The 44,736-nt window shown below is 69.3% G+C and carries 38 protein-coding genes and 1 tRNA gene (1 of these 39 cut by a window edge); 26 read left to right on the plus strand and 13 right to left on the minus strand.

The annotated features are described in order from the left end of the window. Positions 1-546: the 3' end of a pyruvate kinase gene (gene pyk, locus E6A26_RS05740; RefSeq protein WP_136610225.1), read on the plus strand. Its footprint begins 963 nt before the window's first position; only the last 546 of its 1,509 coding nucleotides appear in the window; the start codon falls outside the window, past its left edge; it ends in the stop codon at positions 544-546. 161 nt (positions 547-707) lie between these two features. On the opposite strand, the gene E6A26_RS05745 is transcribed toward pyk, so the two are convergent. Continuing rightward, positions 708-1,265 carry an ANTAR domain-containing response regulator gene (locus E6A26_RS05745; RefSeq protein ID WP_136610281.1) on the minus strand — a complete coding sequence of 186 codons (558 nt, stop codon included), beginning with the start codon at positions 1,263-1,265 and terminating at the stop codon, positions 708-710. 254 nt (positions 1,266-1,519) lie between these two features. On the opposite strand from E6A26_RS05745, the gene E6A26_RS05750 reads away from it, so the two are divergent. The 4 genes from E6A26_RS05750 (at position 1,520) to E6A26_RS05765 (ending at position 2,847) form a co-directional block, all read left to right on the plus strand. Further along, positions 1,520-1,601, plus strand: a tRNA-Leu gene (locus E6A26_RS05750). A 68-nt stretch (positions 1,602-1,669) separates the two neighbouring features. After that, on the plus strand, positions 1,670-1,870 hold the full coding sequence (locus E6A26_RS05755; RefSeq protein ID WP_136610282.1) for a ribbon-helix-helix protein, CopG family: 201 nt from the start codon (positions 1,670-1,672) through the stop codon (positions 1,868-1,870). Beyond that, positions 1,867-2,235 carry a type II toxin-antitoxin system death-on-curing family toxin gene (locus E6A26_RS05760; RefSeq protein WP_136610226.1) on the plus strand — a complete coding sequence of 123 codons (369 nt, stop codon included), beginning with the start codon at positions 1,867-1,869 and terminating at the stop codon, positions 2,233-2,235. Before E6A26_RS05755 ends, E6A26_RS05760 begins: the two co-directional genes overlap by 4 nt. Positions 2,236-2,301: 66 nt before the next feature. Then, positions 2,302-2,847 carry a dihydrofolate reductase family protein gene (locus E6A26_RS05765; RefSeq protein ID WP_136610227.1) on the plus strand — a complete coding sequence of 182 codons (546 nt, stop codon included), beginning with the start codon at positions 2,302-2,304 and terminating at the stop codon, positions 2,845-2,847. Positions 2,848-2,910: 63 nt separating this feature from the next. On the opposite strand, the gene E6A26_RS05770 is transcribed toward E6A26_RS05765, so the two are convergent. Next, positions 2,911-3,429 carry a hotdog fold thioesterase gene (locus tag E6A26_RS05770; RefSeq protein WP_136610228.1) on the minus strand — a complete coding sequence of 173 codons (519 nt, stop codon included), beginning with the start codon at positions 3,427-3,429 and terminating at the stop codon, positions 2,911-2,913. A 103-nt stretch (positions 3,430-3,532) separates the two neighbouring features. Here E6A26_RS05770 and polA point away from each other — a divergent pair, with 103 nt between their 5' ends. From polA to rpsA, 4 genes are all read left to right on the plus strand, one after another. Further along, positions 3,533-6,166, plus strand: coding sequence for a DNA polymerase I (polA, locus tag E6A26_RS05775; protein WP_234865114.1), 2,634 nt, complete (start codon positions 3,533-3,535; stop codon positions 6,164-6,166). A gap of 40 nt (positions 6,167-6,206) precedes the next feature. Continuing rightward, the gene (locus E6A26_RS05780) at positions 6,207-7,490 is read left to right on the plus strand and encodes a GNAT family N-acetyltransferase (RefSeq protein ID WP_136610230.1); all 1,284 of its coding nucleotides are present in this window, start codon (positions 6,207-6,209) and stop codon (positions 7,488-7,490) included. Between the two features lie 49 nt (positions 7,491-7,539). Next, positions 7,540-8,493: a polysaccharide deacetylase family protein gene (locus tag E6A26_RS05785; protein WP_136610231.1), complete on the plus strand. Its 954-nt coding sequence runs from the start codon at positions 7,540-7,542 to the stop codon at positions 8,491-8,493. A gap of 146 nt (positions 8,494-8,639) precedes the next feature. Then, on the plus strand, positions 8,640-10,109 hold the full coding sequence (rpsA, locus tag E6A26_RS05790) for a 30S ribosomal protein S1 (RefSeq protein WP_136610232.1): 1,470 nt from the start codon (positions 8,640-8,642) through the stop codon (positions 10,107-10,109). Between the two features lie 308 nt (positions 10,110-10,417). Here the strand turns inward: rpsA and E6A26_RS05795 are convergent, their stop codons facing one another. Beyond that, on the minus strand, positions 10,418-11,095 hold the full coding sequence (locus tag E6A26_RS05795) for an IMPACT family protein (RefSeq protein WP_136610233.1): 678 nt from the start codon (positions 11,093-11,095) through the stop codon (positions 10,418-10,420). Positions 11,096-11,179: 84 nt separating this feature from the next. On the opposite strand from E6A26_RS05795, the gene coaE reads away from it, so the two are divergent. Then, positions 11,180-11,803 carry a dephospho-CoA kinase gene (coaE, locus tag E6A26_RS05800; protein ID WP_136610234.1) on the plus strand — a complete coding sequence of 208 codons (624 nt, stop codon included), beginning with the start codon at positions 11,180-11,182 and terminating at the stop codon, positions 11,801-11,803. 52 nt (positions 11,804-11,855) lie between these two features. After that, positions 11,856-13,964, plus strand: a complete 2,109-nt coding sequence (uvrB, locus tag E6A26_RS05805) for an excinuclease ABC subunit UvrB (protein WP_136610235.1) — start codon at positions 11,856-11,858, stop codon at positions 13,962-13,964. A 55-nt stretch (positions 13,965-14,019) separates the two neighbouring features. Here the strand turns inward: uvrB and E6A26_RS05810 are convergent, their stop codons facing one another. The 3 genes from E6A26_RS05810 to E6A26_RS05820 are packed head-to-tail and all read right to left on the minus strand — an operon-like array spanning position 14,020 to position 18,423. Continuing rightward, positions 14,020-15,336: an alpha/beta fold hydrolase gene (locus E6A26_RS05810; protein WP_136610236.1), complete on the minus strand. Its 1,317-nt coding sequence runs from the start codon at positions 15,334-15,336 to the stop codon at positions 14,020-14,022. Continuing rightward, positions 15,333-15,845: a GNAT family N-acetyltransferase gene (locus E6A26_RS05815; protein ID WP_136610237.1), complete on the minus strand. Its 513-nt coding sequence runs from the start codon at positions 15,843-15,845 to the stop codon at positions 15,333-15,335. The genes E6A26_RS05810 and E6A26_RS05815 overlap by 4 nt, the downstream gene beginning before the upstream one ends. 10 nt (positions 15,846-15,855) lie before the next feature. Continuing rightward, the gene (locus E6A26_RS05820) at positions 15,856-18,423 is read right to left on the minus strand and encodes a DEAD/DEAH box helicase (RefSeq protein WP_136610238.1); all 2,568 of its coding nucleotides are present in this window, start codon (positions 18,421-18,423) and stop codon (positions 15,856-15,858) included. Between the two features lie 34 nt (positions 18,424-18,457). Between E6A26_RS05820 and E6A26_RS05825 the strand changes: the two genes are divergently transcribed. Next, positions 18,458-19,255 carry a trans-aconitate 2-methyltransferase gene (locus tag E6A26_RS05825; protein ID WP_136610239.1) on the plus strand — a complete coding sequence of 266 codons (798 nt, stop codon included), beginning with the start codon at positions 18,458-18,460 and terminating at the stop codon, positions 19,253-19,255. Between the two features lie 6 nt (positions 19,256-19,261). On the opposite strand, the gene E6A26_RS05830 is transcribed toward E6A26_RS05825, so the two are convergent. After that, positions 19,262-19,912, minus strand: a complete 651-nt coding sequence (locus tag E6A26_RS05830; RefSeq protein WP_136610240.1) for an MBL fold metallo-hydrolase — start codon at positions 19,910-19,912, stop codon at positions 19,262-19,264. Positions 19,913-19,976: 64 nt separating this feature from the next. On the opposite strand from E6A26_RS05830, the gene E6A26_RS05835 reads away from it, so the two are divergent. The 13 genes from E6A26_RS05835 to secG all read left to right on the plus strand — a co-directional run bounded on the left by E6A26_RS05835 (position 19,977) and on the right by secG (position 34,499). After that, positions 19,977-20,354: a GntR family transcriptional regulator gene (locus E6A26_RS05835; RefSeq protein WP_136610241.1), complete on the plus strand. Its 378-nt coding sequence runs from the start codon at positions 19,977-19,979 to the stop codon at positions 20,352-20,354. Between the two features lie 108 nt (positions 20,355-20,462). Further along, the gene (gene uvrA / locus E6A26_RS05840; protein WP_136610283.1) at positions 20,463-23,381 is read left to right on the plus strand and encodes an excinuclease ABC subunit UvrA; all 2,919 of its coding nucleotides are present in this window, start codon (positions 20,463-20,465) and stop codon (positions 23,379-23,381) included. 97 nt (positions 23,382-23,478) lie between these two features. Beyond that, a complete protein-coding gene (locus E6A26_RS05845) occupies positions 23,479-24,222 on the plus strand; it encodes an HAD hydrolase-like protein (protein ID WP_168928679.1) in 744 nt (247 codons plus the stop codon). Beyond that, positions 24,222-24,884 carry a lysophospholipid acyltransferase family protein gene (locus E6A26_RS05850; RefSeq protein WP_136610284.1) on the plus strand — a complete coding sequence of 221 codons (663 nt, stop codon included), beginning with the start codon at positions 24,222-24,224 and terminating at the stop codon, positions 24,882-24,884. The genes E6A26_RS05845 and E6A26_RS05850 overlap by 1 nt, the downstream gene beginning before the upstream one ends. A gap of 133 nt (positions 24,885-25,017) precedes the next feature. Continuing rightward, entirely contained in the window at positions 25,018-26,958 is a 1,941-nt protein-coding gene (gene uvrC, locus E6A26_RS05855) for an excinuclease ABC subunit UvrC (RefSeq protein WP_136610243.1), read from the plus strand. Between the two features lie 14 nt (positions 26,959-26,972). Beyond that, on the plus strand, positions 26,973-27,896 hold the full coding sequence (gene rapZ / locus E6A26_RS05860; RefSeq protein WP_136610244.1) for an RNase adapter RapZ: 924 nt from the start codon (positions 26,973-26,975) through the stop codon (positions 27,894-27,896). Then, positions 27,896-28,906: a gluconeogenesis factor YvcK family protein gene (locus tag E6A26_RS05865; protein WP_136610245.1), complete on the plus strand. Its 1,011-nt coding sequence runs from the start codon at positions 27,896-27,898 to the stop codon at positions 28,904-28,906. Before rapZ ends, E6A26_RS05865 begins: the two co-directional genes overlap by 1 nt. A gap of 58 nt (positions 28,907-28,964) precedes the next feature. Further along, complete coding sequence (gene whiA, locus E6A26_RS05870) at positions 28,965-29,945, plus strand: DNA-binding protein WhiA (protein ID WP_136610246.1); 981 nt, start codon at positions 28,965-28,967, stop codon at positions 29,943-29,945. 149 nt (positions 29,946-30,094) lie between these two features. After that, entirely contained in the window at positions 30,095-30,718 is a 624-nt protein-coding gene (locus tag E6A26_RS05875; RefSeq protein WP_407695367.1) for a superoxide dismutase, read from the plus strand. 276 nt (positions 30,719-30,994) lie between these two features. Further along, positions 30,995-32,002 (plus strand): type I glyceraldehyde-3-phosphate dehydrogenase, encoded by a 1,008-nt coding sequence (gap, locus tag E6A26_RS05880; RefSeq protein WP_136610248.1) that lies wholly within the window; start codon positions 30,995-30,997, stop codon positions 32,000-32,002. A 42-nt stretch (positions 32,003-32,044) separates the two neighbouring features. Then, complete coding sequence (locus tag E6A26_RS05885; protein ID WP_136610249.1) at positions 32,045-33,280, plus strand: phosphoglycerate kinase; 1,236 nt, start codon at positions 32,045-32,047, stop codon at positions 33,278-33,280. Between the two features lie 92 nt (positions 33,281-33,372). Then, positions 33,373-34,185, plus strand: a complete 813-nt coding sequence (tpiA, locus tag E6A26_RS05890; protein ID WP_136610250.1) for a triose-phosphate isomerase — start codon at positions 33,373-33,375, stop codon at positions 34,183-34,185. Between the two features lie 56 nt (positions 34,186-34,241). After that, positions 34,242-34,499, plus strand: coding sequence for a preprotein translocase subunit SecG (gene secG, locus E6A26_RS05895; RefSeq protein ID WP_136610251.1), 258 nt, complete (start codon positions 34,242-34,244; stop codon positions 34,497-34,499). A 154-nt stretch (positions 34,500-34,653) separates the two neighbouring features. Here the strand turns inward: secG and pgl are convergent, their stop codons facing one another. The 6 genes from pgl to tkt form a co-directional block, all read right to left on the minus strand. After that, complete coding sequence (gene pgl, locus E6A26_RS05900) at positions 34,654-35,472, minus strand: 6-phosphogluconolactonase (RefSeq protein ID WP_136610252.1); 819 nt, start codon at positions 35,470-35,472, stop codon at positions 34,654-34,656. Continuing rightward, positions 35,462-36,403: a glucose-6-phosphate dehydrogenase assembly protein OpcA gene (locus tag E6A26_RS05905; protein ID WP_136610253.1), complete on the minus strand. Its 942-nt coding sequence runs from the start codon at positions 36,401-36,403 to the stop codon at positions 35,462-35,464. The genes pgl and E6A26_RS05905 overlap by 11 nt, the downstream gene beginning before the upstream one ends. Continuing rightward, a complete protein-coding gene (gene zwf / locus E6A26_RS05910) occupies positions 36,400-37,956 on the minus strand; it encodes a glucose-6-phosphate dehydrogenase (protein ID WP_136610254.1) in 1,557 nt (518 codons plus the stop codon). The genes E6A26_RS05905 and zwf overlap by 4 nt, the downstream gene beginning before the upstream one ends. Before the next feature lie 112 nt (positions 37,957-38,068). After that, entirely contained in the window at positions 38,069-39,679 is a 1,611-nt protein-coding gene (locus E6A26_RS05915) for a glucose-6-phosphate isomerase (RefSeq protein WP_136610255.1), read from the minus strand. Continuing rightward, a complete protein-coding gene (gene tal / locus E6A26_RS05920) occupies positions 39,676-40,797 on the minus strand; it encodes a transaldolase (RefSeq protein WP_136610256.1) in 1,122 nt (373 codons plus the stop codon). The genes E6A26_RS05915 and tal overlap by 4 nt, the downstream gene beginning before the upstream one ends. A gap of 62 nt (positions 40,798-40,859) precedes the next feature. After that, positions 40,860-43,025 (minus strand): transketolase, encoded by a 2,166-nt coding sequence (gene tkt, locus E6A26_RS05925; RefSeq protein ID WP_136610257.1) that lies wholly within the window; start codon positions 43,023-43,025, stop codon positions 40,860-40,862. Between the two features lie 250 nt (positions 43,026-43,275). Here tkt and E6A26_RS05930 point away from each other — a divergent pair, with 250 nt between their 5' ends. Beyond that, the gene (locus E6A26_RS05930) at positions 43,276-44,214 is read left to right on the plus strand and encodes a heme o synthase (protein ID WP_234865098.1); all 939 of its coding nucleotides are present in this window, start codon (positions 43,276-43,278) and stop codon (positions 44,212-44,214) included. Positions 44,215-44,736: the final 522 nt, after the last annotated feature.

Here is a 44,736-nt window from a genome sequence, read left to right on the forward strand (position 1 = left end):
GTGCGCACGATGGCGAAGATCATCGAGTCCACCGAGGAGCACGGCCTCGAGCGCGTGCCCGCGCTCGGCTCGCAGCCGAAGACCCGCGGCGGCGCGATCACCCGTGCCGCGGTGACGATCGCGGACCAGCTCGACGCGAAGTACATCTGCACGTTCACGCAGTCCGGCGATTCAGCGCGCCGCCTGAGCCGTCTGCGCCCGCAGAAGCCCATCTTCGCGTTCACGCCCCTCACGTCGACGCTCAACATCCTGAGCCTGTGCTGGGGCATCCAGCCGCGCATGGTCGAGTTCGCGGAGCACACCGATCAGATGATCGCCCAGGTGGACGACTACCTGCTGCGCGCGGGCCTCGCCGAGCCGAATGACATCGTGGTGGTCGCGGCCGGTTCGCCCCCCGGGGTCGCCGGCTCGACGAACGCGCTGCGCGTGCACAAGGTCGGCGACCTTGCGGACGCCGGACAGCTCGTGGACGGCGCTGTGAAGCCGGCCCGCGAGCAGGTCGGCCCGTGGCCTGCCTCGACCGAGCCGCGGCGCCCGAAGATCTGATCGACCGCTGGCAGGAACACGAGAGGCGGCACCCGGTGGGTGCCGCCTCTCGGCGTCTGAGACAGCCGCTGTGCAGCTGGTGTTCTGCTGCTGGCCGTCCACGGCTGGCCCGCTGTGCCGCCGCGCGCCGTCGTCCGACGACGGCGCGCGGCGAGCGCGCGTCAGCTGACCTGGTTGATGATCGTCTCGGCGACCTCGCGCATGCTCAGGCGACGGTCCATGGACGTCTTCTGGATCCAGCGGAACGCCTCCGGCTCCGTGAGGCCCATCTTGGTCATGAGAAGGCTCTTGGCGCGCTCGACGAGCTTGCGGGTGGCGAACTGCTCCTGCAGATCGCTCACCTCTGCCTCGAGGGCCTTGATCTCCTCGTGGCGGGAGAGGGCGATCTCGATGGCCGGGATCAGGTCGTTCGGCGTGAACGGCTTCACGACGTAGGCCATCGCGCCGGCGTCGCGGGCGCGCTCCACGAGCTCCTTCTGGCTGAATGCCGTGAGGAGCACGACCGGCGCGATGCGGGCCTTGACGATCTTCTCCGCCGCGGTGATGCCGTCCATGACCGGCATCTTCACGTCCATCAGCACGAGGTCGGGGCGCAGTTCTTCCGCGAGCTCGACGGCCTTCTCGCCGTTGTCGGCCTCGCCCACCACGTCGTAGCCCTCTCCGCGGAGGATCTCGATGATGTCGAGACGGATGAGCGTCTCGTCCTCGGCCACGATCACGCGGCGTGAGGAGGAAGCCTTCTCCGCTTTCGGGGCGGCGCTGGGGGCGGGCGTGGGCTTGGCGGTCTTCTCCGACGTCTTCTCGGACACTCGGGCTCCTTGCTGCAGGTTCAGGGTGGAACTAGGACGATCCTACCGGTGGCGAGCCTTTTCCCGCTCGCGGACGCGGCCGGGGCGGTAGGGGCGGTAGGAGGAAGGCGCGGACGGCCTGTAGAGTTATGGCGCACGGAGCGGCGCGTTGGGCGCCGTGGAAGGCCCGAGTGGCGGAATCGGCAGACGCGCCGCACTCAAAATGCGGTATCGAAAGGTGTGTGGGTTCGAGTCCCACCTCGGGCACAGTGCTTTCCCTCGTCGTGCAGTCCAGTCAACGGCAGGTACCGTTTTGGTACCATCATGACGTGGCTATGAATCTCCGTGTCCCTGAAGACCTCGATCGGCGGCTGGAAAAGTTGGCTGCCGAAGAACACACGTCCAAGTCCGCGCTTCTCTTGCAGGGCGCAGAGTTGGTTCTGAAGCGCCACGCGCGCCGGCGCGAAATCAGCCAGGGCCTTGATTTTGTTATAGGCCATGACGCTGATTTGCTGAAGCGCCTCGAGGACGCGTGACAGCGTACCTGGACATTGAGGATGCACTTCAGGTAGTTGATCGGTACGGCTTCCATATCCGTGATGTCGGGTTGTTGGCCTCGGCGTTGGCCAGACCGGCTACGAGTGTCATGGGCGTGGAAGCCTATCCGGAACTGGCGGTGAAGGCGGCAGCCTTGTTGGAGTCGGTCGCCCGGTTCCATCCACTCATTGATGGCAACAAACGGACGGCGTGGACGCTCATGGCGCTGCTCCTGTGGATCAACGGTTACCGGCATGGCTTCACCACGGATGAAGGCTTCGACCTCGTCGTTGGAGTCGCCGCGGGCACTGTCGACTTGCTGGACTCTGCCGCCGAGATTTCCAGGCATCTGGTGTCCCGGTAGTCCTCCCGCGCTCAATGCGGCGGAATCCCTCACCACGCTCGTGCCCTCCGGGCTACGCTGGGGCCCATGGCTGACTTCGTGTACTACGTGGGAAGCAGCGTGGACGGCTTCATCGCGCAGGAGGGCGGCAACCTGGCCTGGCTCGACAAGTTCGACAATGTCGAGGGGCTGGGGGAGTCGTACCGCTCGTTCGAGGAAGGCGTGGGCTGCGTCGTGATGGGCGGCGAGACCTACCAGTGGATCCGCGAGCACCATCCGGGCGAGTGGTCGTACAGGGTGCCGTGCTGGGTGTTCAGCCACCACGAGCTGTCAGCGGACGACGGCGCGGACGTCGTCATCGTGCGCGGAGACGTGGCTGAGTTCGCGGACGAGCTGCGGCTCGCCGCGGGGGGCCGAGACGTCTACATCGTGGGCGGCGGCGACCTCGCAGGCCAGTTCCTGGCAGCCGGGCTCGTCGACCGGATCGTCGTCACGTTCGTGCCCGAGGTTCTCGGGGGCGGCGTTCCGCTCTTCGGTGCGCAGCCGCTGCCCGAGGCGCGCAGCTTCAGGCTCGTGGGACTCGAGCAGCGGGACGGGACCGTCGAGCTCGACTACCGTCTGGCTGACGGCTGACGGCTGACGCCTGAAGCCTGAAGCCTGAAGCCTGAAGCCTGAAGCCCGACGCCTGACGCCGGGCTACGCCCCCGCAGATTCCGGGCGGGGCCTGGACACGGGGGCGTCGCGGAGGAGATTCGTGATCCTCGCGGTGCACACGCGCCGGCCGGCGGCGTCCGAGATCACGATCTCGTGGGACGTCATGGTCCTGCCCAGCTGGATGGCCGTGCACACCCCTCGCACGATCCCCTCCGACGCCCCACGGTGATGGGTAGCGTTGAGGTCTACCCCGACCGCGATCCGGCCCGGACCGGCGTGGAGCGTCGCAGCGAAGGACCCCAGTGTCTCGGCGAGCGCGGCGCTCGCCCCGCCGTGGAGAAGGCCCACCACCTGGGTGTTGCCCGAGACCGGCATCGTCGCGACAGAACGCTCGGCGCTCAGCTCCTCGAACACGATGCCGAGCTTCGCGACAAGAGCCCCCACGCCCACGTCCGCGAGCCAGTCGCGAAGATGCTCGGGAACGTGCGCCGAAGCGATCTCCTGAGCGTAGTCGCCGGGCACGCCCGCGAGGCGCTCGGCTCGAGTGTCATTCCCGTCCATGCCCACTAGGCTGGCACCCGTGAGTCAAACGAGCAAAGCCGAACCCGCCGTCGTCGATCCTCTCGGAGGGGCCGGCCGCCTCCTCGTCCTCGACGGGCACTCCATGGCGTTCCGCGCGTTCTTCGCGCTGCCGGCCGAGAGCTTCCGCAACGCCGAGGGTCAGCACACCAACGCGGTGCACGGCTTCACCTCGATGCTCATCAACCTCGTGCGGGACCAGAAGCCCACCCACATCGCGGTCGCGTTCGACGTGAGCGACGAGACGACACATCGCAAGGCCGAGTACAGCGAGTACAAGGGCGGCCGCAACGAGACCCCCGCCGAGTTCCGTGGCCAGATCGACATCATCAAGCGGGTCATGGAGGCCCTCGGGATCCAGACCCTCGAGCTGCCCGGCTACGAGGCGGACGACATCCTCGCGACGCTCGCGGCACAGGGAGCCTCGAACGGCATGGAGGTCCTGCTCGTCTCGGGCGACCGGGATACCTTCCAGCTCGTCAACGACCATGTCGCGGTGCTCTACCCGCGCAAGGGCGTGAGCGACATTCCGCGGATGGACGCCGCCGCGATCGAGGAGAAGTACTTTGTGCCGCCGGCCCGCTACCCGGACCTCGCGGCGCTCGTCGGCGAGTCCGCCGACAATCTGCCGGGCGTGCCCGGCGTTGGGCCCAAGACGGCGGCGAAGTGGATCGCCCAGTACGACGGGCTCGAGGGCGTCCTCGCGCATGCGGCCGAGATCAAAGGCAAGGCCGGCGAGAGCCTCCGGGAGAACATCGAGTCCGTCGAACGGAACCGACGCCTCAACCGGCTCATCACCGATCTGGACCTCCCCGTCCAGCTCGCCGCGCTCGCGGACCCGAAGCCGGACACCGCGGCGATCGAGGCGCTGTTCGACGAGCTCGAGTTCCGGACGCTGCGCACGCGCGTCTACGAGATCTTCGAGACGGCGCCCGAGGCGTCGAGCGAGGACGTCTTCGAGGTGCCGGAGCCGACGCTGCCGTCCCCGGACGAGCTCGCCGATGCTCTCGCGAGCCTCGGCGACGCTGCCCAGGGCGCGCCGATCGCCGTGGCGGTCCGTGCCGAGCCGGCGGGTCAGCGCGAGGAGGCCACCGCCGTCGCCCTCGCTGCGCACGGTTCGGCGCTTTACGTGCCGCTCGACGGTGCCTTCCCGCCCGCCCTCTCCGCGTGGCTCGAGGACCCTTCGGTTCCGAAGGCGTTCCACGGGTACAAGGAGGCGGCCAAGGCACTGCGTGCGGTCGGCGCCGAGCTGGCGGGCGTCGTCGACGACGTCTCGATCTCCGGCTACCTCATCGAGCCGGACCGCCGCAGCTACGCCCTCGCGGACCTCGCCCAGCACCATCTCGACATCCAGCTCGGCGCGGCGCCTGCCGCCGGGCAGCTCGCACTCTCGTTCGAGGAGGACGGCGAGGCTGCCCGCGCGCTCGTGCGGGAGGCCGCCGTCATCCGCGCGCTCAACGTCGACTTCACGCCGCGCCTCGTCGAGGTGGGGGCGACAGCGCTCCTCGCCGACATGGAGCTCCCGCTCGCCCGCGTCCTCCTGGACATGGAATGGGCCGGAATCGCGGTCTCCACCGAGCAGATCGTCGCGCTCATGGACGATCTGGGCCGCGCGAGCGAGGAAGCCGCGGCGAAGGCGTACGCGGCGATCGGCCACGAGGTGAACCTCGGCTCGCCGAAGCAGCTCCAGATGGTCCTCTTCGAGGAGCTCGAGCTGCCGAGGACGAAGAAGATCAAGACGGGCTACACGACCGACGCCGCGTCGCTCAAGGACCTCCTCGACAAGACCGGGCACCCGTTCCTCGAGGGCCTCATGGCGCACCGCGAGTCGAGCAAGCTTCGGCAGATGGTCGAGACGCTCAAGAAGTCGGTCACCGCCGATTCGCGCATCCACACGACCTACGCCCAGAACATCGCCGCGACCGGGCGCCTGTCCTCCAACAACCCCAACCTGCAGAACATCCCGATCCGCTCCGAGGAGGGGCGCCGGGTCCGAGACGTCTTCGTGGTGGGTGAGGGCTACGAGTCGCTCCTCTCGGCCGACTATTCGCAGATCGAGATGCGCATCATGGCGCACCTCTCGAACGACGAGGGCCTCATCCAGGCGTACCGCGCGGGGGAGGACCTCCACCGCTTTGTCGGCGCGCGGATCTTCCACGTCGAGCCCGCGGACGTGACGTCCGAGATGCGTTCGAAGGTCAAGGCGATGTCCTACGGCCTCGCGTACGGGCTTACGTCGTTCGGGCTCTCGAAGCAGCTCGAGATCTCCGTCGACGAGGCGCGGACGCTCATGAAGGACTACTTCGACCGCTTCGGCGGGGTCCGCGACTACCTCCGCGGCGTCGTCGAGGTGGCGCGCAAGGACGGCTACACGTCGACGATCTTCGGCCGCCGCCGGTACCTTCCGGACCTCAACAGCACGGACCGCGCCCGGCGCGAGCTCGCGGAGCGCATTGCGCTCAACTCGCCGATCCAGGGCTCGGCCGCGGACATCATCAAGCGTGCGATGCTCGGGGTCGAGGAAGAGCTCCGCGAGCGGGAGCTCGGCTCGCGCCTTCTCCTGCAGATCCACGACGAGCTCGTGGTCGAGGTCGCGCCGGGCGAGGAGAGCGCGGTGCGGGACGTCGTCGTGAGCCGCATGGGCGCTGCGGCCGAGCTCTCCGTTCCGCTCGATGTCCAAGTCGGCGTGGGCCGGACCTGGAACGAAGCCGGGCACTGACGACCCACGCACGGGGACAACGATCAAGGGGCACGAACACATGGGCGACTACGAGGTGCGCCGCTTCCGGGCGGCTCTTCCGGGCGAAGACGGCTACGAGCAGACGCGCGCCTGGGTCCGGGCCGTCGGGGCCGGCTTCTACGACAAGCGTCGACCGGACGAGTTCGTGGCCAAGATGGCCGGAGCACTCGTGGCAGATCGCCGGGAGATCACCGGCGCGTACCAGCAGGGCCAGGTCCCGGCCGCGAGCCTCGGCGCCGAGGTGCCGGTCGCAACCTTCGCGACCTTCCGCAAGTCGCTCAATGTCGGCTACGGCGTGCTCGTCCCGGCCCACCTCATCACGGCAGTTACCGTGCGGCCGAGCCACCGGCGCCGCGGGCTCCTGCGGCGCCTCATGACCGAGGATCTCGAGCGGGCGAAGGCCGACGGCGTTGCCGTCGCCGCGCTCACGGCGTCCGAGGCCTCGATCTACCGCCGCTTCGGCTTCGGCGTCGCGACCTCCGAGCGCCGGGTCACCGTGACGACCGGCCCGGGCTTCCGGCTCGCGGTTCCCAGCGACGGGCGGATCGAGACGGCCGATCCTGCGGTCCTGCTCGAACTTGCCCCGCCGATCTTCGCTCGGGTCCACCGCGCGCTGCCGGGCTCGATCGACCGGCAGGAGCGCTACCGGCTGGCCGCGGGCGGGCAGTGGGACAACGACGGCGGCGAAGACGCTGCGCTGCGGGCCGCCCTGCACTTTGGTCCGGATGGCGAGCCCGACGGCTACGTGACCTACGCGTTCCGCGGCTGGGAACACGAGCCGTTCACGATCGACGTCCGTGACCTCGTCGCAGCGACACCCGAGGCGTACCTCGCCCTCTGGGATTTCCTCGGCTCGCTCGACCTCATCCGTCGCGTGTCGTGGTACGAAGCCCCCGTTGACGATCCGCTCGCGTGGGCGCTCGAGGATCAGCGCGCGATCCACGCAGAGGCGGCCCAGGACATGCTGTGGCTCCGCATCCTCGACACATCCGCCGCCCTCTCCGCTCGGCGGTACGGGGCGGATGGTGAGCTCGTGCTCGACGTGGCCGACGGCCTCGGACTCGCCGGCGGGCGTTTCCGACTGCGCGTCGACGGCGGGATGGGGGCTATATCCGATGCCGGCAGCGCGCAGCCCGACCTCAGCTTGGACGTGTCGGAACTCGCGTCGATGTACGTGGGCGGCGTTCGAGCGACTACTCTGGTGGAGGCCGGGCGAATCACCGAGGCGCGCGCCGGTGCCGCGGTGACGGCGGAACGGATGTTCGCCGTGGAACGCTCGCCCCGCTGCCTGACGCACTTCTGATTTGGCCTAACGCACTTCTGGGCCGATACCCCCACCGACTTGGAGAGACATGCCCTCCTCGCTGCCGCGTGTGACGCGGCGAGCCGTCCTCGCGGCCATGGGGGTGTCCCTTGCGGCCCTTGCAACGAGTTGCGAAGGCCCGCAGGCGGCCAGACCGTCGGTAGGCGCCCCCCAGGAGCTCCTCCCCGCACCTGTGGATTCTGCGACGGCTAGCCCGGCGCCGACGCCGGCGCCCACGCCGGCGCCCACGAAGTCCCTCCTGCGCGAGTTCAGCGTGGCGGACCGGAAAGCGGTCGAAAGCCGCTTCACGGGGCATGTGCCGCACGACTGGGGGCTCGCCATCCCGGGTCTCGTCACGCGCACGCCGTCGACCGCCGTGGCCCTCACGTTCGACGCATGCGGCGGCCCCGGGGGAGCGGGCTTTGACAAGCAGCTCATCGAGACGCTGCGCAAGCTGCATGTTCCGGCGACGTTCTTCCTCAACTCGCGCTGGATCCAGGCCAACCGGTCGCTCAGCGCCGAGCTGGCGGCGGATCCCCTGTTCGAGATCGGGAACCACGGCACCGCCCACGTTCCGCTGTCGGTCACGGGGCGCAGCGCCTACGGCATCCGCGGTACGTCCTCGGTCGGGGCGGTGCTCGACGAGCTGCTCGGGAACGCGCCGCACGTCCACGAGCTCGCAGGGTCTCCCGTTCCGTGGTTCCGGCCCGGTACGGCGTACTACGACGACGTCGCGGTCGGGGTGACTTCCGCCGTCGGCCTTGTCCCCGTCAACTTCGCGGTGAACGCAGACGCCGGTGCCACGCTGCCCGCGCCCAAGGTCGCATCGATTCTCGGTGGGGTGAAGGCGGGGGACATCGTGATCAGCCACATGAACCAGCCCAGCTCCGGCACGTCCGCGGGCTACGCGGCGGCGCTTCCGGGGCTCCTGGGGCGCGGCCTGCACTTCACGACCCTGAGCCAGTCAGGCCTCACGGTCCCGAGCGTGCCGCCGCCCGCCTAGGGGTACCTGCCGTTTTGACCCGCTTTGCGGCACGAGACTAAACTGGACGGGCGCGTAGTGCGCAGCGTTCCAATCCAACTTTCAGGATGTCTGGCCCCTGCCTGACTGCCTGACCGACAACCAATCCACATCGGAGCCCCTACTACATGACCATCACCTCCGCCGAGAAGTCCGGCACCCCGCAGGTCGCGATCAACGACATTGGCTCTGCCGAGGACTTCCTCGCCGCCGTCGATGCCACCATCAAGTACTTCAACGACGGCGACCTCGTTGAGGGAACCGTCGTCAAGGTTGACCGCGACGAGGTCCTGCTCGACATCGGGTACAAGACCGAGGGCGTCATCCCCTCCCGTGAGCTTTCCATCAAGCACGACGTCGACCCGGGCGAGGTCGTGTCCGTGGGCGATCAGGTCGAGGCCCTCGTCCTCACGAAGGAGGACAAGGAAGGCCGCCTGATCCTGTCGAAGAAGCGTGCGCAGTACGAGCGCGCGTGGGGCGACATCGAGAAGATCAAGGAAGAGGACGGCGTCGTCACCGGCACCGTCATCGAGGTCGTCAAGGGTGGCCTCATCCTCGACATCGGTCTCCGTGGCTTCCTCCCGGCTTCGCTCGTCGAGATGCGCCGCGTCCGCGATCTTGCGCCGTACATCGGCCAGAAGCTCGAGGCCAAGATCATCGAGCTCGACAAGAACCGCAACAACGTGGTCCTGTCCCGCCGTGCATGGCTCGAGCAGACCCAGTCCGAGGTCCGCTCGACGTTCCTGAACAAGCTCGAGAAGGGCCAGGTCCGCACGGGCGTCGTCTCCTCGATCGTCAACTTCGGTGCGTTCGTGGACCTCGGCGGCGTCGACGGCCTCGTGCACGTCTCGGAGCTGTCCTGGAAGCACATCGACCACCCGTCCGAGGTTGTCGAGGTCGGCCAGGAGGTCACCGTCGAGGTTCTCGAGGTGGACCTCGACCGCGAGCGCGTCTCGCTCTCGCTCAAGGCGACGCAGGAGGATCCGTGGCAGACGTTCGCCCGGACCCACGCTCTCGGTCAGGTCGTGCCGGGCAAGGTCACGAAGCTCGTTCCGTTCGGCGCGTTCGTCCGTGTCGAGGACGGCATCGAGGGCCTCGTCCACATCTCCGAGCTCGCTGAGCGTCACGTCGACCTCGCCGAGCAGGTTGTCTCGGTCGGCGACGAGATCTTCGTCAAGGTCATCGACATCGACCTCGAGCGCCGCCGCATCTCCCTGTCGCTCAAGCAGGCCAACGAGGGCGTGGACCCGGACTCGACCGAGTTCGACCCGGCGCTCTACGGCATGGCCGCCGAGTACGACGAGGAGGGCAACTACAAGTACCCGGAGGGCTTCGACCCGGAGTCCAACGAGTGGCTTGAGGGCTACGAGACGCAGCGCGCCGCGTGGGAGCAGCAGTACGCCGACGCGCAGTCCCGCTGGGAGTCGCACAAGAAGCAGGTCTCGCAGCACCTCGCCGACGACGCCGCTGCGGCGTCCGGCGGCGGCCGCGAGTCGGCCCAGACGAGCTACTCCTCCGAGGCTCCGGCCGTCGAGAGCGGCACGCTCGCGTCTGACGAGGCTCTCGCCGCCCTGCGCGAGAAGCTCACCGGCAACTAATTGGCGGCCAGGAGCCGGCTTACGGGCCGGCTCCCGGCAACTGATTTGCCGGATGGCACCTGATCTTCGGCGGCCCCGGCCGCACGAAAGTTCAATCCGCTGAAAGGGCGGGCCCTGCGAAGGCAGGGCCCGCCCTTTCGTGTTGTGGGGTCCCGTCCCGCGTGTTGTGGGGTCCCGTCCCGCGTGTTGTGGGGTCGCGTCCGTTGTGTTGTGGGGTCCTGGTCGGACTCAAGTCCCCGCAATTGGTTGCCGGTGACCCCGCAACGGGTGGCCAGTGACCCCGCAACGGGTGGCCAGTGACCCCGCAACTAGCGAACGTCGACCCAGGACGTTCCGAGGCCGGCGGCCGTCGACGAGCCCGCCGTGAGGCTCGCGAGCCGTTCGGCGAAGGCGGCGGCAGCGCCGTCGTCGTCGGCTATCGCGACGCGCACCGTCGCCGTTCGCGGACCGTAATCCGTGCCGAGCACCGCGATGCCTGCCGTGCGCAGCTCGTTCTCGAGGCGCCCCGCGACTCCGTGGCCGGCGTCCACGGCGAGCAGCCGGAGGCGCTCGCGCCGCACGAGCGGGGCGGTCGCGAGCGCGGAGGACACGGACTCTGAATACGCCCGCACGAGCCCGCCCGCGCCGAGCAGGATCCCGCCGAAGTAGCGGACGACGACGGCGGCGACGTCGCTCAGGTCCGCGGCGCCGTCGAGCGCGGCCCCCTTGAGCAACGCCTCGAGCATGGGAGTTCCCGCGGTCCCCGACGGCTCGCCGTCGTCGTTGCTGCGCTGAGTGGTGCGGTCAGGGCCGAGCACGAACGCGCTGCAGTGGTGCCGAGCGTCGTGGAACTCGCGCCGCAGTTCGGCGACGAGCGCCCTGGCCTCATCCTCGGTCTCGGCGCGCCGCAGGACCGTGATGAAGCGCGAGCGCTTGATCTCCAGCTCGTGCCGATGCTCCCCGTCGACGGTGCTGTAGCGGTGCGCGTGGCTCGGGGTCTCGGTCACCGACCCAGCTTAGGCGGAAGGGGCAGCGGCGCCTGGGCGAGGGCGCCCAGCGGGCGGCCGCGCAGGGCGAGCTACAGTGGACGCGTGCTGAGAGTGGGCCTGACGGGCGGCATCGCGTCCGGGAAGTCGGAAGTGTCGCGTCGTCTGGTCGAGCTCGGCGCGGTCCTCGTGGACGCGGACGTGATCGCGCGCGAGGTCGTCGAGCCGGGCACGGAGGGCCTCGAGGAGGTCGCCGAGGCGTTCGGCCGGGAGGTTCTCGCGGACGACGGCGCGCTCGACCGGGCGGCCCTCGGCGCGATCGTCTTCGCGGACCCCGGGCGACGCGAGCTCTTGAACTCGATCATCCATCCCCGCGTTCGGGCTCGGGCCGCTGAGATCGCGGCCAGAGCCCCTGCGGGGTCCGTCGTGGTCCAGGACATCCCCCTGCTCGTCGAGACGGGGCAGGCGGGGAACTTCGACGTCGTCGTCGTGGTCGATGCACCGGACGAGGTGCGGATCCGGCGCCTCGAGGAGCGCAACGGCCTGAGCGAGGAGCACGCGCGCGCCCGCATGGCCGCCCAGGCCAGCCGGGAGGAGCGACTCGCGGCTGCGGACCACGTGGTCGAGAACGCGGGCACGCTCGAGGAGCTGCGCACCGCCGTCGACCGCCTCTGGGCCGACGTGCTCGCACCCGCAGCCGAGCGCTCGGGGGCGACGGGCCTCGATTAGCCGGGAGCGAATGCGGACACAGACTGTCCGCTGCCCGGCGTAGATTTGGGACATGAGCCTTGCGCAGGAGATCAATCGCGTCGTCGCGCCGTTCGAGGTCGTCAGCGAGTACCGGCCTGCGGGCGATCAGCCCACGGCCATCGCCGAGATCTCGGAGCGGATACAGAACGGGGAGAAGGACGTCGTGCTCCTCGGCGCCACCGGCACCGGCAAGAGCGCGACGACTGCATGGGTCATCGAGAAGCTGCAGCGTCCCACCCTCGTGCTCGTGCAGAACAAGACGCTCGCGGCCCAGCTCGCCAACGAGTTCAGGGAGCTGCTGCCGAACAACGCGGTCGAGTACTTCGTCTCGTACTACGACTATTACCAGCCCGAGGCCTACGTCCCGCAGACCGATACCTTCATCGAGAAGGACTCCTCGGTCAACGAGGAGGTCGAACGGCTGCGCCACTCGGCGACGAACTCTCTCCTGACCCGGCGCGACGTCATTGTGGTCGCAACGGTCTCGTGCATCTACGGCCTCGGTACGCCCGAGGAGTACGTGGCCGGGATGGTCACGCTCCGCAAGGGCATGGAGCTCGACCGCGACACGCTCCTGCGCCAGTTCGTCGCGATGCAGTACGTGCGCAACGACGTCGACTTCCACCGCGGAACGTTCCGCGTGCGGGGGGACACCGTGGAGATCATCCCGATGTACGAGGAGCTTGCGCTGCGCATCGAGTTCTTCGGGGACGAGGTCGAGAGCGTGCACACGCTCCACCCGGTCACGGGCGAGGTGATCCGCGAGGAGACGGAGATGTACGTCTTCCCGGCCTCGCACTACGTTGCCGGACCTGAACGCATGAATCGGGCTATCACCGCGATCGAGGACGAACTCGCAGACCGGCTCAAGACGCTTGAGGCGCAGAACAAGCTCGTCGAGGCCCAGCGGCTGCGCATGCGCACCACGTACGACCTCGAGATGATGCAGCAGATGGGCTTCTGCAACGGGATCGAGAACTATTCGCGGCACATCGACGGCCGCGGGGCCGGGACGGCACCCCACTGCCTCTTGGACTACTTCCCGGACGACTTCTTGCTCGTCATCGACGAGTCCCACGTCACCGTCCCCCAGATCGGCTCGATGTACGAGGGCGACATGTCGCGCAAGCGCACGCTCGTGGAGCACGGTTTCCGCCTGCCCTCGGCCATGGACAACCGCCCGCTCAAGTGGGACGAGTTCCTCGAGCGCATCGGCCAGACGATCTACCTCTCGGCGACGCCGGGCAAGTACGAGCTCGGGAAGTCGGACGGCGTGGTCCAGCAGATCATCCGCCCCACCGGCCTCATCGACCCCGAGGTCGTGGTGAAGCCGACCAAGGGCCAGATCGACGATCTGCTCGGGGAGATCCGTGACCGGGTCGCGCGTGACGAGCGCATCCTCGTCACGACCCTCACGAAGCGCATGGCAGAAGACCTCACCGACTACCTCATGGGCCACGGCGTCAAGGTCCAATACCTTCACTCGGACGTCGACACCCTTCGCCGCGTCGAGCTCCTGCGCGAGCTGAGGCTCGGGGTGTTCGACGTTCTCGTCGGCATCAACCTCCTGCGCGAGGGCCTCGACCTGCCCGAGGTCTCGCTCGTGAGCATCCTCGACGCGGACAAGGAGGGCTTCCTCCGCTCCGCGACCTCGCTCATCCAGACGATCGGCCGTGCCGCCCGCAACGTCTCCGGCCAGGTGCACATGTACGCGGACAAGATCACGGACTCGATGGCTCAGGCGATCGACGAGACCAATCGGCGCCGCGAGATCCAGATGGCGTTCAACCGTGCGAACGGCATCGACCCCCAGCCGCTGCGCAAGCGTATCGCGGACATCACGGACCAGCTCGCGCGCGAGGACCAGGACACACGCGCCCTGCTCGAGAACAACAGGCTCGCGAAGGGCGCCAAGCGTCGCGGCGCCGGCGACTCCACGGACAAGGCCGCGGCCGAGCTGCGTCGGGACGGGATTGCGGCGGCACCGGCCGAGGACCTCATTGGCCTCATCGAGCAGCTCACCCAGCAGATGCGCGGCGCGGCAGCCGAGCTCCAGTTCGAGCTCGCGGCGCGACTGCGCGACGAGGTAGCCGACCTCAAGAAGGAGCTCCGGCAGATGCAGGCCGCCGGGCACGCCTGAGCCGGGGTCCCACCTGCCCTGGGCGTGTGGCCAGGGCAAGTGAGCCCGGGCTGCGTCAGCCCTCCCGCGCCATGGTGAGGAGCCGCGCGAAGATGCCCTCGCCGTCGTCCGTGATGCCGTCGTGGTGGAAGTCCGCCGTCTCCCACACGCGGAGGCCGCGGACACGGCCGGCCGTCTCGAGGGAGAGCCCTCGGTCCACGTAGATGTCGTCGCGGTACACCGCCGCCGCCACCGGGACCGAGTTCTCCGCGAGGCGGCCGGGATTGTAGAGGGAGCCCCAGTCGGCCTTCTCGGCGAGCAGCCGCGCGGTCTCAGCCAAAGGCGTGAGGGCCGGGTCCTGCTCGAAGAGCCACGGGCAGACCATCTCGCCGAGGAGGAGCGGGTCCGCGGCGTCGGGCCGGAACTCGGGGTGCTCGTCCAGCACCCCCCAGGCTGCCCACCCGCTGGCCTCGCCCTGGGCGTAGATCGATTCGTGCAGGACGGCATACAGCGGGTTGGGAGCGCGCGTCACGGTCGCGTGCACCTGGCCCAGGAAGCCGTCCGAAAGCCGCACGCCGGAGGGGCCACGCGTGAACGCGTCCTCGAGAAGGTAGTGCAGCGAGTCGACGCGCGTGTTGCCGCCGAGGAGGTTGCCCACGAGCTGGAACCGCTCGGGGCTCAGCCGGCTCCCGTCGGGGAGCCGCTCGTCCACGCCGCGGAGGTGCTCGACGATCGCGGTGACGCGCGCCCGATCGTCGGGATACCACGCGAAGTATTCGGCGTTGCGTTCGGCGAGCCGGGCGTACGTGGCGCGGTAGACGCGCTCGGCGGGACCGTCGAGTGGCGCGAGGCCGCCCGTGATGAGGGCCTCGCGGACGCCATGCGGCGCGATCGAGAGGTAGGTGAGCGCGCAGAAGCCGCCGAAGCTCTGCCCGTAGACCGTCCACGGTTCGGAACCGAGAGCGCGGCGGATGGCCTCGCAGTCGAGCACGATCGAGTCTGCGCGGAAGTGCGCCAGATAGGCGGCCTGGTCAGCGGGACCACCACGCAGCGGCAGCGTCGAGCGGTCGGCGGGGGTCGAGAGGCCCGTCCCGCGCTGGTCGAGCATGAGGATGCGGAAGTCCTTGGCCGCCTCCTTCATCCAGCCGGAGAGCGACGTGACGCGCGCCCCGCGACCGCCGGGACCGCCCTGCAGGAACACGAGCCATGGGAGGCGGCCGGCAGTGTCGACGGGATGCGTGGCGGAGACGTATTCCCGTGCGAAGACGTCGATCTGCTCGCCATCGGGGTCGCCGTGGTCGAGCGGGACGGTGAAGACGTGCTCGACCGTCCGGAGCCCGCGGAACGCGTGGGCCCCTAGGACCCTGTGCGGCGTCGACTCGGAAGTCCTCACTCGGGCGCCCCGAGGTTCGGCGTTCCGAAGCGGGTCAGTGCCTGTCCCGTGAGGCGGAACGTGTCCCACTCTTCGAGCGGCGAGGCTCCGAGGCTCCTGTAGAAGCCGATCGAGGGCGCGTTCCACTTGAGCACGCTCCATTCGACGCGGGCATACCCGCGTTCGACGGCGATGCGGGCCAGCTCCTGCAGGAGCGCCTTCCCGTAGCCTCGACCGCGCGCCTCCGGACGCACATAGAGGTCCTCGAGGTAGATCCCGTGGGTGCCCTCCCACGTCGAGTAGTTGAGGAACCAGAGCGCGAAGCCCATGACACCATCGGCGTCCTCGACGACGTGGGCGAAGATCGCCGGATTGGCTCCGAACAGCTGCTCGGTGAGAACGGAGGCCGTTGTCTTGACGGCGTCCGGCTCGCGCTCGTACACGGCAAGGTCGTGGATGAGCCCGAGGATCGCGGGGACGTCGTCTGGGGCAGCGGGCCGGAGCAGCGTGGAGAGGGAAGGAAGGCTCATACTCCCCAACCTAACCGCCGAGCCGCCCGATCTGGGTCACGCGGATGACGGCGCTGCCGGCCTCGTCGCTCGCGGCGAGGTCCACGTCTGCGGAGAAGCCCCAGTCCCGGTTCCCCGCGGGATCGTCGAAGATCTGCCGCACGTGCCACACGCCCGGCTTCTCGTCGATGATGAGCAGCTGCGGCCCGCGCGCGTCGGGGCCGGTGGCGATGTCCTCGTGCTCGTCGAAGTACCCGTCCAGAGCCTCCTCCCAGGCGTCCTCGCCGAAGCCGGCCTCGCCGTCAAGCTCGGCGAGCGCCTTCGAATCCTCGTCGGCGAAGAGCTCGACTCGCCGGAACAGCTCGTTTCGGACCATGACCCGGAACGCGCGAACGTTCGTGGTGAGCGCCGGCGGCGGGGGCGGCGGCGCGTCGTGGGGGTGGAGCTCGTGGCCGCTCGTGAGCTCCTCCCACTCGTCGAGCAGGCTCGAGTCGACCTGCCGGACCAGCTCCCCAAGCCACGCGATGAGGTCCTCGAGGTCGTCGCGGAGCGCGTCCTGCGGGACCGTCTGGTTGAGCGCCTTGTAGGCGTCGGTCAGGTAGCGCAGCACGATCCCCTCGCTGCGCGCCAGGCCGTAGAACTGGACGAACTCGCCGAAGTCCATGGCGCGTTCGTACATGTCCCGGACCACTGACTTGGGGGCGAGCTCGAAGTCGGAGACCCACGGCGCGTGCTTGCGGTACTGCTCGAACGCGGCGTCGAGGAGCTCCTTGAGCGGTTCGGGGTACGTGACGTCGTCGAGGAGGGCCATGCGCTCGCTGTACTCGAGGCCCTCCGCCTTCATCGCGGCGACGGCGTCGGCCCGGGCCCGCTTGAGCTGGGCGGACAGGATCTGGCGCGGCTTCTCGAGGGTCGCCTCGATGACGGAGACGACGTCGAGCGCGTACGACGGCGTCTCCGGCCCGAGCAGGTCGAGTGCGGCGAGCGCGAAGGGGGAGAGCGGCTGGTTGAGGGCGAAGTTCTCCTGGAGGTCCACGGTGAGCCGCAGGGTGCGGCCCGAGGCGCGGTCCTCCGCGGTCAGCTCGGCCGCCGGGATGCGCTCGACCACCTCGGCTGCGAGCAGTTCGCGCAGGATTCCGAGCGCGCGCCGCATGAGCCGCAGCTGGACCACGCGGGACTCGTGGTTCTCCTCGAGGAGCCGCCGCGCGGCGGCGACCGGGTTGCCCGGGCGGGCCACGAGGTTGAGGAGCATCGCGTGCGTGACCGTGAAGCTCGAGGTCAACGGTTCGGGCGCAGCCTCGACGAGCCGCTCGTACGTGGGCTTCCCCCACGAGACGAAGCCCTCCGGCGGCTTCTTCTTGACGACCTGGCGCAGCTTGCGCGCGTCGTCGCCGAACTTCGCGCGGGCCTTCTCCATGGCGCGGTTGTTCTCGACCACGTGCTCGGGCGCCTGCACCACGACCGTGCCCGCGGTGTCGAATCCGGCCCGCCCCGCCCGGCCTGCGATCTGGTGGAACTCACGGGCGTTGAGGTGCCGCGTCCGCTGGCCGTCGAACTTCGTGAGGGCCGTGAGGAGCACCGTGCGGATCGGCACGTTGATGCCGACGCCGAGCGTGTCCGTCCCGCAGATGACCTTGAGGAGCCCCGCCTGGGCGAGCTGCTCGACCAGGCGGCGGTACTTGGGCAGCATGCCCGCGTGGTGCACGCCGATGCCGTGCCGCACCAGACGGTTGAGCGTCTTGCCGAAGCCCGCGGCGAACCGGAACCCGCCGATGAGCTCGGCGATGCGGTCCTTCTCCTCGCGCGTGCACATGTTGACGCTCATGAGCTGGTGGGCACGCTCGATCGCCTCGACCTGGCTGAAGTGGACCACGTAGACGGGGGCCTGCTTCGTCGCGAGGAGCTCTTCGAGCGTCTCGTGGACCGGCTTCTCCTCGTAGTAGTAGTGCAGCGGGATAGGCCGTTCAGCCCCGGCGACGGTCGTCGTCGTCCGCCCCGTGCGCTCGGTGAGCTCCTTCTCGAAGCGGCTCACGTCGCCGAGGGTCGCGCTCATGAGCAGGAACTGGGCCTGGGGGAGCTCGAGCAGCGGGACTTGCCATGCCCAGCCGCGCTGCGGGTCGGAGTAGAAATGGAACTCGTCCATGACCACGGGGCCGAGATCCGCCTCGGCTCCCTCGCGGAGCGCGTGGTTCGCGAGGATCTCCGCCGTGCAGCAGATGATGGGGGCCTGCCCGTTGACGGACGAATCGCCCGTGACCATTCCCACGTTCTCGGCCCCGAAGATCTCGCACAGGGCGAAGAACTTCTCCGAGACGAGCGCCTTGATGGGCGCGGTGTAGTAGCTCCGCTGGCCCGCCGCGAGCCCGTGGAAGTGCGCCGCGACAGCGACGAGGGACTTGCCCGAGCCCGTCGGCGTGGCGAGGATCACGTTGTTGCCCTGCACGAGCTCCATGACGGCCTCGTCCTGAGCGGGGTACAGCGAGAGCCCACGCCCCTCGGCCCAGCCCACGAACGCCTCATAGACGGCGTCGGGCAGACTGTCGGTCAGTGCGGGATCGGCGTCGCGGCCGCGGTCGGGGAGGAGCTGGTCGAGTCTCATGGCGGCTTCAGCCTATCGGCACTAGCGTGGAGCCATGAGTGCCTCGCCCACCTGGGATCCTGCCCTCTACGTCCGCTTCGGCGATCACCGGGGCCGGCCGTTCTTCGACCTCACGTCCCGCATCGGCGCCGAATCGCCGCGGCACGTCGTGGACCTCGGCTGCGGCCCGGGCACGCTCACGGCGGCGCTCGCCGACCGCTGGCCGGACGCCGCGGTCGAGGGCGTGGACAGCTCGGCGGACATGATCGCGGCGGCGGAGCGGAAGATGGCGGGCCGGCCGGGCCTGAGTTTCCGGCTCGGCGAGATCGTGAGCTGGGAGCCCGCGGACGACGTCGACGTGCTGGTTTCGAACGCGGCGCTCCAGTGGGTGCCGGGTCACCAGGCGCTCATGGGACGGTGGCTCGAGCAGCTCGCGCCGGGCGCGTGGCTCGCCGTCCAGGTGCCCGGCAATTTCGGCGCCCCGTCGCATGCGCTCCTGCGCGAGCTCGCCGAGTCCTCCCAGTGGGAGCGACGGCTGCGCGGGGTCCTGCGGCACAGCGACGCGGTCGGCGAGCCGGCAGACTACCTCGAGCTCATGCTCTCGGCCGGCTGGGAGGCGGACGTGTGGGAGACCACATACCTCCAGCTGCTCACGGGTGAGGATCCGGTGCTCAATTGGGTGCGCGGCGCGGCCTTGCGCCCCGTGCTCGATGCCCTCACGCCGCAGGAGGGGGCCCAGTTCGAGGAGCAGTACAACCAGCTCCTGCTCGACGCCTACCCGTCGCAGGAGCACGGAACCGTGTTTCCGTTCCGGCGGATCTTCTGCGTGGGCCGCAAGCCCGAGGCGCTTTAGCGGGGCTCACCAGCCGCGCGCACGCCACTCGTCGAGGTGTGGGCGCTCGGCGCCGAGCGTCGTCGGCGCGCCATGCCCGGGATGGACGACCGTATCGTCGGGGTAGACATCGAAGAGGCGCTCCACGACGTCGCCCATGAGGAGCTCGAAGCGGTCCGGATCCTTCTGCGTGTTGCCCACGCCGCCGGGGAAGAGCGAGTCGCCGGAGAAGATGAGGTGGGGGCCGCCGTCGTCCTTGAGGACGTAGGCGATCGAGCCCGGGGTGTGGCCCCGGAGATGCACCGCGGTGAGGTTGAAGCCCTCGAACCTGCCGACATCGCCGTGGTCGAGCACGACGTCGACCGGAACCGGGATGCCGGACACGTCCTGGCGCCCCGCCGCCGTGCGGGCTCCGGTCGCGGCCACGAGGCCCTCGAGGGCGCGGACGTGGTCCCAGTGCTGGTGGGTCGTCGCCACGAGCGCGAGCTTCGCGGGGGCCGCCGCGTCGGCCGCGCCCTCGGCAAGGAGGGACTGGATCGCGGGCAGATCGTCCGCGGCGTCGATCAGCACCTGGGCCCCCGACTCCTTGGCCGTGATGACGTAGACGTTGTTGTCCATGTCGCCCACGGCGACCCGTCGGACCGTGACGTGCGCAAGGTCATGGATGAGGCTCGTCATGGCGCCAGTCTAGGCCTGCGGCACCCCGTGTGGCTGGGGCTCCCGCGGGGCTACTCTGGTGCCCATGCAGGATGCGGACTTCCCGGGCTCGTGGCGGCCCGACCAGGGGCTGTCGACTCCCTTGTTCGAGCAGCTCAGGCGCCACATCGCCGACCTCGTCGCGGACGGCACGCTTCGCGCGGGGCGGCGCCTCCCTCCCGTCCGCGCCCTCGCCGCGGAGCTGGGACTCGCGCCCCACACGATCGCGCGCGCCTACCGGGAACTCGAGGAGGCCAACGTCGTGGCGACCAACGGCCGCGCGGGCACCGCGGTCGCGGCCAGAGATGCGCGTGAGCAGGATCTCACGACGGCGGCGGCCACGTTCGCTGCTGCGGCGGCCTCGCGCGGGTGCACCGTCGAGGAGGCCGTCCGGCTTGTCGAGCAGGCGTTCGCGCGGCTCTGACCCTCAGGGATGTGCGCGCCGCAGCCGCGGTTTTCGCTCCGCGCGGACAGTTGGAAGTTCGAAGACGTCTTCGACTAGCATAGTCCCGTGCAGATTCCCCCCTCGCCAATGGACCTGGCGGACCGCCCCGCGCCCGCGCGCGCCCATGACGCCGTGAGCTCACTCCGCGCGGACCTGTCGCGGCTCGTCGTCAAGGGTGCCCGCGAGCACAACCTGCGCAACGTCGACCTCGACCTTCCGCGCGACGCGATGATCGTCTTCACGGGCCTGTCCGGATCGGGCAAGTCGTCGCTCGCCTTCGACACGATCTTCGCCGAGGGCCAGCGCCGCTACGTCGAGTCCCTTTCGGCGTACGCGCGGCAGTTCCTCGGCCAGGTGGACAAGCCGGACGTCGACTTCATCGAGGGACTTTCGCCCGCGGTGTCCATCGACCAGAAGTCCACGAGCAAGAACCCGCGCTCCACGGTCGGAACGATCACCGAGATCTACGACTACATGCGCCTCCTGTGGGCGCGCGTGGGCCGTCCGCACTGCCCCATCTGCCATGAGCCGGTCACCCGGCAGACCCCGCAGCAGATCGTCGACCAGCTCCTGGAGCTGGAGGATGGAACGCGCTTCCAGATTCTGGCCCCCGTGGTGCGGGGCCGGAAGGGCGAGTTCGTCGACCTCTTCAAGGAGCTCGCCGCGAAGGGCTACGCGCGCGCCCGCGTGGACGGCGAACTCGTCCAGCTCTCGGAGGCACCCAAGCTCGGCAAGCAGTTCAAGCACACCATCGAGGTCGTCGTGGACCGCCTCGTGGTCAAGGAAGGGATCCGCCAGCGCCTCGCCGACTCGGTCGAGACGGCGCTCGGGCTCGCCGAGGGCCGCGTCCTCGCGGACTTCGTCGACGTTGCGCCGGACGACGACGGCCGCATCCGCGCGTTCTCCGAGCACCTCGCGTGCCCGAACGAGCACCCGCTCGCGATCGACGAGATCGAGCCGCGCTCGTTCTCCTTCAACAACCCGTTCGGCGCGTGCCCCGCATGCACGGGCATCGGCACGAAGCTCGAGGTCGACGAGGAGCTCGTGGTCCCGGATCCCGAGCTCAGCCTGGGCGAGGGCGCCATCGCGCCGTGGTCCCTCGGCACCGCGACCACGGAGTACTGGACACGCCTCCTCGAGGGCCTCTCTGACGAGCTCGGCTTCTCGATGCACACCGCGTGGCACAGCCTCCCGCAGTACGCGCGGGACGCCGTGCTCTACGGCAAGGACCACAAGGTCGTGGTCCAGTACCGCAACCGGTTCGGCCGGGAGCGGAAGTACAGCACGGGCTTCGAAGGCGCCGTCTCGTACATCCAGCGCAAGCACTCCGAGACGGAGTCGGACTCCGCCCGCGATCGCTATGCCGAATACATGCGCGAGGTTCCGTGCCCCGAATGCGGGGGAGCGCGGCTCAACCCCGCTTCGCTCTCCGTGCTCGTGGGCGGCCGGTCGATCGCGGCCGTGTGCGCGCTGCCCCTGCGCGAGGCGAGCGAGTTCCTCGCAACGCTCGACCTCACGGACCGTGAGCGCCAGATCGCCCACCAGGTGCTCAAGGAGATCGACGCGCGCCTCGCGTTCCTCCTCGACGTCGGTCTGGAGTACCTCAACCTCGAGCGCGCGGCGGGCACACTGTCCGGCGGCGAGGCCCAGCGCATCCGCCTCGCGACCCAGATCGGCTCGGGCCTGGTGGGCGTGCTGTACGTCCTCGACGAGCCGAGCATCGGACTTCACCAGCGCGACAACCGCCGGCTCATCGAGACGCTCACGCGGCTGCGCGACCTCGGCAACACGCTCATCGTCGTCGAGCACGACGAGGACACGATCCACGAGGCCGACTGGATCGTGGACATCGGCCCGGGCGCCGGCGAGCACGGCGGCAAGGTCGTGCACTCGGGCTCGCTCGCGGACCTCCTCGAGAACCACGACTCGCTCACGGGCGACTATCTCTCGGGCCGGCGCCGGATCGAGCTTCCGAAGAAGCGTCGTCCCATCGACCGCAAGCGCCAGCTCAAGGTCGTCGGTGCGCGCGAGCACAACCTGCAGAACGTGGACGTCACGTTCCCCCTCGGCGTGCTCACTGCGGTCACCGGGGTGAGCGGTTCGGGCAAGTCCACCCTCGTGAACGAGATCCTCTACAAGGTCCTCGCGAACCGCCTCAACGGCGCGAAGCAGGTCGCAGGGCGCCACACGCGCGTCGACGGGCTCGAGCACCTCGACAAGGTCATCCACGTCGACCAGAGCCCGATCGGCCGCACTCCGCGGTCCAACCCGGCCACGTACACCGGCGTCTTCGACCACATCCGCAAGCTCTTCGCGGAGACCACCGAGGCGAAGGTCCGCGGCTACCAGCCGGGCCGCTTCTCGTTCAATGTCAAGGGGGGCCGCTGCGAGGCCTGCTCGGGTGACGGCACGATCAAGATCGAGATGAACTTCCTGCCGGACGTCTACGTCCCGTGCGAGGTGTGCCAGGGCGCCCGCTACAACCGCGAGACGCTCGAGGTCCACTACAAGGGCAAGACCATCGCGGACGTTCTCGACATGCCGATCGACGAGGCCGCGGAGTTCTTCGCCGCCTTCGGCCCGATTGCGCGGCACCTGAACACGCTCGTGGACGTGGGGCTCGGCTACGTTCGGCTCGGCCAGCCGGCCACGACGCTGTCCGGCGGCGAGGCCCAGCGCGTCAAGCTCGCGTCGGAGCTCCAGCGCCGTTCGAACGGCCGCAGCGTCTACGTGCTCGACGAGCCGACCACAGGCCTTCACTTCGAGGACATCCGCAAGCTCCTGCTGGTCCTGCAGGGGCTCGTGGAGAAGGGCAACTCGGTCATCACGATCGAGCACAACCTCGACGTCATCAAGAGCGCCGACTGGCTCATCGACCTGGGCCCGGACGGCGGCTCGGGCGGCGGGCAGATCGTGGCGGTTGGCACGCCCGAGGACGTGGCCAAGGTCGAGGCGAGCCACACGGGTCGCTTCCTGGCGGAGATCTTTTCGCGCACGAACCGATGAATACAGCGGCATGCACGGGGGCCTGGAAAGCGCCGAAAGTATGCCGGGTAAGTCATAGGAGTTTCAGGCATTCGTGGCGATATGCGAGACTGTCCCGGTGACTGTCAGCCCCGCGCTTGTGATCTTCGATCTGGACGGTACCCTCGTCGACCCAGCGGGGAGCATCACCGGTGGCATCGCCTACGCGCTCGAGTCGCACGGCCTTCCGGTCCCTGACAGCGCGACGCTCGACGCTATGGTGGGGCCTCCTCTGCTCGAGTCCCTCGGGCGCCTCGCGGAGGTGCCAGCAGACGTGATGCCCGCCGTCGTCCATGCCTACCGCAAGCGCTACATCTCTGAGGGGATGGCAGCGAGCCGCCCTTATCCGGGCATACCGGAGCTCCTCGATCGGCTCCGCGCGGCGGGGTATCACCTCGCCGTCGCGACGCAGAAGCCCGAGGGCCTCGCGAAGAAGCTCCTCGGCATCCACGATCTTGATCGTCGCTTCCACAGCATCCACGGCGCCCCCGACGACGAGACGCTGCCCCCGCTCCAAGACGGGAAGGCCAGCATTGTCGCAGCTGCCCTCGGGGTGAACCACGTGCCCAGCTCGCGCGCGCTCATGATCGGAGACCGTCGCCACGACGCCGCCGGGGCTGCCGCCAACGGGGTGCCGTGCATCGGGGTCGCCTGGGGATTCGCAGAGCCGGGGGAGCTCGAGGCCCTCGATCTCGCGGCACGGGTGGGCGACACGCACGCGGCGGGCGACGCCGTCGAACGTCTCCTCCCGCTCGACGGCTCGACGCGGGCCGAGGTGCGCGCCACTGTTCCCGAGACCGCGGAGGCTCCCACGTGCCGTTGATGTACCAGGCCAGCCGGACGAGCATCCGGGTGCTCATCGCGTCGCTGTGCCGCCCGACTGTCACGGGGCTCGAAAACGTGCCGACGGACGGCCCGTTTATCGTGGCGTCGAATCACCTTTCGTTCCTCGACTCGGTCATCATCCAGGCGCTCATGCCGCGTAAGGTCGGGTTCTTCGCCAAGGCGGAGTACTTCACCGGCAAGGGCGTCAAGGGCAAGCTCATGAAGTCGTTCTTCGAGGGCGTGGGCTCGATCCCGGTCGAGCGGGGTGAGCAGGCGGCAAGTGTCGCGGCGCTCAAGTCGCTCCTGAACGTCCTCGAGGAGGGCGGCGGGGTGGGAATCTACCCCGAGGGGACGCGGTCCCGCGACGGCCTCCTCTACCGCGGGCGCACGGGCGTGGGCTGGCTCACGCTCACCACCGGCGCTCCGGTGGTTCCCGTGGGCCTCGAGGGCACCGAAAGGCTCCAGCCCGCCGGCAGCAACGCGGTCAGGCCGCAGCACTTCAGCATGCGCGTGGGCGAGCCGCTGTACTTCGAGAAGTTCGGCCCTGACCACTCGCTCCCGGTCCGCCGCGACGCGACGGACAAGATCATGGATGCGATCGCGGCCCTGAGCGGTCAGGCGCGCGCGTCGGGCTACAACAAGCCGCCCGCCGAGGCGTAGCCGCCCCTACGCGCCAGCGCCCGCGCTCCCAGCCCTAGGCGAGCTCCCGCGTCGAGGCTCGCGCTCCCGCGTCGAGGCTCGCGCACCAGCCGGCTTTCGGCACCTACCCAGCCGCTCTTACTAGACTGGAGCGGTGGCAGATCCAGCGAGCTACCGGCCGAAGACGGGCGAAATCCCGAACGATCCGGGCGTCTATCGGTTCCGCGACCCGCACGGGCGCGTCATCTACGTGGGCAAGGCGAAGAACCTTCGCCAACGGCTGACCTCGTACTTCGCGAACCCGGCCACGCTGCTGCCGAAAACCTACGCGATGGTCCACGCCGCCGCGAGCGTCGAGTGGACGGTTGTGGGAAGCGAGCTCGAGGCACTTCAGCTCGAGTACACGTGGATCAAGGAGTTCGCACCGCGGTACAACCTCGCGTTCCGGGATGACAAGACGTATCCGTACCTCGCAGTGACGATGGGGGAGAAGATCCCCCGGGTCCAGGTCATGCGAGGCGACCGCCGCAAGGGCACGCGCTACTTCGGGCCGTATACGGCCGGCGCGATCCGGGAGACGATGGACACGCTCCTCAAGGTGTTCCCGGTCCGCAGCTGCAGCGCCGGCGTGTTCAGGCGCGCCGAGCAGAGCGGCCGGCCGTGCCTCCTCGGCTACATCGACAAGTGCTCGGCCCCGTGCGTGGGCCGCGTGACTCCGGCGGAGCACTACGCGATCGCCGAGGACTTCTGCGCCTTCATGGGGGGCGAGGCGAAGCGGTTCATCACGCAGCTCGAAAAGCGCATGGCGGCGGCGTCGGAGGAGCTCGACTTCGAGGCAGCCGCCTCGCTCCGGGACGACATCATCGCGATGCGCAAGGTCTTCGAGCGGAACGCCGTCGTGCTCTCCGAGGAGACCGATGCGGACGTCTTCGCCGTCGAGGAGGACGACCTCGAGGCCGCCGTCCAGGTGTTCCACGTGCGGGGCGGCCGCATCCGGGGCCAGCGCGGCTGGGTCGTCGAGAAGGTCGAGGAGGCCACCGGCCCGGCGCTCGTCGAGCACCTGCTCCAGCAGGTGTATGGCGCGCAGGCCGAGACGGATTCCCGCATTCCACGGGAGGTGCTCGTGCCGGTGCTCCCGGACGACGCCGAGCAGCTCACCGTGTGGCTCTCGGGCCTGCGCGGGGCGAGGGTCACGCTGCGCGTCCCGCAGCGCGGCGACAAGGCGGCGCTCGCGAAGACCGTCCACGAGAACGCGGTGCAGGCGCTGCGGCTGCACAAGATCCGGCGCGCCGGCGACATCACGAACCGTTCGCTCGCCCTCCAGGAGCTCCAGGAGGCGCTCGAACTCGCCGAGCCGCCCCTACGCATCGAGAGCTTCGACATCTCGCACGTCCAGGGGACGAACGTCGTGGCGTCGATGGTCGTGGTCGAGGACGGGCTCGCGAAGAAGTCCGAGTACCGGAAGTTCTCGATCACCGGCGACGCGGCCCGTGACGACACGGCCGCGATGCATGACGTGCTCACGCGCCGCTTCCGCAACTACCTCGCCGAGCGGGACCTCCCTGTCGAGGAGCGGGACCAGACCCGGAAGTTCGCCTACCCGCCCAACCTCGTCGTGGTCGACGGCGGCCCGCCGCAGGTCGCGGCCGCCGTCCAGGCCCTCGCGGAGCTCGGCATCGGGGAGGACGAGATCCGCGTCGTGGGCCTCGCAAAGCGCCTCGAGGAGGTATGGCTCCCCGAGGGCGATTTCCCGGTGATCCTCCCGCGCGCGTCTCAGGGCCTCTATCTCCTCCAGCGGATCCGCGACGAGGCGCACCGCTTCGCGATCACGTTCCACCGGCAGAAGCGCGGCAAGGCCATGACGGCCTCGGTCCTCGACGAGGTGCCCGGGCTCGGCCCCGCCCGCAAGAAGGCCCTCCTGACCCACTTCGGCTCGGTCAAGCGGCTCCGCGCGGCCACAGCGGAGGAGCTCACCGAGGTTGCGGGGGTGGGGCCGCAGCTCGCGGCGACGATGTTCTCGACGTTCCACGGCTCCGAGGCCCGCGAGCAGGAGCCCGCCGTCAACTACGCAACCGGCGAAATCCTTGACTCTTAGCTAGGCTGGGGCTCATGACCCAGACCAGCGCGGCGGACCAGCACGAGCCCTCTGGGCTGACGCCCGTCAAGCCGCCAGAGGGCGAGCTGCTCATCGTCACCGGCATGTCCGGCGCGGGCCGCAGCACGGCGGCGAACGCGCTCGAGGACCACGGCTGGTACGTCGTCGAGAATCTCCCACCCCAGCTCCTGGGCACGCTCTCCGAGCTCGTCTCGCACGCCTCGGACCGGATCCCGAAGCTCGCCGTCGTCATGGACGTGCGCAGCAAGGCGCTCTTCGCGGACATCCGCGAGGCCCTTCACGCGCTCGATTCGCGCGGCGTCGAGTACCGCGTCCTCTTCCTCGACGCGACGGACGAGGTGCTCATCCGCCGCTTCGAGCAGGGGAGGCGCCCGCATCCGCTCCAGGGCGGGGGCCGCATCCTCGACGGAATCACGGCCGAGCGGCTGCTGCTCACCGAGCTGCGCGAGCAGTCCACGCTCGTGCTCGACACCTCGGAATACAACGTTCACGGGCTCGCGACGGCCATCACGGAGCTCTTCTCCGAGAAGGGGCCCGTCACGCTGCGGCTCAACGTCATGAGCTTCGGCTTCAAGTACGGCCTCCCGGCCGACGCCAACTATGTGGCGGACGTCCGGTTCCTCCCGAATCCGCACTGGATCCCGCAGCTTCGCCCGCATACCGGCCTCGACCCCGACGTGCGCGACTACGTCCTGGTGGCCAGCGGCGCGGAGGAATTCGTCACGCGTTTCGTCCACGCGCTCGAGCCGGTCCTGTCCGGCTATCGCCGGGAGAACAAACACTACGCGACGATCGCGGTCGGCTGCACCGGCGGCAAGCACCGTTCGGTGGCGATTGCGGAGGAGCTCTCGAAGCGCCTCGCCCAGCAGCCACGCGTCACGGTCACGACGTCCCACCGGGACCTCGGGCGCGAATAGTGTCGATGTTCACGGGCCAGCTCCCGCTTATCCCGCCCGGCTCGGGCACGTCCGGCGGCGCCCCGAAGGGACCGTCCGTCGTCGCCCTCGGGGGCGGCCACGGGCTTGCCGCGTCGCTGTCGGCGCTTCGCCTCCTGACCGCGGACCTCACCGCGGTGGTCACGGTCGCGGACGACGGCGGGTCCTCCGGCCGCCTGCGCCGCGACTTCGGCGTCGTGCCCCCGGGCGATCTCCGGATGGCACTCGCGGCGCTGTGCGACGACACCGACTGGGGCCGAACCTGGCGCGACGTGATGCAGCATCGCTTCACGTCGCCCGCTGGCACGAGCGGGCTCGAGAACCACGCGATGGGCAACCTGCTCATCATGACGCTGTGCGAGCTCCTCGGCGACGTCGTCGACGGCCTCCGCTGGGCCGGTGCGCTGCTCGGCGCGCGCGGCCAAGTCCTCCCCATGTCCCAGGTCCCGCTCACGATCGAGGGCATTGCGGCGTCGCCTGACGGCGGCCCGGGGCAGCTCATCCGCGGGCAGGCGGCCTGTGCGGTGGCCGGGCGGCTCGAGGACGTGCGGCTGCTCCCCGAGGAGGCTCCCGCGTGCCCCGAGGCCCTGAGCGCGATCGAGTTCGCGGACTGGGTCGTGCTCGGCCCCGGGTCGTGGTACACATCCGTGCTTCCGCATCTTCTGCTCCCGGAGCTCCGTCAGGCGCTCACCGACACGCCCGCGCGGCGCTGCCTCGCGATGAACCTCGCCATGGACACGAAGGAGACGAGCGGCATGTCAGCGGCCGACCATCTTCATGTCCTCCAGCGCGCCGCCCCGGAGTTCACCGTGGACGCGATCGTGGCCGAGGTCGGGGCGGTCGGCGACCGCGCAGCTTTCGAACGCGCCGCGGCGGAACTGGGGGCCGAGGTCCATTTCGGTAGAGTAGGGGCTTCGGGCCATCGGGCGGTGCATGATCCGCTCCGGCTCGCGGCCGCCTATCACGAGGTGTTCTCGGGCGGCTCAAGATGACAGGGGAGTGGCTGATGGCATCGCACGGGACGTCCGCGCGGGCGGGGGAGGCGAACGCATGGCTCTGACCCAGAGCGTCAAGGAGGAGCTCTCGCACCTGTCGGTGAAGAAGTCCTCCGAGCGCAAGGCGGAGGTCTCGGCGATGCTGCGCTTCGCTGGCGGGCTCCACATCATCTCCGGGCGCATCGTTATTGAGGCCGAGGTCGACCTCGCGTCGACCGCGCGCCGGCTCAAGATGGCCATCTCGGAGGTCTACGGGCACACCGCGGAGATCATCGTGGTGTCCGGCGGCGGGCTGCGCCGCGGGAGCCGCTACGTGATCCGCGTCGTGCGGGAGGGCGAGGCGCTCGCCCGGCAGACCGGGCTGCTCGACAACCGCGGGCGCCCTGTCCGCGGGCTGCCGTCCGCGGTGGTCAACGGTTCCGCCGCCGACGCAGAGGCGGTGTGGCGGGGAGCGTTCCTCGCCCACGGCTCGCTCACCGAGCCCGGGCGGTCGTCGTCGCTCGAGGTCACGTGCCCCGGCCCTGAGGCCGCGCTCGCCCTCGTGGGGGCAGCACGCCGGCTGGGGATCGCGGCAAAGGCGCGCGAAGTGCGCGGGGTGGACCGCGTCGTCGTGCGCGACGGGGACACGATTGCCGCGCTCCTGACCCGGATGGGCGCCCACGACGCGCTCATGGCGTGGGAGGAGCGCCGCATGCGCAAGGAGGTCCGCGCGACGGCGAACCGCCTCGCGAACTTCGACGACGCGAACCTGCGCCGTTCGGCACAGGCTGCGGTCGCTGCGGGGGCCCGCGTCGAGCGTGCGCTCGAGATCCTCGGCAACGACGTTCCGGACCATCTGCGCTACGCCGGGGAGCTCCGCGTCGCCCACAAGCAGGCGAGCCTCGACGAGCTCGGACGCCTCGCCGATCCGCCCCTCACGAAGGACGCGATCGCGGGCCGGATCCGCCGCCTCCTCGCCATGGCGGACAAGAAGGCCGTGGAAACGGGAATCCCCGGCACCGAGGCGAACGTTACTCCGGACATGCTGGACGGCTGATCGCAGCGGTCCGCCGCGGTGGCGTGCGGTTCGACGCTTCATGAACCGGCGCTTCGGTGACGAACCGGCGATCTGCTTAGGATGGAGCCGTCACCAGCCCGCCGTGTGAAGTTTCCGCGTGGCGGGAAATCGACCGATGGAGGATTGTTGTGACCTACGTACTGCCTGAGCTTCCGTACGACTACGCGGCCCTCGAGCCGCACATCTCGGCGCGGATCATGGAACTCCACCACAGCAAGCACCACGCGGCCTACGTGGCCGGCGCGAACACCGCCCTCGAGAAGCTCTCCGAGGCCCGCCAGGCCGGGAACTTCACCGACGTGACGCGCCTGAGCAAGGATCTGGCGTTCCACCTGGGCGGCCACACGAACCACTCGATCTTCTGGAACAACCTGTCCCCCGAGGGCGGCGACAAGCCCGAGGGCGAGCTTGCGGCGGCGATCGACGACGCGTTCGGCTCGTTCGACAAGTTCGTGGCGCACTTCAGCGCCGCCGCGACGAGCCTCCAGGGTTCCGGCTGGGCCATCCTCGCCTACGAGCCCCTCGGTGAGAACGTCGTGATCGAGCAGCTGTACGACCAGCAGGGCAACGTGCCGGTCGCGACCGTGCCGCTCCTCATGCTCGACATGTGGGAGCACGCCTTCTACCTCGACTACGTCAACGTGAAGGCTGACTACGTCAAGGCGTTCTGGAACATCGTCAACTGGGCCGACGTCGCGAAGCGCCTCGAGGCCGCCCGCGCCGGCGCCAAGGGTCTGGTGCTCCCCGCCTGATCCTGTGAGTTTCTGTCAGGGCTGAGATTTCCGTCACATTGCGGCGATTTCACCCGCCGACTCCCGAAAAGGGGCCTGTCTGTTCACGGACGGGCCCTTTTTCCGTAGGATGGGGTGCGGAAAGGCCCAGCAGCCTTTCAGCCATGGACAATGGAGACTCGGGCTGTAGGCCTTTCCTTGTGCAAATCTCTGCCCAATGGTGTGCGAGACCGTTCAGACAGTCCGAGCAGTCACCCAAGGTGGATGCTCGGCTGAGCATCAAGGAGAGCTACCAGAGTGACTACCCGCATTGGCATCAATGGCTTCGGTCGGATCGGCCGCAACTTCTTCCGTGCAGCACTCGCCCAGGGCGCCGATCTCGAGATCGTGGCCGTCAACGACCTCACGAGCCCGGAGACTCTGGCTCACCTGCTCAAGTACGACTCGGTGACCGGGCGCCTTGACGAGAAGGTCGAGGCCCGCGATGGCAACATCGTGGTGGGCGGCAAGGAGATCAAGGTCCTCGCCGACCGCGACCCCGCGAACCTCCCGTGGGGCGAGCTGGGCGTCGACATCGTCATCGAGTCCACCGGGTTCTTCACCAAGGCGGCCGACGCGAAGAAGCACCTCGCCGCCGGTGCCAAGAAGGTCATCATCTCCGCGCCGGCCACGGACGAGGATGTCACGATCGTCATGGGCGTCAACGACGGCCTGTACGACGCCGAGAACCACAACATCATCTCGAACGCGTCCTGCACCACGAACTGCCTCGGCCCGCTCGCGAAGGCGATCAACGACGCGTTCGGTATCGAGCGCGGCCTGATGACCACGGTTCACGCCTACACGGCGGACCAGAACCTCCAGGACGGCCCGCACCGCGACCTGCGTCGCGCGCGTGCCGCCGCCATCAACATGGTCCCGACCTCGACCGGTGCCGCAAAGGCGATCGGCCTCGTGCTCCCCGAGCTCAAGGGCAAGCTGGACGGCTTCGCCATCCGCGTCCCGGTCCCGACCGGCTCGGCGACGGACCTCACCGTGACGGTGTCCCGCGAGGTCACGCGTGACGAGGTCAATGCCGCGGTCAAGGCCGCGTCGGAGACGGGCCCCCTCGCCGGCTACCTCACGTACACCGAGGACCCGATCGTGTCCTCCGACATCGTGTCCGACCCGGCGTCGTCGATCTTCGACTCGGGCCTCACGAAGGTCATCGGCAACCAGGTCAAGGTCGTCTCCTGGTACGACAACGAGTGGGGCTACTCGAACCGCCTCGTGGACCTCACCGAGCTCGTCGCGTCCAAGCTCTGAGACCCGGCCGTAACGTTCTGGAAACTCGGATAGCCTGAGTCCATGACTGCACACACTCTCGACGAGCTGCTCGCCGAAGGTGTCCGTGGGCGGCACGTTCTGGTCCGTTCGGACCTGAACGTGCCGCTCGACGGTTCCACCGTGACCGACGACGGCCGTGTCCGCGCCTCGCTGCCCGTGATTGCCAAGCTGGCCGAGGCCGGCGCCAGGGTCATTGTGATGGCCCACCTCGGACGGCCCAAGGGGACCCCGGACGAGAAGTATTCGCTGCGCCCCGCCGTCGACCGCCTCGCTGAGCTCGCAGCGTTCCCGGTGCGGCTTGCGGGGGACGTCGTGGGCCCCAGCGCCAAGGAACTCGCGGCCGGCCTCGTCGACGGCGAGGCCCTGGTGCTCGAGAACGTGCGCTTCGACGCGCGTGAGACGAGCAAGGACGACGCCGATCGGGCGGGGTTCGCCCGTGAGCTCGCCGCGCTGACAGGCGAGGGTGGGGCCTACGTCGACGATGCGTTCGGCGCCGTGCACCGCAAGCACGCGAGCGTCTACGACATCGCCTCGATCCTCCCGGCCTACCTCGGAGAGCTCGTTCGCACCGAGGTCGAGGTCCTCAAGCGGCTGACCGACGGCGCCGAGCGGCCTTACGTCGTGGTCCTCGGCGGCTCGAAGGTCTCCGACAAGCTCGCGGTGATCGACAACCTCATCGGCAAGGCGGACCGTCTCCTCGTGGGCGGCGGCATGCTGTTCACGTTCCTCGCGGCGCAGGGCCACAAGGTCGGCTCGAGCCTCCTCGAGGGGGACCAGATCGCCACGGTCCAGTCCTACCTCGAGCGCGCGGCTGCGGCCGGCACGGAGTTCGTGCTGCCCACCGACGTCGTCGTCGCATCGAAGTTCGCGGCGGACGCCGACCACGTGGTTGCCGCGGCGGACTCCATCGAAGCAACGGCCTTCGGCGAGTCCGGGATCGGCCTCGACATCGGTCCGGACACGGCGGCCGCGTTCGCGAAGGAGATCGCCTCGGCCAAGACCGTCTTCTGGAATGGCCCCATGGGCGTGTTCGAGTTCCCGGCCTTCGCGGCGGGCACGAGGGCTGTCGCCCAGGGACTGGCGGACGCCACGTCCTCCGGCGCGCTCACGGTTGTGGGCGGCGGCGACTCGGCGGCCGCGGTGCGTACACTCGGCTTCGAGGACGGCCAGTTCGGCCACATCTCGACGGGCGGCGGCGCGAGCCTCGAATACCTCGAAGGCAAGGAGCTCCCGGGCCTCACAGCCCTCGGAGCCTGACCCCTTTCGCGCCGGGGCGCCGTCTGCACGTCCGTGCGGGCGGCGCCCCGCGCGCGCCTCAACCCCAGGACATCGCAGGATCAGGAGACACCGTGACCACCTCCTCGAACGGCTCGTTCGATCGCACCCCGCTCATTGCAGGCAACTGGAAGATGAACATGGACCACGTCCAGGCCATCACCCTCCTCCAGAAGCTCGCCTGGACCCTCCAGGACGCGCGCCACGACTTTGGCCGCGTCGAGGTGGCCGTCTTCCCCCCGTTCACCGATCTCCGCGGCGTCCAGACGCTCGTGCAGGGCGATGACCTCAAGCTCGTCTACGGCGGCCAGGACCTCTCGCCCTTCGACTCGGGCGCGTACACGGGCGACGTGAGCGGCGCGTTCCTCTCGAAGCTCGGCAGCACGTACGTGCTCGTGGGCCACAGCGAGCGTCGCACGATCCACGGCGAGGGGGACGAGCTCCTCAACGCCAAGACGAAGGCCGCCTACCGTCACGGCCTCGTGCCGGTCCTGTGCGTTGGGGAGGGCCTCGAGGTGCGTCAGGCCGGCCAGCACGTCGAGCACACGCTCGCCCAGCTGCGCGCGGACGTCGAGGGCCTCACGGCCGAGCAGGCGGCGACCCTCGTCGTCGCCTACGAGCCCGTGTGGGCCATCGGCACGGGCGAGGTCGCCGGGCCGAACGACGCCCAGGAGATGTGCGCGGCGATCCGCGCGGAGCTCGCCTCGATTTTCGGCGCGGAGGCAGCGGCGGGCACGCGTCTCCTCTACGGCGGCTCGGTCAAGGCCGCAAACGCGGCGGCGATCCTCGGCCAGGCGGATGTCGACGGCGTGCTCGTTGGCGGTGCCAGCCTCGACCCGGCTGAGTTTGCTAGCATTGTCAGGTTCGAGAGCCACGCGGGCGCTTAGCCTTTAAGCAAGCGCGGCAACCGCAATCCACTCGAGGAAGACCACGAGGCAATACGGTGCAAGTACTCCAGATCATCCTTCAGATCCTGCTCGGCATTACGAGCCTGTTGCTGACCCTGCTCATCCTCATGCACAAGGGACGCGGCGGCGGACTGTCGGACATGTTCGGTGGCGGGATGTCCTCGGGGCTTTCGTCCTCGGGCGTCGCCGAGCGGAACCTCAACCGGTTCACGATCGTCTTGGGCCTCACGTGGGGCGTTGTCATCATCGCGCTCGGGCTCATCCTGCGCTTCTCAAACGTCTCGGCGTCCTGACCGCGCGCTCACTGCAGAGCAGAGGGGCGGGAACAGCATTGCTGTTCCCGCCCCTCTCGCTGTGCCTCGGCTGTGTGGCGCCTCGGCTGTGGGGCGCCTCGGCTGGGCCATCAGGCAGGGCTGGCCCGGGCACGACCCGGGCGCAGCGTCTGCGCTACGCCGACGCCGGCTCCTTGCGCAGGAGATTGCCGGGGACCTTCGCGGCGGCCGCCGCGTCGATGAGCCACAGCGTGCGGTTGCGCCCGCGGGCCCCCGCGGCGGGTACCTGGACCGTCCCGGCGCCCGCGAGGGCCAGGCCAACAGCGCCCGCCTTGTCCTCGCCGGCCACGAGCATCCAGACCTCTCCCGCCGACTTGATCGACGGCAGCGTGAGCGAGATGCGCTCGGGCGGCGGCTTGGGCGAGTTCGTCACTCCGACCACCGTGAGGTCGCGCTCTCGGATGCCGGCCATCTCGGGGAAGAGCGACGCGACGTGTGCGTCGGGTCCCACTCCCAGGAGCAGCACGTCGAAGCGCGGCAGCCGGCCGGGCTCCTCGGGGCGATCATCGGAGAAGTCGGCCTCATGCTCGCGCCGTGCCGCTTCGGCGAGCCGGTCCGCGTAGTCTGCTGCGGCGTCGTCGGGCGTCGCGAACTCTCCCGCCGCGCCGGGAACGTGCACGCGGGCCGGATCGAGCGCGAGCTGGCCCAGGAGGGCCTCCTCGGCCTGGACAGCGTTGCGCTCAGCGGAGTTCGCCTCGACGAAGCGCTCGTCGCCCCACCACACGTTGACCTTCGACCAGTCCACCGCCGCGCACGCGGGCGATTCCGCGACCGCGCGCAGCGTCCCGATGCCCATGGTGCCCCCGGTGAGCACGATCGTCGCGTCGCCGTAGCGATCCTGCGTGTCCACGAGCTTCGTGATGAGGCGCGCGGCGATGGCCGCGAGCAGCACGGAGGAATCGGGATGGATGCTTACGCGGGGATCAGCGGTCACTCGGTGTCACACTCCTAAGATTGGTCCGCGGGAGACCCTCGGCAAGGACTTCGCCGAACACCTCGTCGGGGTCGAGTCGGCGCAGTTCCTCGGTGAGGCAGTCCTGCAGCGTCCGCCGGGGGAGGGCGATGCGCTGGGAGGGCTGGCCCGGCTGCGTGAGTTCCGCCACGGTGAGCCCGGGGCGGTACAGCTGGATGTCGCCAGACGGACGGTTGAGCTTAACGCGCCGGATGCCCGTCCCCGCGGGGTCGGAGACGATCGTGACGGGTACGTCGAGCTCGAGCGTGAGCCACGAGGCGAGCAGGACCGTGCTCGGCGAGTCGGACGCGCCCTCGACGGTCACGGCCGTCACCGCCGAATCATCGGCCTGGTCGAGCGCTGCCGCGAGCTGGATGCGCCAGTTCGTGAGCCGCGTCCAGGCCAGGTCCGTGTCTCCCGCGCGGTAGGTCTCGCGCATGCGGTACAGCGCCTCGGTCGGGTCGGGCTCATTGCCCGAGTCCGTGATCCGACGGTGGGCGATGCAGCCGACCGACGTGGCGCTCGCGTCCTTCGGCGCGCCATGCGGCCACCAGGCGACGATCGGGGCGTCCGGAAGGAGGAGCGCCGCGACGAGCGATTCGCTCTCCTCGGCGAGCCGGCCGTAGCCGCGGAGCACGACCACCTCGGAGGCGCCGGCGTCGCCGCCCACGCGGATCTGGCCGTCGATGCGATCCGCGGAGTCGCGGCCCGAGTCGACGAGCACGATGATGCGGCAGGGATGCTCGCGGCTTGCCTGGTTGGCTGCCTCGATGGCCTCTTCCTCGTAGCCGTGCTTCGTAATGACGACGAGGGTGAGGACCCGGCTGAGCGCCACGACGCCGCCCTGATGGCGGACGTTCATGAGCTCCTTCGAGATCTTCGAGGTCGTGGTGTGCGGAAGGTCGATGATCAAGGCCGCCTCCAAGAGCGTCCGTCGCGGGCCATCAGCGCGTCGGCGGACGCCGGGCCCCAGCTGCCAGGTGCGTAGGGTTCGGGCTTGTCGCCCGTGGCCTCCCAGTAGTCCTCGAAGGGATCGAGGATCTTCCACGAGAGCTCGACCTCCTCGTGCCGCGGGAAGAGAGGCGGCTCCCCGAGCAGGACGTCGAGGATGAGGCGCTCGTAGGCCTCCGGCGAGGACTCGGTGAACGAGTGGCCATAGCTGAAGTCCATGCTCACGTCGCGCACCTCCATCTGGGTGCCCGGGACCTTGGAGCCGAAGCGGATCGTCGCGCCCTCGTCCGGCTGGACGCGGATCACGACCGCGTTCTGCCCGAATTCTGCGGTGCCCTGGTCGAGGAAGAGCAGATTCGGCGCCTTCTTGAAGACGACGGCGATCTCGGTCACCCGCCGCCCAAGGCGCTTTCCGGCCCGGAGATAGAACGGAACGCCGGCCCAGCGGCGCGTATGGATGTCCACGCGGATCGCGGCGTAGGTCTCGGTCGCCGAGTCGGCGGGGATGCCCTCCTCCGCGAGATAGCCCTTGACGAGCTCTCCGCCCTGCCAGCCGCCGGCGAACTGGCCCCGCGCTGAATGGAGCGAGAGGTCCTCCGGGAGGCGCACGGCGGCCAGGACCTTCTCCTTCTCGGCGCGGAGATCCTCGGCCTCGAAGGAGATCGGTTCCTCCATCGCGGTGAGCGCGAGGAGCTGCAGCAGGTGGTTCTGGATCACGTCGCGTGCGGCGCCGACGCCGTCGTAGTAGCCCGCGCGCCCGCCCGTGCCGATGTCCTCGGCCATCGTGATCTGGACGTGGTCCACATAGTTGGCGTTCCAGAGCGGCTCGAACAGCTGGTTGGCGAAGCGCAGCGCGAGGATGTTCTGGACCGTCTCCTTGCCGAGGTAGTGGTCGATCCGGAAGACGGCGTCGGGCGGGAAGACCGACTCGACTATGTCGTTGAGCTGGCGGGCCGACTCGAGATTGTGGCCGAAAGGCTTCTCGATGACCACGCGGCGCCACTTGCCTTCCTGCGGCTGCGCGAGGCCGTGGTCGGAGAGCTGGCGGCAGACCTGCTCGAAGGCCTTCGGCGGGATCGAGAGGTAGAACGCGTGGTTGCCGCGCGTTCCGCGCTTCTCGTCGAGTTCCTCGAGCGTGGTCTTGAGGCGCTCGAATGCTTCGTCGTCGTCGAACGCGCCCTGCACGAACCGGACGCCCTCGTTGAGCTGGGCCCACACGGTCTCGTCGAAGGGCGTGCGCGCGTACTGCTTGACGGAGGCCTTGACCTCCTCGGCGAAGTCCTCGTGCTCCCACTCGCGCCGGGCAAAGCCCACGAGCGCGAAGCTCGGCGGGAGGAGGCCGCGGTTGGCGAGGTCGTAGACGGCTGGCATGAGCTTCTTGCGCGCAAGGTCGCCGGTCACCCCGAAGAGCACGAGCGCGGACGGACCCGCGATGCGGTTGAGGCGCCGATCGCGCGGGTCGCGGAGCGGATTGCGCCGCCTGGTCCCGTGCGCGCCGTTGTCGTTCTCTGGCATGATGCCTTTCTATTCCATCTGGTGCGGACCGCGAAAGCGCACAACCTCTACGCACTTCGCAGTGCAAAAGCCGTCGGCCCGGCCGCGCGGGCCGGGCCGACGGCTTGGAGCCCTAGCGGCCCAGAGCCGACACGAGCTCGGTCAGCTGCTTGACCCCCGCTGCGCGATCGGTGAGGTGCAGGCGGAGCACGGGGCGACCGTGCTCAGCGAGCACCTGGGCGTCACCGGCGGCCTGGGCCTCGATGAGCTGCGCGAACGTGAACGGGCGCTCCGGGATCTCGACGTCGTTCGACGCCGCGGCAGTCACCTGGAGGAAGACGCCCACCGCGGGGCCGCCCTTGTGGTACTGACCGGTCGAGTGCAGGAACCTGGGGCCCCAGCCGAACGTCGTGGGGCGTCCCGTGGCCTTCGCGAACACGTCGCGGACCCCCTCGAGCTGCGGGTAGGCAAGCCGGTCGAGGTACGCCTGCACGCTCAGGTAGCCCGTCGGGCCGAGCTGGGAGACAAGTGCCTTGACGGCCTCCTCGACCGTTGCGGCACCGCCGAGCCACTCGCCGCCACGGACCTCGATCGAACCCTCCGTGAAGTTCGCGGGGGTCGGCTCGGGGCGGGCGTCGAGGAGGCCGCGTGCTGCAACCTTCGCGGCCTCGACGTCCGGCTGGTCGAACGGGTTGATGCCGAGAAGGCGTCCCGCGACGGCCGTCGCGAACTCCCACACGAGCATCTGCGTCGCGAGGCCGCCACCCACGGCGGCCTCGTTCTCGCCGAGGCTCGGCTCCGCGTCAGCGGACACGAGACGGATCACGAGCACATCCGCCGCGCCCTCGGACACCTCGGGGGAGTCAGCGCCGGCCACGACTGGCAGGATGCCCCGGCCGATCTTGCCGGTCGACTCCGCGATGAGCTGCTCGGCCCAGTCGGCGAAGCCCTTGATGCCGGAGCCGTCCTCGACGATGACGGCCTTGTCCCGCAGCGGGGTCGTGCCGCCCAGCGCCGCGCCGAGCTGCAGGCCGATGTTGTCCTCGGAGTCCTCGCGGAGCAGCTCCGCAGCCTCTTCCGCCTCGTCGAGCAGCGCCTGGATGTCGACGCCCGCGAGGCCCGACGGCACGAGACCGAACGCCGTGAGGGCGGAGTAGCGCCCCCCGACGGTCGGGTCCGCGTTGAACACCGCGCGATAGCCTGCCTCGTGGCTCGCCTTCTCGAGCGGCGAGCCGGGGTCGGTGACGACGACGATGCGCTGCTTCGCGTCGATGCCGGCGGCCGTGAAGGCCGCCTCGAAGGCCCGGCGCTGCGAGTCGGTCTCGACGGTCGAACCGGACTTCGAGGACACGACGATGGCCGTCGCCTCGATCCGCTCCGACAGCGCCGAAGCCACCTGCTCGGGGTCGGTCGAGTCGAGGACGACGAGCGGGACGCCCGCCGTCGCCGTGATGACCTCGGGCGCGAGCGACGAACCGCCCATGCCGCACAGGACGATCCGGTCGACGCCCTCGGAGCGGAACGCATCCCGCAGGGCGACGATGTCGGCGACGAGCGGCTGCGACACGCTCGCGGCGTCGGTCCAGCCGAGGCGCTTCGACGATTCCTCTTCCGCATCCTTGCCCCACAGCGTGGGGTTCTTCGCGAAGATCCCGCTCGCCACGCCGTCGGCCGCAAGCTGCGCGACGTGCGCCTCGATGGCCTCGCGAGCCGCGCCGGTGGCGTCGAAGGTCAGCGCACTCATGCGCGCGCTCCCTGCGCGGTTTCGGAGAGCGTGCGCTCGACGTCCGCGAGGAGGTCCTTCCAGGACGCGACGAACTTGTCCAGGCCCTCGGTCTCGAGGACCGCGACGACGTCGTTGTAGGAGACGCCGATCTTCTCGAGCGCGTCGAGGTGGGCGTTGGACGCTTCGTAGGTGCCGCGGACGGTGTCCCCGGTGACCTCGGCGTGGTCGTACGTCGCGTCGAGGGTCTTCTCGGGCATCGTGTTCACCACGCCGGGGGCGACGAGGCCCGTGACGTAGAGGGTGTCCGGGAGCGAGGGGTCCTTCACGCCGGTGGAGGCCCACAGCGGGCGCTGGGGGAGCGCTCCGGCGTCGGCGAGGAGCTTGAAGCGCTCGGACCCGAATTCCTCCTCGAAGACCTGGTAGGCGAGGCGCGCGTTCGCCAAGCCAGCCTGGCCCTTGAGCGCCCTGGCCTCGTCGATGCCGATCGCTTCGAGGCGCTTGTCGACCTCGGAGTCAACGCGGGAGACGAAGAACGAGGCGACGGAATGGATCTTCGCGAGGTCGTGGCCGTTGGCCTTGGCCTTCTCGAGCCCGGTCATGAACGCGTTGATCACGGCCCGGTAGCGCTCGAGCGAGAAGATCAGGGTCACGTTGACGCTGATCCCCGCCGCGAGCGTCTCGGCGATGGCCTCGAGGCCCTCGAGGGTGGCCGGGATCTTGATGTACACGTTGTCGCGGGCGACCTTGTCGCGAAGGCGCTTGGCCTCGGCGATCGTGCCGGCGGTGTCCCACGCGAGGCGCGGGTCGACCTCGATGGAGACTCGCCCGTCGACGCCGTGGGTCGTCTCCGCGATGGGGGCGAAGAGGTCGCAGGCGTTGGCCACGTCGAGCGTGGTGAGCTCGAACACGGTGCGCTCGACGTCGGCGCCGTCCGCGACGAGCTCGCGAAGCTGGGCGTCGTAGCCGTGGCCCTTCGTGATCGCGCCCTGGAAGATCGTCGGGTTCGTGGTCACGCCGACGACGTTCTTTTCGTCGATGAGGGCCTTGAGGGAGCCGTCGGTCAGGCGCTGGCGGGAGAGGTCATCGAGCCAGATCGAAACGCCGGCGTCGGAGAGGGCCTTGGTAGGGGTAGTCATGTCAGTTCCTCCTTGTGAGGGGTCATTACCCGAAGATGGCGGGTAGCCGCACTCTCTAGTCGTTAACGCGCGGAGTCCGCGATCGAATCCTTGGCGGCCTGGGTGACGGCCTCCGCGGTGATCCCGAACTCACGGAACAGGGTCTTGTAGTCGGCCGATGCCCCGTAGTGCTCGAGGCTGATGGTGCGGCCAGCGTCGCCGACGAACTCGCGCCAGCCGAGGGCCAGGCCGGCCTCGACGGAGACTCGGGCCTTGACGGCGGCGGGGAGCACGGACTCGCGGTAGGCGGCGTCCTGGGCCTTGAACCACTCGACGCAGGGCATCGAGACCACGCGCGCGGCGATGCCCTCGGCCGCGAGCGCCTCGCGGGCCGCGACGGCAAGCTGGACCTCGGAGCCGGTGCCGATGAGCACCACATCCGGGGTGACGTCGGCGCCGTCGCGCTGGGCCTCGGCCAGGACGTAGCCGCCCTTCGCGACGCCGGACGCAGCCCCGAAGCCGCCCTCGCCGCGATCCCAGGTCGGGAGGTTCTGGCGGGTCAGGACGATGCCCGCCGGGTTCGAGGTGTTCTCGAGGATGGTCTTCCAGGCCCAGGCGACCTCGTTCGCGTCCGCGGGACGGACGACGTCGAGGCCCACGATCGCGCGCAGCGATGCGAGCTGCTCGACCGGCTGGTGCGTCGGGCCGTCCTCGCCGAGGCCGATCGAGTCGTGCGTCCAGACGTAGGTGGACGGGATGCCCATGAGCGCGGAGAGGCGGATCGCGGGACGCTGGTAGTCCGAGAAGATCAGGAACGTACCGGAGAACGCGCGGGTCTTCCCGCCGAGGGTGATGCCGTTGACGATCGACGCTGCCGCGTGCTCGCGGATGCCGAAGTGCAGCACGCGGCCGTAGGGGTTGCCCTTCCACGCCGCGGTGGACCGGGACGCCGGGATGAACGAGGGCGAGCCCTCGATCGTGGTGTTGTTCGACTCGGCGAGGTCGGCCGAGCCGCCCCACAGCTCGGGCAGCACCGGGCCGATCGCGTTCAGGACCTTGCCGGAGGCGGCGCGGGTCGAGACGTCCTTGCCCGCCGGGAACTCGGGCAGCGACTGCTCCCAGCCCTCGGGCAGGCGGCGGGCCTCGATGCGCTCCTGCAGCTCGGCGGCCTCCGGGTTGGCGGCGGCCCAGGCGTCGAAGCTCTCCTGCCAGGCCGCGCGGGCCTTGGTGCCGCGCTCGAGCGCACCGCGGGTGTGGGAGAGGACCTCGGGGTCGACGAAGAAGGACTTCTCGGGGTCGAAGCCGAGGACCTCCTTGAGGGCCGCCACCTCGTCGGCGCCGAGCGCCGAGCCGTGGATCTTGCCCGTGTTCTGCTTCGTCGGGGACGGCCAGCCAATGAGCGTGCGCAGCGAGATGATCGACGGACGGCCGGTCTCGGCCTTTGCGGCGACGAGGGCCTGATAGAGCTCCTGGACGTCCTCGACGTACTCGCCGGACTTGGTCCAGTCCACGCGCTGGGTGTGCCAGCCGTACGCTGCGTAGCGGGCCAGGACGTCCTCGGTGAACGCGACGTCGGTGTCGTCCTCGATCGAGATGTGGTTCTCGTCGTAGATGACGACGAGGTTGCCCAGCTCCTGGTGCCCAGCCAGCGACGAGGCCTCGGACGTGACGCCTTCCTGGAGGTCGCCGTCGGACGCGATGACCCACACGGTGTGGTCGAACGGCGAGGTGCCCTCGGCGGCGGTCGGGTCGTACAGGCCCCGCTCGCGGCGCTGGGAGTACGCGAAGCCGACCGAGGACGCGAGGCCCTGCCCGAGCGGGCCGGTGGTGATCTCGACGCCCTTCGTGTGCCCGTACTCCGGGTGCCCCGGAGTCAGCGACCCCCACGTGCGCAGGGACTCGAGGTCGGACAGCTCGAGGCCGTACCCGGCCAGGAACAGCTGGATGTAGAGCGTGAGCGAGGAATGCCCGGGGGAGAGGACGAACCGGTCCCGGCCGATCCAGTGCGGATCCGCGGGATCGTGCCGCATGAGCTTCTGGAAGAGCAGGTAGGCCGCCGGCGCGAGGCTCATCGCCGTGCCAGGGTGCCCGTTGCCCACCTTCTGCACCGCATCTGCGGCCAGGACCCGGATCGTGTCCACCGCCTTGCGGTCAACATCAGTCCACGTCAGTTCTTCAAGATCAACAGCAGGCACGTAAACGAGCCCCTCTCCATCGCTGACGGCGGTATGGCGTCGGGAGCCCGTCATGGTGGGCCCACGGATGCCAGCCGGCCGTTCACCATTGAAACGTCTTCTTTGTGTATCCCTCGTGTTGCGACGTCGGGACAACCAGCTCACATACTACGCACGAGGCTCCACAGGGGTCAGCGGTTTGGCAGAAATTGGGCTGAATGTGAATCGGCGGACATTCGCGCCGAGGGGGCTGCGCCGAAAGGCGGGGGACGCGGGCGCGGGTATGATGGAGGCTCATCAGGAAGAAGAAAAGAGTCGCGCACCCGTGAGTACAGACGCCCACGCCCCGTCCCGCCCGACCGGCTCGAAGATCGCCCGCAAGGTCAAGGCGTACGTGGCTCTCACGAAGCCCCGCGTCATCGAACTGCTCCTCGTGAGCACCCTCCCGACCATGATCTACGCGCAGCGCGGATTCCCGTCCCTCGGGCTCATCGCGGCGACGCTCATCGGCGGGGCCTTCGCCGCAGGCAGCGCCGGGGCGTTCAACTGCTATATCGACCGTGACATCGATCGGCTCATGCGCCGCACCGTGAACCGGCCCCTCGTGACCGGTGAGGTGACGCCGCGCGAGGCGCTCGCCTTCGCGTGGATCCTGGGGATCGCGTCGCTCGCCATCCTGTGGTTCGGCGCCAACCCGCTCTCGTCGGTGCTCGGCGCCGCCGCCATCTTCTTCTACGTCGTCGTCTACACGCTCGTTCTGAAGCGCCGCACGGCGCAGAACATCGTGTGGGGAGGCGCTGCCGGCTGTTTCCCGGTGCTGATCGCCTGGGCCGCCGTGACAGGCACGGTGGCTTGGCCCGCCGTCGTCCTCTTCATGGTGATCTTCCTCTGGACGCCGCCCCACTACTGGCCTCTTTCGATGCGTTACGGCGAGGACTACCGCAACGCGCAGGTGCCCATGCTCGGCGCCGTGGCCGGGGCCAAGATCGTCTCGGTCCAGGTGGTCCTCTACGCCTGGGCGATGGTGATCTGCTCGCTCCTGCTCGTGCCGCTCGGCCACGCCGGGTGGGTGTACACCATCGCTGCCGTCGCAAGCGGGGCGTGGTTCCTGTGGGAGTCCCACGCCCTCTACGGCCGGGCGCAGCGCGAGGAGATCGAGGACAAGAAGGCCATGAAGGTCTTCCACGGCTCGATCAGCTACCTCACGATCCTGTTCCTCGCCCTCGCGGTCGACCCGTTCATCGGGAGCCCGCTCGTCGGCTGACCCCGTCGACAACCCACCCCGGCGACATCGTCTCGGGTACAGATACTCGCCCTGGGGAGCGTTTCGGGTACAGATACTCGCCTTGAGGAGCGTCTCGGGTACCGATACTCGCCTTGAGGAGCGTCTCGGGTACAGATACTCGCCGGCCCCCGAATCCTGAACAACATACGACGACGGCCGGCGCCTTTCATTCGATAGGCGCCGGTCGTCGTTTCTGGACCCGAGAAGGGCTAGGAGGGGCTAGTTGGCGTACCCGAAACGTCAGATTCGGGGTGTAGCTGTACCCGAAACGTCAGATTCGAAGTGTAGCTGTACCCGAGACGTCAGATCTGGGGTGTAGCTGTACCCGAAACGGCAAATCCGGGGGTGTAGCTGTACCCGAGACGGCAAATCGGGGGGTGTGAAGTCTCGGGACCTAATAGACACTTCTGTCTCGGGACCTCGTAGACAGTGTGTCTCAGGACGTTGTAGACGCTTCGGGCCGTCTGATCGGGTGCATGAGTGTTCACGAACCTGATCTGC

It is taken from the genome of Sinomonas albida (assembly GCF_004919045.1).
Classification (GTDB): domain Bacteria; phylum Actinomycetota; class Actinomycetes; order Actinomycetales; family Micrococcaceae; genus Sinomonas; species Sinomonas albida.

Excerpts from the sequence above, each read along its gene's own strand:
- E6A26_RS05755 (WP_136610282.1), top strand. The coding sequence starts at position 1,670 with ATGAATCTCCGTGTCCCTGAAGACCTCGATCGGCGGCTGGAAAAGTTG.
- E6A26_RS05765 (WP_136610227.1), top strand. The coding sequence starts at position 2,302 with ATGGCTGACTTCGTGTACTACGTGGGAAGCAGCGTGGACGGCTTCATC.
- E6A26_RS05770 (WP_136610228.1), bottom strand. The coding sequence starts at position 3,429 with ATGGACGGGAATGACACTCGAGCCGAGCGCCTCGCGGGCGTGCCCGGC.
- polA (WP_234865114.1), top strand. The coding sequence starts at position 3,533 with ATGGCGTTCCGCGCGTTCTTCGCGCTGCCGGCCGAGAGCTTCCGCAAC.
- E6A26_RS05780 (WP_136610230.1), top strand. The coding sequence starts at position 6,207 with ATGGGCGACTACGAGGTGCGCCGCTTCCGGGCGGCTCTTCCGGGCGAA.
- E6A26_RS05785 (WP_136610231.1), top strand. The coding sequence starts at position 7,540 with ATGCCCTCCTCGCTGCCGCGTGTGACGCGGCGAGCCGTCCTCGCGGCC.
- rpsA (WP_136610232.1), top strand. The coding sequence starts at position 8,640 with ATGACCATCACCTCCGCCGAGAAGTCCGGCACCCCGCAGGTCGCGATC.
- uvrB (WP_136610235.1), top strand. The coding sequence starts at position 11,856 with ATGAGCCTTGCGCAGGAGATCAATCGCGTCGTCGCGCCGTTCGAGGTC.
- E6A26_RS05815 (WP_136610237.1), bottom strand. The coding sequence starts at position 15,845 with ATGAGCCTTCCTTCCCTCTCCACGCTGCTCCGGCCCGCTGCCCCAGAC.
- E6A26_RS05820 (WP_136610238.1), bottom strand. The coding sequence starts at position 18,423 with ATGAGACTCGACCAGCTCCTCCCCGACCGCGGCCGCGACGCCGATCCC.
- E6A26_RS05825 (WP_136610239.1), top strand. The coding sequence starts at position 18,458 with ATGAGTGCCTCGCCCACCTGGGATCCTGCCCTCTACGTCCGCTTCGGC.
- E6A26_RS05830 (WP_136610240.1), bottom strand. The coding sequence starts at position 19,912 with ATGACGAGCCTCATCCATGACCTTGCGCACGTCACGGTCCGACGGGTC.
- E6A26_RS05835 (WP_136610241.1), top strand. The coding sequence starts at position 19,977 with ATGCAGGATGCGGACTTCCCGGGCTCGTGGCGGCCCGACCAGGGGCTG.
- uvrA (WP_136610283.1), top strand. The coding sequence starts at position 20,463 with ATGGACCTGGCGGACCGCCCCGCGCCCGCGCGCGCCCATGACGCCGTG.
- E6A26_RS05850 (WP_136610284.1), top strand. The coding sequence starts at position 24,222 with ATGTACCAGGCCAGCCGGACGAGCATCCGGGTGCTCATCGCGTCGCTG.
- rapZ (WP_136610244.1), top strand. The coding sequence starts at position 26,973 with ATGACCCAGACCAGCGCGGCGGACCAGCACGAGCCCTCTGGGCTGACG.
- whiA (WP_136610246.1), top strand. The coding sequence starts at position 28,965 with ATGGCTCTGACCCAGAGCGTCAAGGAGGAGCTCTCGCACCTGTCGGTG.
- E6A26_RS05885 (WP_136610249.1), top strand. The coding sequence starts at position 32,045 with ATGACTGCACACACTCTCGACGAGCTGCTCGCCGAAGGTGTCCGTGGG.
- zwf (WP_136610254.1), bottom strand. The coding sequence starts at position 37,956 with ATGCCAGAGAACGACAACGGCGCGCACGGGACCAGGCGGCGCAATCCG.
- E6A26_RS05915 (WP_136610255.1), bottom strand. The coding sequence starts at position 39,679 with ATGAGTGCGCTGACCTTCGACGCCACCGGCGCGGCTCGCGAGGCCATC.
- tal (WP_136610256.1), bottom strand. The coding sequence starts at position 40,797 with ATGACTACCCCTACCAAGGCCCTCTCCGACGCCGGCGTTTCGATCTGG.
- tkt (WP_136610257.1), bottom strand. The coding sequence starts at position 43,025 with ATGACGGGCTCCCGACGCCATACCGCCGTCAGCGATGGAGAGGGGCTC.